General features: G+C 29.9%; 48 protein-coding genes and 1 tRNA gene (1 of these 49 only partly in view). 14 read left to right on the forward strand and 35 right to left on the reverse strand.

Translation table 11 applies throughout. The features are described 5' to 3' along the window. The 5 genes from CHB63_RS06475 to CHB63_RS06490 all read right to left on the reverse strand — a co-directional run. Positions 1 to 1,319, reverse strand: the 5' portion of a protein-coding gene (locus CHB63_RS06475; RefSeq protein ID WP_089377648.1) for a protein-disulfide reductase DsbD family protein. It extends 628 nt beyond the left edge of the window; only the first 1,319 of its 1,947 coding nucleotides appear in the window; the start codon lies at positions 1,317 to 1,319; its stop codon lies beyond the left edge, outside the window. A 297-nt stretch (positions 1,320 to 1,616) separates the two neighbouring features. Further along, positions 1,617 to 2,294 (reverse strand): response regulator, encoded by a 678-nt coding sequence (locus tag CHB63_RS06480; RefSeq protein ID WP_089378112.1) that lies wholly within the window; start codon positions 2,292 to 2,294, stop codon positions 1,617 to 1,619. Continuing rightward, complete coding sequence (locus CHB63_RS06485) at positions 2,287 to 4,323, reverse strand: tetratricopeptide repeat-containing sensor histidine kinase (RefSeq protein ID WP_141107276.1); 2,037 nt, start codon at positions 4,321 to 4,323, stop codon at positions 2,287 to 2,289. Before CHB63_RS06485 ends, CHB63_RS06480 begins: the two co-directional genes overlap by 8 nt. A gap of 110 nt (positions 4,324 to 4,433) precedes the next feature. Next, a complete protein-coding gene (locus tag CHB63_RS17130; RefSeq protein WP_176420285.1) occupies positions 4,434 to 4,595 on the reverse strand; it encodes a hypothetical protein in 162 nt (53 codons plus the stop codon). Positions 4,596 to 4,862: 267 nt separating this feature from the next. Next, a complete protein-coding gene (locus tag CHB63_RS06490; protein ID WP_089377650.1) occupies positions 4,863 to 5,588 on the reverse strand; it encodes a LytR/AlgR family response regulator transcription factor in 726 nt (241 codons plus the stop codon). Positions 5,589 to 5,817: 229 nt separating this feature from the next. On the opposite strand from CHB63_RS06490, the gene CHB63_RS17135 reads away from it, so the two are divergent. Further along, on the forward strand, positions 5,818 to 5,973 hold the full coding sequence (locus tag CHB63_RS17135) for a hypothetical protein (RefSeq protein WP_176420287.1): 156 nt from the start codon (positions 5,818 to 5,820) through the stop codon (positions 5,971 to 5,973). A 295-nt stretch (positions 5,974 to 6,268) separates the two neighbouring features. On the opposite strand, the gene CHB63_RS06495 is transcribed toward CHB63_RS17135, so the two are convergent. Beyond that, a tRNA-Leu gene (locus tag CHB63_RS06495) sits at positions 6,269 to 6,350 on the reverse strand. 126 nt (positions 6,351 to 6,476) lie between these two features. Between CHB63_RS06495 and CHB63_RS06500 the strand changes: the two genes are divergently transcribed. The 3 genes from CHB63_RS06500 to pth all read left to right on the forward strand — a co-directional run bounded on the left by CHB63_RS06500 (position 6,477) and on the right by pth (position 8,781). Further along, positions 6,477 to 7,418 carry a ribose-phosphate pyrophosphokinase gene (locus CHB63_RS06500; RefSeq protein WP_089377651.1) on the forward strand — a complete coding sequence of 314 codons (942 nt, stop codon included), beginning with the start codon at positions 6,477 to 6,479 and terminating at the stop codon, positions 7,416 to 7,418. Positions 7,419 to 7,437: 19 nt separating this feature from the next. Further along, positions 7,438 to 8,073 carry a 50S ribosomal protein L25/general stress protein Ctc gene (locus tag CHB63_RS06505; protein ID WP_089377652.1) on the forward strand — a complete coding sequence of 212 codons (636 nt, stop codon included), beginning with the start codon at positions 7,438 to 7,440 and terminating at the stop codon, positions 8,071 to 8,073. Positions 8,074 to 8,214: 141 nt separating this feature from the next. Further along, on the forward strand, positions 8,215 to 8,781 hold the full coding sequence (pth, locus tag CHB63_RS06510; RefSeq protein WP_089378113.1) for an aminoacyl-tRNA hydrolase: 567 nt from the start codon (positions 8,215 to 8,217) through the stop codon (positions 8,779 to 8,781). Positions 8,782 to 8,849: 68 nt separating this feature from the next. Here pth and CHB63_RS06515 read toward each other — a convergent pair whose 3' ends face one another. The 14 genes from CHB63_RS06515 to CHB63_RS06580 form a co-directional block, all read right to left on the reverse strand. Then, positions 8,850 to 9,302 carry a 6-pyruvoyl trahydropterin synthase family protein gene (locus tag CHB63_RS06515; RefSeq protein WP_089377653.1) on the reverse strand — a complete coding sequence of 151 codons (453 nt, stop codon included), beginning with the start codon at positions 9,300 to 9,302 and terminating at the stop codon, positions 8,850 to 8,852. A gap of 15 nt (positions 9,303 to 9,317) precedes the next feature. Next, positions 9,318 to 9,500, reverse strand: coding sequence for a hypothetical protein (locus CHB63_RS06520; protein WP_089377654.1), 183 nt, complete (start codon positions 9,498 to 9,500; stop codon positions 9,318 to 9,320). 3 nt (positions 9,501 to 9,503) lie between these two features. After that, the gene (locus CHB63_RS06525; protein ID WP_089377655.1) at positions 9,504 to 10,259 is read right to left on the reverse strand and encodes an enoyl-CoA hydratase/isomerase family protein; all 756 of its coding nucleotides are present in this window, start codon (positions 10,257 to 10,259) and stop codon (positions 9,504 to 9,506) included. Positions 10,260 to 10,270: 11 nt separating this feature from the next. Next, on the reverse strand, positions 10,271 to 11,605 hold the full coding sequence (locus CHB63_RS06530) for an MATE family efflux transporter (RefSeq protein ID WP_089377656.1): 1,335 nt from the start codon (positions 11,603 to 11,605) through the stop codon (positions 10,271 to 10,273). Next, positions 11,598 to 12,107 carry a GNAT family N-acetyltransferase gene (locus CHB63_RS06535; RefSeq protein ID WP_089377657.1) on the reverse strand — a complete coding sequence of 170 codons (510 nt, stop codon included), beginning with the start codon at positions 12,105 to 12,107 and terminating at the stop codon, positions 11,598 to 11,600. The genes CHB63_RS06530 and CHB63_RS06535 overlap by 8 nt, the downstream gene beginning before the upstream one ends. Further along, complete coding sequence (locus tag CHB63_RS06540) at positions 12,107 to 12,955, reverse strand: alpha/beta hydrolase family protein (protein WP_089377658.1); 849 nt, start codon at positions 12,953 to 12,955, stop codon at positions 12,107 to 12,109. The genes CHB63_RS06535 and CHB63_RS06540 overlap by 1 nt, the downstream gene beginning before the upstream one ends. A 1-nt stretch (position 12,956) precedes the next feature. Continuing rightward, positions 12,957 to 15,698 carry a PD-(D/E)XK nuclease family protein gene (locus CHB63_RS06545; protein ID WP_089377659.1) on the reverse strand — a complete coding sequence of 914 codons (2,742 nt, stop codon included), beginning with the start codon at positions 15,696 to 15,698 and terminating at the stop codon, positions 12,957 to 12,959. A gap of 136 nt (positions 15,699 to 15,834) precedes the next feature. Continuing rightward, positions 15,835 to 17,199: an OmpA family protein gene (locus CHB63_RS06550; RefSeq protein WP_089377660.1), complete on the reverse strand. Its 1,365-nt coding sequence runs from the start codon at positions 17,197 to 17,199 to the stop codon at positions 15,835 to 15,837. 174 nt (positions 17,200 to 17,373) lie between these two features. Beyond that, positions 17,374 to 18,735 carry an OmpA family protein gene (locus CHB63_RS06555; RefSeq protein ID WP_089377661.1) on the reverse strand — a complete coding sequence of 454 codons (1,362 nt, stop codon included), beginning with the start codon at positions 18,733 to 18,735 and terminating at the stop codon, positions 17,374 to 17,376. Positions 18,736 to 18,854: 119 nt separating this feature from the next. Then, on the reverse strand, positions 18,855 to 20,048 hold the full coding sequence (gene kbl / locus CHB63_RS06560) for a glycine C-acetyltransferase (RefSeq protein WP_089377662.1): 1,194 nt from the start codon (positions 20,046 to 20,048) through the stop codon (positions 18,855 to 18,857). Between the two features lie 32 nt (positions 20,049 to 20,080). Beyond that, complete coding sequence (locus CHB63_RS06565; protein WP_089377663.1) at positions 20,081 to 23,248, reverse strand: UvrD-helicase domain-containing protein; 3,168 nt, start codon at positions 23,246 to 23,248, stop codon at positions 20,081 to 20,083. A 53-nt stretch (positions 23,249 to 23,301) separates the two neighbouring features. After that, positions 23,302 to 23,907 carry a hypothetical protein gene (locus CHB63_RS06570; protein ID WP_141107277.1) on the reverse strand — a complete coding sequence of 202 codons (606 nt, stop codon included), beginning with the start codon at positions 23,905 to 23,907 and terminating at the stop codon, positions 23,302 to 23,304. A gap of 159 nt (positions 23,908 to 24,066) precedes the next feature. Then, positions 24,067 to 24,501 (reverse strand): tellurite resistance TerB family protein, encoded by a 435-nt coding sequence (locus tag CHB63_RS06575; RefSeq protein ID WP_089377665.1) that lies wholly within the window; start codon positions 24,499 to 24,501, stop codon positions 24,067 to 24,069. Between the two features lie 67 nt (positions 24,502 to 24,568). Beyond that, a complete protein-coding gene (locus CHB63_RS06580) occupies positions 24,569 to 25,012 on the reverse strand; it encodes a tellurite resistance TerB family protein (protein WP_141107278.1) in 444 nt (147 codons plus the stop codon). 99 nt (positions 25,013 to 25,111) lie between these two features. On the opposite strand from CHB63_RS06580, the gene mfd reads away from it, so the two are divergent. The 3 genes from mfd to CHB63_RS06595 are packed head-to-tail and all read left to right on the forward strand — an operon-like array spanning position 25,112 to position 29,715. Then, on the forward strand, positions 25,112 to 28,492 hold the full coding sequence (mfd, locus tag CHB63_RS06585) for a transcription-repair coupling factor (protein WP_089377667.1): 3,381 nt from the start codon (positions 25,112 to 25,114) through the stop codon (positions 28,490 to 28,492). Next, the gene (locus CHB63_RS06590; protein WP_089377668.1) at positions 28,482 to 29,345 is read left to right on the forward strand and encodes a DMT family transporter; all 864 of its coding nucleotides are present in this window, start codon (positions 28,482 to 28,484) and stop codon (positions 29,343 to 29,345) included. The genes mfd and CHB63_RS06590 overlap by 11 nt, the downstream gene beginning before the upstream one ends. A gap of 1 nt (position 29,346) precedes the next feature. Continuing rightward, positions 29,347 to 29,715, forward strand: coding sequence for a hypothetical protein (locus tag CHB63_RS06595; RefSeq protein ID WP_089378114.1), 369 nt, complete (start codon positions 29,347 to 29,349; stop codon positions 29,713 to 29,715). Here the strand turns inward: CHB63_RS06595 and CHB63_RS06600 are convergent. Both CHB63_RS06600 and dprA read right to left on the reverse strand, forming a co-directional pair. Beyond that, on the reverse strand, positions 29,712 to 30,308 hold the full coding sequence (locus CHB63_RS06600) for an HAD-IA family hydrolase (RefSeq protein ID WP_217898402.1): 597 nt from the start codon (positions 30,306 to 30,308) through the stop codon (positions 29,712 to 29,714). The two genes, CHB63_RS06595 and CHB63_RS06600, sit on opposite strands and share 4 nt — an antisense overlap. Before the next feature lie 75 nt (positions 30,309 to 30,383). Further along, positions 30,384 to 31,487 (reverse strand): DNA-processing protein DprA, encoded by a 1,104-nt coding sequence (gene dprA, locus CHB63_RS06605; protein WP_089377670.1) that lies wholly within the window; start codon positions 31,485 to 31,487, stop codon positions 30,384 to 30,386. Positions 31,488 to 31,583: 96 nt separating this feature from the next. On the opposite strand from dprA, the gene CHB63_RS06610 reads away from it, so the two are divergent. Together CHB63_RS06610 and CHB63_RS06615 are read left to right on the forward strand one after the other, a co-directional pair. Then, entirely contained in the window at positions 31,584 to 32,516 is a 933-nt protein-coding gene (locus tag CHB63_RS06610) for an HU domain-containing protein (protein ID WP_089377671.1), read from the forward strand. A gap of 68 nt (positions 32,517 to 32,584) precedes the next feature. Next, complete coding sequence (locus CHB63_RS06615; RefSeq protein ID WP_089378115.1) at positions 32,585 to 33,094, forward strand: acyl-CoA thioesterase; 510 nt, start codon at positions 32,585 to 32,587, stop codon at positions 33,092 to 33,094. A 3-nt stretch (positions 33,095 to 33,097) separates the two neighbouring features. Here CHB63_RS06615 and CHB63_RS06620 read toward each other — a convergent pair whose 3' ends face one another. From CHB63_RS06620 to CHB63_RS06635, 4 genes are read right to left on the reverse strand one after another with little or no spacing between them, the layout of a single operon-like run. After that, positions 33,098 to 34,324: a murein hydrolase activator EnvC family protein gene (locus tag CHB63_RS06620; protein ID WP_089377672.1), complete on the reverse strand. Its 1,227-nt coding sequence runs from the start codon at positions 34,322 to 34,324 to the stop codon at positions 33,098 to 33,100. Further along, positions 34,324 to 35,100, reverse strand: coding sequence for a DUF4292 domain-containing protein (locus tag CHB63_RS06625; protein WP_089377673.1), 777 nt, complete (start codon positions 35,098 to 35,100; stop codon positions 34,324 to 34,326). The genes CHB63_RS06620 and CHB63_RS06625 overlap by 1 nt, the downstream gene beginning before the upstream one ends. Next, positions 35,101 to 36,060, reverse strand: coding sequence for a tetratricopeptide repeat protein (locus CHB63_RS06630; RefSeq protein ID WP_089377674.1), 960 nt, complete (start codon positions 36,058 to 36,060; stop codon positions 35,101 to 35,103). It lies immediately after the preceding gene. A gap of 28 nt (positions 36,061 to 36,088) precedes the next feature. Next, positions 36,089 to 37,753 carry an ABC transporter ATP-binding protein gene (locus CHB63_RS06635; RefSeq protein WP_089377675.1) on the reverse strand — a complete coding sequence of 555 codons (1,665 nt, stop codon included), beginning with the start codon at positions 37,751 to 37,753 and terminating at the stop codon, positions 36,089 to 36,091. Positions 37,754 to 38,002: 249 nt separating this feature from the next. Here CHB63_RS06635 and CHB63_RS06640 point away from each other — a divergent pair, with 249 nt between their 5' ends. Together CHB63_RS06640 and CHB63_RS06645 are read left to right on the forward strand one after the other, a co-directional pair. Next, positions 38,003 to 42,010, forward strand: coding sequence for a reprolysin-like metallopeptidase (locus CHB63_RS06640; protein ID WP_089377676.1), 4,008 nt, complete (start codon positions 38,003 to 38,005; stop codon positions 42,008 to 42,010). An 82-nt stretch (positions 42,011 to 42,092) separates the two neighbouring features. Then, positions 42,093 to 43,955 (forward strand): ABC-F family ATP-binding cassette domain-containing protein, encoded by a 1,863-nt coding sequence (locus tag CHB63_RS06645; RefSeq protein ID WP_089377677.1) that lies wholly within the window; start codon positions 42,093 to 42,095, stop codon positions 43,953 to 43,955. Positions 43,956 to 44,215: 260 nt separating this feature from the next. On the opposite strand, the gene CHB63_RS06650 is transcribed toward CHB63_RS06645, so the two are convergent. The 3 genes from CHB63_RS06650 to CHB63_RS06660 all read right to left on the reverse strand — a co-directional run bounded on the left by CHB63_RS06650 (position 44,216) and on the right by CHB63_RS06660 (position 47,593). After that, a complete protein-coding gene (locus CHB63_RS06650; protein ID WP_089378116.1) occupies positions 44,216 to 44,932 on the reverse strand; it encodes a 3'-5' exonuclease in 717 nt (238 codons plus the stop codon). 81 nt (positions 44,933 to 45,013) lie between these two features. Then, positions 45,014 to 45,748: a T9SS type A sorting domain-containing protein gene (locus CHB63_RS06655; protein WP_089377678.1), complete on the reverse strand. Its 735-nt coding sequence runs from the start codon at positions 45,746 to 45,748 to the stop codon at positions 45,014 to 45,016. Positions 45,749 to 45,961: 213 nt separating this feature from the next. Next, complete coding sequence (locus tag CHB63_RS06660; RefSeq protein WP_089377679.1) at positions 45,962 to 47,593, reverse strand: lamin tail domain-containing protein; 1,632 nt, start codon at positions 47,591 to 47,593, stop codon at positions 45,962 to 45,964. 249 nt (positions 47,594 to 47,842) lie between these two features. On the opposite strand from CHB63_RS06660, the gene CHB63_RS06665 reads away from it, so the two are divergent. Together CHB63_RS06665 and CHB63_RS06670 are read left to right on the forward strand one after the other, a co-directional pair. Next, entirely contained in the window at positions 47,843 to 48,541 is a 699-nt protein-coding gene (locus tag CHB63_RS06665) for a response regulator transcription factor (RefSeq protein ID WP_089377680.1), read from the forward strand. Next, a complete protein-coding gene (locus tag CHB63_RS06670; protein WP_089377681.1) occupies positions 48,531 to 49,580 on the forward strand; it encodes a sensor histidine kinase in 1,050 nt (349 codons plus the stop codon). The genes CHB63_RS06665 and CHB63_RS06670 overlap by 11 nt, the downstream gene beginning before the upstream one ends. Here the strand turns inward: CHB63_RS06670 and CHB63_RS06675 are convergent. From CHB63_RS06675 to CHB63_RS06695, 5 genes are all read right to left on the reverse strand, one after another. Continuing rightward, positions 49,548 to 50,582, reverse strand: coding sequence for a glycosyltransferase (locus CHB63_RS06675; RefSeq protein WP_317043596.1), 1,035 nt, complete (start codon positions 50,580 to 50,582; stop codon positions 49,548 to 49,550). The two genes, CHB63_RS06670 and CHB63_RS06675, sit on opposite strands and share 33 nt — an antisense overlap. 33 nt (positions 50,583 to 50,615) lie before the next feature. Beyond that, a complete protein-coding gene (gene purD, locus CHB63_RS06680) occupies positions 50,616 to 51,890 on the reverse strand; it encodes a phosphoribosylamine--glycine ligase (protein WP_089377683.1) in 1,275 nt (424 codons plus the stop codon). 35 nt (positions 51,891 to 51,925) lie between these two features. Continuing rightward, positions 51,926 to 53,614 (reverse strand): DUF6909 family protein, encoded by a 1,689-nt coding sequence (locus CHB63_RS06685; protein WP_089377684.1) that lies wholly within the window; start codon positions 53,612 to 53,614, stop codon positions 51,926 to 51,928. A gap of 102 nt (positions 53,615 to 53,716) precedes the next feature. Further along, positions 53,717 to 55,354, reverse strand: a complete 1,638-nt coding sequence (locus CHB63_RS06690; RefSeq protein ID WP_089377685.1) for a S41 family peptidase — start codon at positions 55,352 to 55,354, stop codon at positions 53,717 to 53,719. Continuing rightward, entirely contained in the window at positions 55,341 to 55,727 is a 387-nt protein-coding gene (locus CHB63_RS06695) for a ribonuclease P protein component (protein WP_089377686.1), read from the reverse strand. Before CHB63_RS06695 ends, CHB63_RS06690 begins: the two co-directional genes overlap by 14 nt. A 68-nt stretch (positions 55,728 to 55,795) precedes the next feature. Between CHB63_RS06695 and CHB63_RS06700 the strand changes: the two genes are divergently transcribed. After that, on the forward strand, positions 55,796 to 56,974 hold the full coding sequence (locus CHB63_RS06700) for an acyl-CoA dehydrogenase family protein (RefSeq protein ID WP_089377687.1): 1,179 nt from the start codon (positions 55,796 to 55,798) through the stop codon (positions 56,972 to 56,974). Positions 56,975 to 57,025: 51 nt separating this feature from the next. Here the strand turns inward: CHB63_RS06700 and CHB63_RS06705 are convergent, their stop codons facing one another. Beyond that, positions 57,026 to 57,637, reverse strand: coding sequence for a hypothetical protein (locus CHB63_RS06705; protein ID WP_089377688.1), 612 nt, complete (start codon positions 57,635 to 57,637; stop codon positions 57,026 to 57,028). Positions 57,638 to 57,671: the final 34 nt, after the last annotated feature.

Consider the following 57,671-nt stretch of genomic DNA (forward strand, 5'->3'; position numbering starts at 1 on the left):
CTTAATCTACCAACTGAAATATGAGTTAAAGGAGAATCATGTGGTAATTGTATTTTTCCAAATAAATAGAGTGCCAGTACTCCAAAAATCGCTATCCAAATAGATAAGAAAACCTCGCGTTCTAACCAATGTAATTGCAATACTAAATCGGCATTTGATAAGAATTTAAATGCAAGTGCCAATTCCAAAAACCCTAAAACTACTTTTACTGTATTTAACCAACCTCCCGATTTTGGTAGTGAATTTAACCAACCTGGAAATGCTGCAAACAACGCAAATGGAATAGCTAATGCTAATGAAAATCCAAGCATCCCAACAATTGGACCTATTTGATTTCCACCTGCAGCAGCTTCAACCAACAAAGTACCCACAATTGGACCCGTACAAGAAAATGAAACTATTGCTAAGGCTAATGCCATAAAAAATATTCCAATAATACCTCCTCTATCCGCTTGTTCGTCAACTTTTGTCCCCCAAGAACTTGGCAAAACAATTTCAAAAGCACCTAAAAATGAAACTGCAAAAATTATTAATAATAAAAAGAAAATAATATTAAACCACACATTTGTTGATAGAGCGTTTAAAGCATCTGCGCCAAAAATTGCACTCACCAATAATCCTAAAACTACATAAATTATAACAATAGAAAGCCCGTAAATTATGGCGTTTCTAATACCTGCAGCTTTACTTTTACTTTGTTTTGTAAAAAAACTAACTGTCATTGGTATCATTGGAAAAACACATGGCGTTAACAATGCTGCAAACCCAGATAAGAACGCTATTATAAATATTGTAAGTAAACTTTTATCTGAAGATTTATTACTTTTTTTTGAATTTTCAACTGAAGAAACTACAGAACTGGATTTATCCCCTTTAATTATAAATTCTAAATCAACTTCTGTTGGTGGTAAACAATTAGAATCATCACACACCATAAATTCCACAAAACCTTTAATGTTTATATTTTTGGCTGAATTTAATTTAATCCGTTGCTTAAAAGATGCATTGTGTTCAAAATATTTTATTTTCATTCCAAAAACAGGGTCATCTACTGTATGTCCTTCTTCTTCTGAAGCATCCCCAACTAACTCAAAATCATCTGTTTTTTCAAAAACAAAAGTTGTTGGTATTGGTCCATCTTCCGGAACACCCTGAGAATATAGATGCCAGTTTTCTTCAATAGCAGCATTTACTAATAACTCAAATTCTGTATCAGATATTTTTTTTACTGAAGTAGACCATTTTACAGGGTCATGAATTTGAGAGGTTATACTTAAACTTGTAATAAAAAGTGTAAGAAATAAAAGAATGTTTTTCATATTACAGGGATTTTCTTTTTATTTTAATTTTCAAAATTAAACAATAATTATCATTAAGTCGGAATCAACCCTTAATTCCCCTATTTCATTATGTTAAAGTTTTCATAATGTAAACGGGCTCATATAAAATATGTTTTTCCCTTACCAATATTACGCCGTTTCCATAAACTTTTAGGTATTAGTTAAATTAAAAGAGAAAAAAAAATTGAATGTTGAAAATTATTATATATTTGATTTGACTATAAAAACAAAACAATCAACCCCAGAGACATTTTTATAGTTAAAAAGGGTTTATAATTAAATAAACCCTTTTTCTTTTGCTTTTAAAATCAACTCCCTATCATCATTATCTTGTATAACAAATAACTCTTTAAGATTTTTTTTCCTTTTTTCAAGACCAGCCATTGACATAGGAATAATTTTAGGAAGATCTTTCATTTTTGTTCCTATTGACAGCTCATATAATAACTGCCTGTCAATTTTATCTAATCTATAATCAATGGAGTTTTGCTTTCTAAATAATTCTAATACCGATTTACTATAGTAAGGAGTATTATCCATTATGGATTTTATGGATTTAACTAATTCATTTTTATCAATGTCATTTTTAATTAAAAACCCGTCTGGATTTACATTTTTTAAAATTACTTGAATTCTATAATTGTCATTAAATGTAGTAGCAACAATAATTTTACATTTTGGAAGTAATTGTCTCATTTTTATCCCAACATCTTCACCTGATAACAACTTCCCATCTTTAGATGGTGGTAATGAAATATCTAAAAAAACAATATCAATTCCATTTTTAGTTGAAGCTTCTATTATTTGTTTATCGGCTTCATCACAATCAACAGCAACAGCAACATTAAAATTCAATTCACTATTTTCAGAGCTTATAAAATCAAATGCACTTTTATAAGCATCCGAAATTATCGGATGATCGTCAATTAGTAATACATTGTAAATTTTATTCATAATTTTCATTTATGGGACAGGTAATATAAATAGTAGTTCCGCTACCAATTACAGAGCTAACTTTAAATATTCCTTCAATTTTTTCTGCCCTTGATTTCATATTTTTAAGTCCAATTCCTTTTCTTTTATCCTGAACATTAAAACCACAACCATTATCTTTTATAAATAAATTAAGATTGTCATTTTCTTTATCTATCCTAATTTCAACATTTGTTGCTTTGGCATATTTAATTATGTTCTGTAATGCTTCTTGAATAATTCTATATATATGAATTTTTATTTCGTCGTTTATGTAATTCCAATTAATTTCTTGATCATAATTAAATTCATACTCGAATTGTCCTAAATTACTCCTTTTTTCTATTAAATCTTTTATAATTCTTAAGAAATTTTCCTTTGATGACAAAATTTCGCTCTTTAATTCATGAGAAATTGTTCTAATTTCTTTTTCAATATTTTGAAGTTCATCTATATATAGTTGATGCTTTTTTATTGTCGCTTCATCACCTGTTATATTTAAAAACCCTAATCCTAATCTTGTTCCAAAAATCTTTCCTAATACACCATCATGCAAATCTTCTGAAATTCTATGACGCTCATTTAAACGGCCTTCTTCCATTTTAGACTGTTGCTTTAACATTAAAGAAAAAATCTCTTGGTTGGTCTTTTGTTGTTCTTTTTCAAAACGTAATTCTTTATTTTTATTACTTTGAACTCTTAAAAAATAAGCCAAAGAAAGAATTAAAATTGTAAAAAACGCTCCTAGTGTAATTAATAGATTTTGCTCGGAAAGCTTCTCGGTTTCCTCTATGTATTCATCAGTTTCAAAGCGAATTCTGGTAAATTTATTTCTTGTTTTACGATCGGCTATTTGAAGACTGTCATTTAAATGAACATATTCCTTCAAATACTTATTAGAATTTTTTTGATCTATTTTTGAAAGTAGTAAAAGTGTCGCTAACTTATCTCGATTATTGTCAACTTGACCTGCTAAATTATATGCCTCTGATAAATAATTTAAAGCGCTTATTGTGTCTTTTTGAAAGGCTTTATACTCTGATAAATGACGCTTACTAACTACTACCCCTGAGAATTTTTGTAGACTATCCCGAATATCATGAGCTCGATTTAATTCCACCTCTATGTTTAACGTGTCCCGCTGCAAAAACTTAGTATAAGCGATATTATCCATCAACATAGCGTAAAGTTCCATGTTTTTATTTTTTAAGTTATTATCATTTAGCGCTTTGCTAAAATACTCTAAGGATTCTTTATACTTTCTTTGTTTACTTAAAATAAGTCCTAAATTATTTAAACTAAACTCTTTAAAAAGTTTTTTATTTTCAACTTTCTCTAAATAATTTAAAGCTTCATTTTGGTAATAAATAGCCATATCAAACTCTTCTAATTCCATATAAATTAACCCTAAATAATTATAGCATTCATATAAATCCTCATATAGCTTTAGTTTTTTATAAATAGCAATGGCTTCATATAAAGAGATTTCACTTCCGGTATAATCTTTAATCTTCCCTTGAATATAACCCAAATTATACAACATTCTTGCTGTATATTTTTCGTTATTTACTGATTTAAAATCTTCATAGGCCTTATGAAAATGGTAATAAGCACTATCAATTTTTTCTTTTTTTGAATAGTATGCCCCATAATTCCAATGTGCAAGGCCACTTTCTAATTTATTATTAACCTTTTTAGCAAGGGCTAAATTTTTAAAGTTCGCTTTTTTAAAAAACTCATAACTATTCAACCTCTCTGCTTCATAAGCTATTTTAGAAAAATAGTTTAAACGAATGGAATCTGCCAATTTTGAATTAACTGCATTATATGCTTTATTTAAAGCACCTTTTCGCTCGTCTAAAGTTAATTTATTGCTTTTAGATTGGTTAAACCAATAGGTTACACTATCGTTTTTTGATGTAATTGAAGTATTGACTAACGTTCCGTTTAAACCTTCCTTTTCACAACTTGCAAAAGAAAATAAAAGGTAAACAGAAATTATTAATCCCACTAAATTTAAAAAAGAAGTCTTCAATATTTATTTTATGAAAAACAAAGCTACTAAAAAAGCCTTAAACAATGTTTAAGGCTTAAAATATATTATGTTTAGAAACTTTTAAATTAATCTCTATTTGTATTAATCTCAGCAGCAGTATCACCTCCAGTAAATTGAACTTGTTCTTGTACGTATATTTCATCATCATCAGCAGTTGCAGTAGCCGAACAAGCAGTTAAAAAAATAGATAAAAATGTGAATGCGAAAATGTATTTAATTGATTTCATAATGGGATAACTTTAAAATTTGTTTATATGTTTTTATTAATATTTTAAATTTTATAGATTTATTAATTATCAAATAACTAATAATCTCTTGCACTAAATTCTTTGCTAAAGTACTTTGTAAAAGCAAGTTGAACTAATGATTTAACCTATTATTAGTCAAATGGGGTATTCTAAATGTGAAGCATACCCTTTTGTTAGTGAAAAATTATTTGAAATTTTTTAAAAAGTGCGTTTTATATATAAAAAGATGCCGTTTATTAGATAAAACTAACTGAATGATTGATAAGAATATTCCGCTAAGTCCTTATTCATACTTTCTATATTATCTATGTATGTTTTTGTAAAAGGGACTTCAAATCTATTTCTTTTAATTGTACACGTAAATTTTCCAAATTGAATTCTAGAAACAAAATTTTTATTAATTATATAACTTTTATGAATTCTATGAAAATTATTAGGAAGTATACTTTCAAAAGTCTTAAGGGTTTTATAGGCACTTATAATTTGGCCATCAAACATATGAAAATCTGTAGCATTATTATCTGCTTTTAAATAAAGGATTTCATCGGTTTTTAAATATTGGTAATCTTTATAAGATTTCAAACAGATGTTTTTTCTTGATTGTGCAGGAATTTTCTTTAACAGCTTAAGTACAGATTTACGAGTCTCCAACTCCTTTAAAGGCGTTAATAAAAAATCGAAAAAACCATGTTTTATAACTTCATAGGCCATTTTTTTTGAAGAAGAAATAGCTATAAAAACTGGAAAATCATCATTAAACAAGTTTAATTCTTGTATAAATTCAAAGGAATTCTCAATAACATTGTCAATATTAAAAAACACCAAATCTGGTATTTCTTTTAAAATAATATTCATAGCAACGCTATAATTACTTGTTACACCTATGCAATTAAATTCATTATAATCTTTCAAAACATTCTTTATGTTTTGAACAGAAATAGAGTCATTATCTATAATTAGATAGCTTCGCATATGAAATTGAGAATATTAGTTTTCGTGAAAATACTAAAGTTTTTTGTAAAATATGTAGGGTTTTCCCTTTCTTTTTTTATGGATTATCAAGATATTTTATAGTTTAATTATATTAATTTTATAATTATTCTTTTAACTAGGAATGTTCACTAAATATTTTATTAACTAGTTAATAATTTGGTAGTTAAATAAATAAAAAACCTAACAGTGTTAGTTAAAAAAACCATAAATGAGCAAGAAGATGAATAAAAAACTTAATCAAAATAAAGTTAATACAAAAACTGAAGAAACTAACAATATTCCTTCAGACTATAATATTAATCAACAAAACAAAAATTATCCAAAAGATATTCAAGGATTATTTGAAAGATTAGGAATTGACTAAAATTAACTCCTTTTAAATTCACAATTATTTCGAATTTCTATTCATTAAAACCATTGTCAGACCCTATTTAGTAGGGTATTTTTAATGGTATCCCCTATCTAACTTCCTTATAATATCTTTTTTCACGCTAAATCTTAATTTAGCGTAGTTAAATCTAAGTTGATCACTTCTCAAATTTTATATTTTATTATGGAATTTTTTAGATTTTGTAGAAAAAAATTTAATCAATTTTTAGTGAGGGTAAATAAAAAAATCGTAAACACTTAAAAATAAGATATTTACGATTTTAATAAAGTACCCCGAGTGGGAATCGAACCCACACTCCCGAAAGAACTGGATTTTGAATCCAGCGCGTCTACCAGTTCCGCCATCGGGGCATTTTGAATTGGACTGCAAATTTATAAATAATTTTCATCTTATTCATAAATATTTCACTAAGTTGTTTAATAACTATATAAATAATTTTAAATTTGCGGACAACAAAACAACAACACAACTAAAAAATGGGAAACAGTCAACTAACACCAAAGATTTTTGCATGTAGACAAAGTACAGCATTGGCCGAAAAAATAGCAAAAAGCTATGGGCTCCCTTTAGGGAATGTAACAATTTCAAATTTTAGCGATGGTGAATTTCAGCCAGCTTTAGTAGAATCTGTTAGAGGTAGACGTGTATTTATTATTGGATCTACTTTTCCAAATTCAGACAATTTAATGGAATTACTTTTAATGTTAGATGCTGCTAAAAGAGCTTCCGCAAGACATATTACTGCTGTGATTCCATATTTTGGTTGGGCAAGACAGGACAGAAAAGATAGACCTCGTGTAGCAATTGGCGCTAAATTAGTTGCAAACTTAATTCAAGCTGCGGGAGCAACTAGAATTATGACTATGGATTTACACGCAGACCAAATTCAAGGTTTTTTTGAAAAACCTGTAGATCACTTATTTGCCTCAACTATATTTTTACCTTATTTAAAAGATTTAAAACTTGAAAATGTAACAGTTGCATCTCCAGATATGGGGGGGTCTAAACGTGCATATGCTTATTCAAAATATTTAGGAAGCGAAGTAGTTATTTGTTATAAACAACGATTAAAAGCAAATGTCATTGACACCATGGAATTAATAGGAGAAGTTGAAGGACGTCATGTGTTTTTAGTTGATGATATGATTGATACTGGAGGGACTTTAGCAAAAGCCGCTGATTTAATGATGGAAAAAGGAGCCTTAAGTGTGCGTGCAGTATGTACACATCCCATTTTATCGAGTGATGCTTATACTAAAATTGAAAACTCAAAACTTTTAGAATTAATTGTTTCGGATACAATTCCTTTAAAAAGAAAGAGTTCTAAAATAAAAGTTGTATCTTGCGCGCCTTTGTTCGCAGACGTTATGCATAAAGTGCAGGACAACAGGTCTATAAGTGGGCAATTTTTAATGTAAATAATTAATAAATAGATAAATGAAATCAATTACAATCTCAGGATCTCAAAGAGAAAGCGTAGGCAAAGTATCAACTAAAGCCTTACGTAATGCTGGAAAGGTACCTTGCGTTATATACGGAGGGGATAAACCATTACACTTTTCAGCTGACGAAACATCGTTCAAAAATTTAGTGTATACGGGTAATGTATATACTGCAACGATTGAATTAGAAGGAGCTAAATATCATGCAATTTTACAAGATATTCAGTTTCACCCAGTATCAGACAAAATTTTACACGTAGATTTTTACCAATTATTTGATGATAAAATGGTAACAATGAATATTCCTGTAAGATTAGTTGGAACATCTCCCGGAGTAATTAATGGTGGGTCTTTAAGTTTTGCAAAACGTAAATTAAGCGTTAGAGCATTGCCAGCTGATTTGCCTGACTTTATTAATGCAGATATTTCTAAATTAAAAATTGGAATGAAATTAATCGTTACTGATGTAGCTGACGAGAAATTTACAATTTTACATCCAGAAAATACTGTTGTTGTTCAAGTTAGAACTGCACGTAGTGCAGTTATGCCTGAAGATGAAGAAGATGAAGAGGGTGAAGAAGGAGCAACTGAAGAAGGAGAAGGAGCAACTGAAGAAACAGCTGCAGAATAATTCAACTTATTCTTGAAATTTTAAAAAGCGTTGCATATTTGCAACGCTTTTTCTTTTTAGTACTTTTGCGTTATGAAACTAATGCATTTTTTTAAAAATTTATTCGGTTCAAAAAAAGAAACAGCATCTAAAGAAGAAATTATGAAAAAATTCTTAATTGTTGGCTTAGGAAATATTGGTGATAAATATGAAAATACACGCCATAATATTGGATTCAAAATTTTAGATGAATTAGCCACAAAAGAAGAAATTACTTTTGAAAGTCAAAAATTAGGCGCCATTTCAAAATTTAGATTTAAAGGGAGAACTTTTATTTTATTAAAACCTTCAACCTACATGAATTTAAGTGGTAAATCTGTTAAGTATTGGCTAACAAAAGAAAATATTCCTTTAGAAAATTTATTAGTTATTTGTGATGATTTAAATCTTGATTTTGGTTCAATTAGAGTAAAACCAAAAGGTAGTGATGGTGGCCATAATGGTCTAAAAGATATAAATGCTGTTTTACAAACACAACAATATCCCCGTTTTAGATTTGGAGTTGGTTCAGAATTTTCAAAGGGTAGGCAAGTAGATTATGTATTAGGAGAATGGGATAGTGATGAAAATAAACTACTCCCTGAACGGTTAAATAAATCCATTGAACTTATTAAATCTTTTGGAACTGCTGGTTTAAACAACACAATGAATGCTTTTAATGGAACCTAAAGCCCCCTAACCCCTGAAGGAAGAATCCTACTTTTTTCAAGTCTTCTCTTAGGGAAGGTTTAGATAGGCTATTCTTGGTCTGAAGCAAACCATTCTGCATGAGAGGTCCCCGTTTCTTGAAGTTTAAGTGAATGAAGACTAATATTATCTGGTAATCGCTTTTTAATTTTATCTGCAAAATCAATTAACATCATTTCACTAGTTGGCTGGTAATCAACCAATATAACACTATGCCCTCTTTTTTCTAATTCAATTGCCAATTCAATATGAGGTGTGTTTTTATTAAATACAGTAGCGTGGTCAAACTTATCTACAATTTCTGATAAAACAATTTTTTTTAAGTCCCCAAAGTCAATCACCATACCAAATTTCACATTTGTAGAATCACTTATTGGCGTTCCAATTACTGTAACAGAAAGCTTGTAACTATGTCCGTGAACGTTTTTACATTTTCCATCATAACCATAAAGCGCGTGTCCGGTTTCAAAATCAAATTGCTTGGTAATTCTAATATTGCTCATTTTTTTAATTCTAAATTAATCCTCTAAATCTTTTCTGTTTTTAGCTTTATAATACACAAAATATGCAACTAAAGCTAACAAAACAAAGGGTAAGTAAGTTCCAATAACCACCCCAATTTCATAACCTTTATCCGGGGCATTTTTTATTTTTTCCTGAACATCAATTTGTTGTAATAATAAAATAAAATTGGCTATCATACACTATTTTTTAAATTTCAGAAGGGCATTTTTAGTAAAATCAGACAATACCAATTTTCCGCTGATTTCCGCTCTTTTCACTAATAATTCATCCCAATAATCTGTACCTTCCCAAAGTGCTTTTTTAAGTTCTTTTAACGCTTCAGGATTATATTTCGAAAGCTTATTAGCTAATACATCCACTTCAAAATCTAACTCCTTAATAGTTTCAAAAACTTTAGCATACAAACCTTTTTCTTTTGCCCAATAAGCATTTTGCCAACTAGTTGCATCTAATGTTAATTCGCTAAAAGCAGCAAGACCCATTTTTCGTTTTACAGCCGGCTCTATAACAAATGGACCAATACCAATTGTAAGTTCTGATAGTTTTATTGATGCTTGCAAAGTAGCCAAACAATAATCACAAGCTGCAGCTAATCCAACACCACCACCAACTGCTTTACCTTGAATTCTACCAATTATTAATTTTGAACACTTTCGCATTTCGTTTATTACATTAGCAAACCCAGAAAAAAAACGTTTACCTTCTTCTAAATCTTGAATTGCAACAAGCTCATCAAATGAAGCTCCAGCACAAAAAGTAGTATCTTTTTCACTTTTCAAAATAATTACCTTAACATCATCATTAGCACTCAGCTTTTTGAATTCTTTTGCTAACCTTTCTAATAATTCACTTGGAAACGAATTACTTGCCTGATGATAAAACTCAACAGTTGCGATATTATTTTGAATATGTGTATATAGACTTCCATTGCTCATAGTGGTCAAAGTTACGTGTTTTTATGTAAATATTTTCTTCTAAATATTACAACTAAAATCCCGGATCTTAATAACATCCACACTGTAAAAGCTATCCAGATTGCGTATAATTTTAAATTGAATAAATCACCTATTAAAAGAGTAGGAATAAATCCTAAGAATGTGGCAATTAATAATAAGTTTCTTAATACCACTGCTTCAGCCAAACCTTTAAAAATACCGTCAAAAACAAAAGCCACGGCATTTATTGGTTGCATTAAAATAACAATCCAAAAAATACTGTAAAATGATTGAAGCACTAGCTTGTCTTGTGAAAAAAGTTTTCCAATTTCAAAATAAAACAAACCACAAAAAGCCGCTAAAATAATAGCAATTACAATTGAATACCGACTTAGTTTAATGCTTAGCTCCCATAAATTCTGATAATTTCTTTCCCCGAGCAACTTTCCGGAAACAATGCTTCCAACGCTGGAATATCCATCAATAAAAAAGGCGAAAAATAACCAAATTTGAAAAGCAATAGTTTGAGCCGCAATGTAATTATCTCCATATTTTGTTGCATAAGAATTTGCCAAATAAAGTGCGATATTTAATGCAATAGCCCTTATTATTAAATTAAAACTAATTGAAAGAAGGTTTTTAATTTCTTTATTAAATGGAAGTTTTAACCTAAAACTAAATGGCGTTTTTTTCAATAATAAAATTAAAGATAAGGTGGCCATTACCCCTTGTGAAATTACACTTGCCCAAGCGGCTCCTTTCACATTCATTGGGTTTACAAAACCTTCTATCCCATAAACCAAGGCAAAATCTAACCCTATATTTAAAAACGCCCCAATAATACTAATTACCATTGGCCAGAATGTATTTTGCAAACCTCTAAAAACTCCAAAACAAGAAAACACAAAAAGTGTTAATGGAAATCCAATAGCTCTAATTTTAAAATAATCAACAGCGTAGTTTAAAATTAGGCCATCAGCATTATACATTTTAAAAATTTCCGTTGCAAAAAATGTAGTTACAAAATATATTACAATACTTAAAACTAAATTTATTCCAATAATCTGTGCTGGTAATGTTGCTATTTCATCTAATTTTTTTGCGCCTAAATATTTACCTATTGTTGCCGAGATAGCTGAACGAGTTTGCGCCAAAATCCAAACTAAAGCTGATATAAATGACCCCGCTATTCCAACTGCTGCCAATGCTTCGGTGGGATGATCTTGAATATTTCCAACTATTGCCGTATCAGTAATTGACAATAAAGGTTCTGCAATTCCAGATATAATTGCCGGAATAGCAAGTTTGTTAATTCCTTTAAAGGTAATATTAGATTCTTTATACATTTAAAACTTTCTCGAAACAGTAAAAAGGATACTCACTCTGATTTGGAAAATAAATCGGTTCTAATTTTATATAATTTTGTTGATGGTAAAATTTTAAATTACGTTTATTTTGACTAAATGTATCCAATCTAACAGAGTTATAATTCTTTTCATTGGCTAAATTTTCTGCAAAAGTCATTAGTTTTTGAGCACAACCCATTCCTTGAAAATCAGGATGTACAGCCAAACGATGAACATATAAACTATTTCCATTATCGGTCAGCCATTTTACATTTTTATACTCCTTATCTTCAACTTCTGTGAGTACAACTAACCCAATAATTGAATTACCTTTTACTAACTTCCATAACTGATTTAAACCAATATCATTTAATAAAACTACTTTTGATGGGTAATATTCATTCCATTGAAAAATTCCATTTTCAATCATATGTTTTGCGCAACTTTTAGTAATTGATAAAAGTTGTTCTATATTCATCTCTGAAGCTTTTTCTATATTCATTAATTATTTAATATAAAATCAACACTATGCTTAACAACTGCCTTTAAATGAATAGGCATATCAGATTCTTTCCAAGGTTGTGTACACCCTAATGGATGATTCATTTGATCAATAAGTAACAATTTACTTGCCGGATTCCAGGAGTGTATGTTTTTAGCTTCGGAAGGCAAAACAACGGTATCATCTGTTCCATGAACAATCAAATGCGGTATTTTTAAATTAGAAACAGCGTTTTTAATTGTTAATCGCTCCTCATTTTCTATAAAACTTGTATAAAATTGAAAATAATGAGGCATTTGTTGTTTTGTTCTCGCATTGGTTATAAATGAAACCCCAGCTTTTTTCCATTGTTCTAGTTGCTCGCCTTTTGGAAAACGAGCTCCATAATCAGAAACACCAGACCAAGAAATAACTTTTGATATTTTATTATTTTCTGAAGCTTTTATTGAAACAATTCCTCCTCCACGAGAATGCCCAATTAGGGTGATATTTTTAGCGTCAATTTCATTTTTAAACTCTGAATTATTTAAAATCCAGTCAATTACATCTTCTAAATCATTTAGCTCAGTAATAAAATTATTTTGACCAAAAGCTTCCAAATCAGGAAAATCTATTGGGTTTTTAACCGTACCTCCATTATGTGAAAAATTGAATTTTACAAAAAATATGTCTTTATTCGCAAATTCCTTAGTTGCTAAATTCCAAGCGCCCCAATCTTTATAACCTTTATAACCATGGCAAAATATTACTATTGGCTTTTTTGTCTTGTTTTTCTTATAAAAAACATCTGTTAAAATAGGTTTGTTATGGTGGCTGCTCTTAACTATTAGGTTTGTTAATCTGTTCATTTTAAAATGGTAAGTTTTCGTTTTGAATAAAAGGAATCTCCGGATTCAAAATTTCTTTAATTAAATTATTTATTTCAAGCATAAAATCGTTCATTCTTTCTTCTGAAACCGAGGTGTCAACACCTCTAAATTTTTCCGAAAAATTCATTTTTAAAAATCCGGAATTTAAATTTTTAAAAGAAATAATTCCGCTTTCTAATTGGCTTAAAGTAGCTGTATTATTTTTAGAATACATATATGAATACAACATAACTTGCATTGCTTTTGTATATTTATAATCTTCTTTAATTACACTAAAATCAGACATTTTTAAATCTTTCGATTCTACTTTACCTGTTTTGTAATCTATAATTCTGATTACACCATCTAATTGATCAATTCTATCAACAATCCCCCTAAATTTAATAGGGAAATCAACTCCTTCAATAGCAATTTCAACTCTTAATTCTTTTTCTAAAGCTATTATTTTTAATTGCTTATTTTTATTTATAAGTTTTAATTCTTGCTTTAAGAATCTACTAATATGATTTTTACAAACTTCAAAAATTAATTTATTTTTTCCCGTATTTATATTTCCTTTTAAATAATGCTTTTCAAAAAACTTAACTAGTAATCTTTCAATGTTTTTTTGCATTGCAGCAACAGCTTCTTTTGATACAAATTTATTTACATAAGGCTTATACATTTCCTCTAAAACATCGTGAATAACAGATCCCATTGTATTTGCGGCAATTGTTTCTTCTACCTCATTATCATCTCTAATACCCAATACTTTTTGTTCATAAAAACTAATAGGATTATAAATATAGGTTGCCAATGCAGAAGGAGAAATTCCTTTTGTAAAAACCTCTTTTAACTTTTGAAGAATCTCCGAAGTTTTTTTAATTTGAATTTTATCATTCTTAAAACGTATTACTTTCGGACTAATAATTGTTTTTACTATTTGCGGATTACTAATTTCTAACTGAGTTAAAAAACGGCTTTTTTCTCCAGAACCATATCCATCTGTTTCTGTATTATAAATTAAATATACATTTTTAGCTCGTTGTAATAATCGTTGAAAATGATATGAGAAAATGGCATCTTTTTCCTGATAAGTAGGCAAGCCAAAATACTTTTTCACATCAAATGGAATAAAGGAATTTTCATTTTTTCCACTAGGTAAAATCCCTTCATTTACAGAAGTAATAATAACCGTTTCAAAATCTAAAACCCTTGTTTCCAGCATTCCCATTAATTGTAAACCTTGCAATGGCTCCCCTTGAAATGACAATTTTTCGTTTTGTAAAATCTGATTATAAAACCTAGTTAGGGTTTTTAAATCAGTTATATGGTTATACGAAGTGTTTAACGTTTCTAATTGTTGAAAAACTTTATAAAAACGATACAAATATTCCTTATCCACTCCTTCAACATGATTTTTTAGTTGAATTATTAAATTACTGCATTGTTTAATTATAACATTAATATTTGAAGAAAAATTAAATAAAGAAAGGCATATTGAAATCTCTTTAACTTCCTCCTCAGATATAAATTTTTTTATCTCTTTTAAGGATAAAAATATGCTGTTTTCACTTTTAACATTTCCAATAATTTTTTGAAGAATATTCCCTTGTAATTTATTCAAAAAAGGGTCATTTAGTAGGTTTAAAACGTCTTTAAAGTAAAAAACCCCCTCTTTAGCCTTATTAAATTTTTGTTGGTTTAAATGAAGTTTAAATAGCTTTTCGAATAAATTTGAAGCCGGAATATCTTTTAATGGATATCCCATGGTAATATTTATGTTTTTTACTGTATTTGGAAGTGAGTTTAATGTTAATGTTAGCAGATTTTCATCTGCCAGTACTAAAGCAGTCTTATTATAATTTTCTAATGTGGATAATAATTCACCAGCATATTTAATTTGGGTAATATTTTTTGGGGCTCCAACAAATTCAACATTTTTATTTTCAATTGAATTAATATCTACCAATAAAAAAGGGTGAGTTTTATAATAAGTCCATTCTCTTTTATATTTTCTTAAAAAAATGCCAGCTTCATTTGAATTGCTGCAAATTTCATCACTAGCATCCCAATATATTGTTGCTAAATTTGTGTTTAATAACTCTTGAAAAATGTATTCTTCTGCTTTATTTAATGCGTTAAATCCAACTAAAACAATATGCTTATCTTCAATATTATTAATATAATACTCTAAATTATCAGTTGCCTCCTTATAGATTAATCCTTGATAGCCAAATTTGTTACTTTTTAGTTTTTCATAAAGGGAATCATATAAAATATTTAATTGCTCAAAAAACTGAAGATAATTTAACGCTAAAGTACTCGGCTCCTTATCTTGGAACCATTGATCTAATTTTTTTACATCGCGTAAATTCGTAAAAAAATCTTCAGAATTTACTAAATAACTGTCAATTTCGTTAAAATCATGAAGAGCAATGGTTGCCCATTGTGAAAATATTTCAAAAGATTCAATCTTGTCTTTTGATAAAACTTCTTTATAAATGCTGTAAAATTCAAAAAGTAATTGGGTGTTGTCTATTAATTTTATATCCGCCAATTCTTGAATGTAATTTTCTATACTTGTTATTTTAGGTAAAAATAAACTAGCTGTTGTTTTATTTATTATTTCTTCCTTTAAAAAAACACATGCACGTTGACTTGGAAGTATAAAAACAAGATTTTCTATACTAGAATGTTTCGTGATAACATCATCAACAACTTTCGAAAGAAAAGATTCCATATAATTTATATAAACTATAAAAATATAAAAGGCAATTCATATAGAATACCTTTTACAAATTATTTTAACTAAAATTCTTTAAAATGAAAAAAGCCATTCTTTAAGAATGGCTTTTTTATAAAATATAATAATATTATTAGTTAACTAATTTCACTTCAACTCTTCTGTTTTCAGCTCTACCAGATTTTGTATTATTACTAGCAATTGGCATATCCTCACCAAATCCTTTCGCGGTTAAATTATTACCAGAAACACCTTTAGATGTTAAATAATTTTTAACTGCGGTTGCTCTTTTTTCTGATAACTTTAAATTACTTGCGTTATTTCCCACACTATCTGTATGACCTGATATTGCAAATTTTGCAGTTGGGTATTTAGCCATTATTTGAGCAGCTTCATCCAATCTAGCAATAGTTTCAGATTTAAAAGAATCTTTAGATGTGTCAAAATAAACTGTTTTAAATAAGTCTTCTAATTTAGCAACTTCTACTGCAGTAATTTCCGGACAACCATTATTTGAAGCCGTTCCAACAACATTAATACAATTGTCATCTTTATCTAATACTCCATCACCATCTGTATCTGGCCAAGGACATCCATTATTTGCTTCTGGCCCTGCAACTGAAGGACATTTATCATTCTTGTCAACTACTCCGTCACCATCAGAATCAGGACAACCTTTATTCGCTTTGATACCTTTATCATTAGGACAAGCATCATCAGCATCTGTAATTCCATCTCCATCAGCATCAGGACAACCGTTTAGAGATTCTAAACCTGCAACATTAGGGCAATCATCTTTAGAATCAATTACACCATCATTGTCTGCATCTGGACATCCATTGTATTCAACTAATCCAAAAACATCTGGACATGCATCATCTTTGTCATAAATACCATCACCATCTTTGTCAGTTCCACCAAATTTAATTATAATTCCCGCTGAATGTTGAAAATGTTGTACAATATTACTTTCAAAAGCATGCTTGTATTTAGACTCTAAATTAAATCCAAAATTTTCATTAAACCATAAGTTAAATCCTAATGCCCCATTAAATGTACCTGTTCCAAAATTATCCATCCAAACATATCCACCACCAACTGATGCATAAGGGTCAAACCAAGCTGTTTCTCCAAAAACCTCATTAAGATCATATTTAACTGCGCCGTCTAATGAGAAATAAGAATCATCACTTGACGTATTGTCCCCGATTTTATTTATTGTATTTATAGATCCAGCTGCTTCAATGCTAAAACCATCTGTTAAATATTTTCCCACTGTTACCTTTGAAATTGAAGGCACCATATTAAAATGATCTCCTGCATTTACAAATTCGTTTAACCAAGACCCATGTCCTTCTAAACCAGGATTGGTTGGGTAAAAATCAACAGCATTTACTCCTAAGCCAATCGACCAGGGATTGTTATTGTCTTGTGCTTTTAAAGTGCTAATACCTAAAACAAGTATCAGTGCAAATAAAACTACTTTTATATTTTTCATTTTTTTTAATTTAAATTAATACTCTTATAATTACAAAGTTAATTAATTATCATAAATAAAAGCCGCTTTTGTTAAAAGTGGCTTTTATTTACAAGTTTTCAAAAAATTCTTATAAAAAAATCGCCTAAAAAATTTAATTTTCAGGCGACTTTTTTATAGGATAAATATTATTTATTAATTTGAAATATTTACTTCAGTACGTCTATTATTAGCTCTACCGGATACTGTATCATTAGAATCAATTGGTCTGCTTTCTCCATAACCAACATATTTTAGTCTATCTGGATTAACACCTTTTGATACTAAATGATCTCTAACTGCAGATGCTCTTCTTTCAGATAATAATTGGTTTGATCTATCTGTACCAACATTATCTGTATGTCCTTCAACAACGAAATTAGTTTCTGGGTATCTTAGTAGTATTGATACCATAGTATCTAAAGTATTAATAGCTTCTCCTTTGAAAGTTGCTTTAGCAGTATCAAATAAAATAGTTTTTCCATATCTATTCAATTCATCCATAACCTCATTAGTTGGATCCACAGGGCAACCATCATTTGAAGCTGGACCAGGAACTTCAACACACTTGTCAATTAAGTCAATTACACCATCACTATCAGTGTCTTTAAAAGGACAACCAGCATTAGTTTTAGGACCAAATACATCCGGACAAGCATCATCTTTATCAGCTGTACCATCGCCATCTTTATCTGGACATCCATGTAATAATTTAGGACCAGCAACTTCTGGACATTTATCTTTTGCATCTGGAGTACCATCTCCATCAGTATCAGGGCAACCACCAAATTCAGCTAATCCAGGAACTTCTGGACATTTATCACAGCAATCCATTACTCCATCTTTATCTATATCTGTATCTGGACAACCATTTAATTCTGCTAAACCAGTAACATCCGGACATTTATCTTCTTTATTTTCAACTCCATCACCATCTCTATCCTTATTTCCTAATTTCCAAGTTAAACCAATAGAATGTTGAAACATTTTAAAATCAACTGGAGTATTTACTTTTTTATAACCTGAAGTAAAGTTAATTCCCACATTATCACTAATCCAAGCATTAAATCCAGCTCCTAAATTTAAACCTAAACCATTTTGAGACCCAACCCAATTTTCACCTAGACCAGCATATACGAAAGGATCAAACCATCCCGTTTGTCCAAATGCATTATTTAAATCATACTTAACATTCAAATCTAAACCAAAAAATGTTACATCTGATCCAGCACCCCAAGGTCTGTCAACTTTATTCATAGCTCCAGCTAATTCTAAACCAAAACCTTTTCCGATATATCTACCAACAGATACTCTGCTTAACCAAGGAATAACGTTAACGTCATTTCCATCAAATTTGTATGATCCAAAATACCCAGAAGTTGCATCAGAAGCAGTGCTAATATCTATAGCATTCGTTCCAAAAGTTAACATCCACGGATTTTCTTTGTCCTGAGCACTAGCATTGCTAAAGGATGCAATTAATAACAAAGCCATTATGGCAATTTTTAAATGTTTCATTTTCAATAAGTTAAATTAAATGTTCTTTTTATTTTTTAAAGTAAAAACAGTTATCAATAGACAACTATTGTAGCAAATTTACAAAATATTCTGAAATAGAGGACAATTATATAATAAAACTAAATTATTTTCAAGTTTTTACCCACATTAATAAAAGCTTCCAGAGCCTTATCCAGATGTTTTTTAGTATGAGCCGCAGATAATTGTACTCTTATTCTTGCTTTTTCTTTTGGCACTACCGGAAAAAAGAATCCAATAACATATATACCTTCATTTAAAAGCAAATTAGCCATATCCTGAGAAAGTTTAGCATCATATAACATTACAGGCACGATAGCTGAATCTCCTTTAACAATATCAAATCCAGCTTTTATCATTCCATTTTTAAAATAATTGGTATTCCATTCCAATTTATCTCTTAATGTAGTGTCTTGAGAAATCATTTCAAAAACTTTTAATGAAGCTCCAACAATGGCAGGGGCTAACGAGTTTGAAAACAAATAGGGTCTTGATCGTTGGCGTAATAACTCAATTATTTCTTTCTTCCCTGTCGTATAACCACCCATTGCTCCTCCAAGTGCTTTCCCAAGAGTTCCAGTTACAATATCAACTCTACCCATTACATTTTTTAATTCTAATGTACCTCTTCCTGTTTTACCAATAAAACCAGCTGCGTGACATTCATCAACCATAACCATTGCATCATATTTGTCGGCCAAATCACATATTTTATCTAAACTTGCAACAATGCCATCCATTGAGAAAACACCATCTGTAACAATGATTTTGAATCTATGGTTGTTCTTATTCGCTTCAATGAGTTGTTCTTCTAAAGAATTCATATCATTGTTGTTGTATCTGTAACGAGCCGCTTTACATAAACGAACTCCATCTATAATTGAAGCATGATTTAAAGAATCTGAAATAATTGCATCTTCTGTTGAAAGCAAGGGCTCAAAAACACCACCATTTGCATCAAAAGCTGCGGCGTATAAAATCGTGTCTTCTGTTTTATAAAATTCAGCTATTTTATTTTCTAATTTTTTATGAATATCCTGTGTTCCACAAATAAATCTAACTGATGACATTCCATAACCATGGGTATCCATAGTATTCTTAGCCGCTTGAATTACTTCAGGATGATTTGACAATCCTAAATAATTATTTGCGCAAAAATTAATCACTTCTTCTCCAGTGCTAATTTTTATTACAGCATCCTGCGATGAAGTAATTATTCGCTCCGATTTATATAACCCTGCATCTTTAATCTCTTGCAGTTCTTTTTGTAAATGTTGTTTTATATTACCGTACATATTTAATTAGTTTTTAACAAAGTTATTATAATTTAAACTTCTTCAATAGTAATTTCCTCATTTATATAAACCAATAATTTCTTCTCAATTTTAAAGTTTAATTCTTCTAAAATAGTTCCGTAATTATTGATTTGTTCATGATATTTATTATTTGTAATCCCCGTTTTATAATCTATAATTGTTACTTTATTTTCATTAAAAACTAATCTATCTGGAATTATAATTCTTTTATCATTAGTTAAAATCTCCTGCTCATTATAAACTTTATTGTTTTGATTAAAATATTTACTTAATTCTTTATGATTAACAATCTTATTAAGAACATAAATTATTTCTTCTTTTTCATTCTCTGTAATAATTCCTTTAAATAAATATTGATGCACCACATCATAAATATCATTATTGGTTTTAATAAATGATAAGATTTCATGAATTAAATTACCATAAATAATTGCTTTCCCTTGATCAGTATCCCAAAGTAAAGATGAATTTGCAACGATAGAAATATTATGATTTTTCCATGAATTTGAGATAAAGCTTTTTTGAGTAGTGGTTACACTTTCCTCTTTTTTACTAATATTAAAGCGTTTTTGACTTCCAAATGTATAATCCAATTTTTCTGGATTCCATAAATCTTGTTGTTTCAAATAATTAATAAATAAGCTTGATGAAAATTTTATATCACTTTCATTTTTACTGGAGGTTTTCTTTTCAGAAACAATATATAATTGCTCTACAGCTCTTGTTAAAGCAACATATAAAATATTGAAATTATCTAATTCTAACTCTTCCCTACGTTTATTAAACAAATATTCACCCTTGTCGCCAACATAATTTAACTTATTACTATAATTGACTAAAACAGAATTAATAGTGCTTGATTGCTCATAATTATACCAAACCTTTGGCTTAATTTGATTATAAATGTCAATATCATATGGGTAAATAACAATTGGAAACTCAAGCCCCTTTGCTTTATGAATTGTCAAAATTCTAACAGCATTTTTAGCTTCAGGTGCAACAATGCTTAATTTGTCCTTTTTCAATTCCCATACTTCTAAAAACCCATTAATAGAAGCTTGCTTTTTTTGTTGAAATTCAAAAACAAAATCCAAAAAGAATTGAATGTCAGAGTCAGACTCCGGAGCCAAGTTAAAACTTCGAATTATGTATTCGAAACTTTCATAAAAAGGACTTCTAATAAATTCATCACAATTAAAAAATTGATTGAATTGCTTTAATTCATTAAAAAACGCCTCATTTGACAAATCAATAAAACCACTTAAAAATTGATGTTTTGAAATTTCTAAATTTAAATAATTATATAAAAAATAAAGTAATTTAACTTTGTATTCTTTGTTTAACGGGCTCTCAAAAACATTTAATAAATTAATAATGAAATCTATCTTTTCATTGTTTTTTAACAGTAATGTTTCTGATGAAATTATTTCAATTTTATTTTCAGACAAATAATTCGCAACAGCTATTCCTTGTTTTTTTGTCCTTACCAAAACACAAGCTTCATTCTTTTGGAAAGAAGGATCTATATTTTGAATAATTTCTAAGACTTTTTTTGGATAAACTAAGTCCTTTTCTTCATCATCCTTTTCCTTTTCAATAAAAGATAATTGAACAAAACCACCAATATTAGAATTGTTTTTTTGATCATTTCCATCAAAATACAAATTGCAGTAATTTTTATTGGTTAAAAATTGAGAAATGTATTTAAAAAAGGAATTATTAAATTCAATTATTTCTGAATAGCTTCGGAAGTTAGTTTCTAAATTAGATAAATACTTGTCTACAAAAAACGGGTTGCTACTTTCATTTTTTTCTTCTGAAGATAGCGCAATAAACTGTTCTGGATTTCCTCCGCGCCATCTATAAATGGACTGTTTTGCATCTCCAACTAGCAACAATTTGCCTTTTTCACCTACTTCATTTTCAGATGTTATAGCATTTTCAATTAAAGGAATTAAATTTTTCCATTGCAACTCTGATGTATCTTGCATTTCATCCAAAAAATAATATCGAAATTTCTCACCCAACCTTTCATAAATAAATGGTGCAGGCTCATCCTTTATGGTATCACTTATAAGTTGATTAAATTCTGCATTTAACAAAATATTATTCTCGCTTTTTAATTCCTGAAGTGCTGTATTTATATAATTTAAAACCGCCAAAGGTATTAAGCTTTCAACAATAATGCTATTTAAAATATAATCCCCATAAATTTCATTATATAATACTTTTGAACTAGAATAAAGTTCTTTTAATTCAACAGACAACCCATCAATTATTTGTTTTGTTGATGCATTGCATTTTCCAGCGTATAAATTTTTATTTTCTTCAATTGCCTTATTTAATCTTCCTTCGAATTTTAATTCATCTGGTTTTAAATGTTTTAGATTAATTAGTTTTATAAAATGATTAGGTAAATCTCCATATGAAAATTCATTGTTTTCAATTCCATTCTCTTTTATAATATTAATCCCATTTACGCCAATTGCTTTAAATTTTTCTAAAATTTGTTTATTTTCTTTTTGAAGTTTCTCCTTTAATTTTTTGAATTCACCTATTGAAACCTCTCCTAAGGATTTTAAATGTGAAGAATGATTTTCATTTAAAATAATTTTTGCAAAATCTTTCAATTCTAACGAAATATCCCAAGCCTTGTCATCATCTAACTTTTGAATGGAATAATTTACTAATAAATTTGTGAGGTCTTTATCCTCTCCTATTTTTGATATAACAATATCTACAGCTTCGTTCAGTAAACTTTCTGCATCCATTTCAACTTCAAAATTCATTGGAAGCTTTAAATCATGCGCAAATGTTCTAATAATTTTATGAGTAAAACTATCTATAGTAGTTATATTAAATGCAGAGTAATTTTGTAATATTGAATTTAAAATTATTTTTGAATTCTCAAAAACAACCTCTTTAGTTAAGTTTGCTTCTTTGCAAATAGTAAGAAGCATGTCATTTGTTTTGTAATTTGAAAATGTTTTTAAATTTTCAATTACACGCTCTTTCATTTCACCAGCTGCCTTGTTGGTAAATGTTACCGCTAAAATTTGTTGAAATTTAAATGGATTTGTACTTTTTAAAAGAATTTTTAAATATTCTTTTACTAATGTAAATGTTTTACCACTGCCAGCTGAAGCACTATATATTTGGAAAGGAATCTGATCTTGCATTTACAAAAATTATAACGCAAGTTAACAATAATTAAACTTGTTTAAAAACAAACTTATTTTCCATTTCTCCAATTAAAGCGTCTTCTGTTATTCCACAAAAAGCGTCTTTGAGCGTTTAATTTCATTATAATACTAAATGAGTAAAAAACATGTGGAACTAATTGAAAATCCGGCGAGTTATATTTATACCCTCCTTGAGCACTAATCCCTAAAGCTTCATTAAACCAGTAATTTCCACCAATACCACCATTTACAGTTCCACCACTTCTATCTGCAAAAGTATAGCCTCCCCCCGCATAAATGAAAGGTGTAAAATAGTTTTCAGGATTTACCAAACAAAATTGAATATTCCCATCTACTGCAAAATAAGAAATGGCATCAACTTCAATATCTCCTAATTTTGTAATTTTATTTACTGAAGCTGATAAGTCTAAAGATATTCGATTTTTCCAATAACGAGTTACATTAATTCTGGGAGCAAATACATTCCAGTGATCTTGTGCATTTGTAATTTCATTAAAAAACCCATCTTGGTTCCCTCTTGAAGCATCAAAGCCAGGGTAATGTGTTGGGTTTAGAGTTGGAAAGTAATCAACAGCGTTTATTCCAATACCAACTACCCATTTATTATATTCGTCTTGCGAGTATATATTACTCATTAGCAACATATTAATAAATAGTAATAGTATTATATTTTTAAACAATCCGTATTTCATAGTCAAGGGGTTTGTTAATTACCAATGTTTTATAACGCAAATATTATTAATAAATTATATTTATTTTGGGGTAAATATTTGGTTTATAAAAACGTACTTAAATTAAAATTTATTTACTCTTTTAACAGCTTTTGTAAAATCTTCTAAATCGTTGTCATTTAAAACTAAATGAATTGCTTCGTTAGCAACTTTTTCAACATTATCTAATGGAAAGCCTAAACCTACACAAATTCTTCTTAAAACACCAACTTCTTTAATAGAAACCTCATCATCTGCATAAATCATTTTGGTTAAATCATATAGACGTTCTATTCGTTCGTTATAACTATGAGGTGTATGGATAGGGAAATTAGAAGGGTTTTCAATTATTTCATTGTACTTTTCCTCCAATATATGAAAACGATTTGCTAGTCTTTTAAGCATTTTCTCTTCTCCTTCAGTAATCACTTCATCAGCCAAAGCTAAAACCACAATACTTGCAAAATGCTCAATATTTCTTTTTTGTTCTCCGCTTAAATTATAATCAGATACAGCCATGCTTTTATTTTTTTAACCGCAAATATAGATAATCCCTTAAAATATTCGCAATTTATAAAAAATAAAATTAGTGTTTAATCGGATTTACTTTCTTAATTACTTTTTTAAAATCTTCAATATCAGGCTCTTTTAAAAAGAACTTAATTGCTTCTTTTACTACTAATCTAACATTTTCAACTGGAAAACCTAACCCAACTGCTATTCTATCCATCATAGAAGTTTTATCTATTGTTGGGTTTTTATCTAAAAAAAGCATTTTTGTTAAATCATATAAATGCTCTAATCTTTCATTATAACTAAAAGGTGTGTCTATTGGATAACTATCAGGGTTTTTTATAATCTCTTTAAACTCACTTTTCGTTATATCTAATCTATATGCTAACCTTTCTAATAATTTATGCTCTTCTGCATTTATGTTATTATCAAGTAAAGCTAATCTAACTATAGATGCAAAATGTCCCTTATTTTGCTCATGCAAACCTGTTGGGTATAAATCGGAAATAGACATCATAACTTTATTATTTTAATTCATTCTCCTAAATTTAAGAAATTATTGTTAATTTATTTCCTTTTTTTTATAAAATACTACCTTTGGCAAAATTTATAATAGTTGAGTAAACTAAATATTATTAATTACTACGAACAAATTGTAACTGAAAAACGATTTGTTCAATTTCTATCAAAAGAGAAACAACAGATTCAGATTTCGAATTTGATTGGATCTTCATTGTCTTTTGTTATTTCAGAAAGCTTTAAAAAGGTTGATAAACAGTTTTTATTAATTTTTAATGATAAAGAAGAAGCCGCTTATTATTTAAATGATTTAGAACAATTATTGAATGATAAAGATGTACTTTTTTATCCAGGCTCTTACCGAAGACCCTATCAAATTGATGAAGTTGATAATGCCAATGTATTATTACGGTCTGAAGTTTTAAACCGATTAAATTCACGAAAAAAACCAGCTGTAATTGTAACGTATCCCGATGCACTTTTTGAACAGGTTGTTACCAAAGCTGAACTTAATAGAAACACATTAAAAGTTAGTGTTAATGATAATTTAAGTTTAGATTTTGTAAACGAAGTGTTATTTGAATATCATTTTAACAGGGTTGATTTTGTTTCTGAACCCGGTGAATTTTCAGTTCGCGGAGGAATTATTGATGTATTTTCATTCTCACACGATGAACCTTATCGAATTGAATTTTTTGGTGATGATGTGGATAGCATCAGAACTTTTGACGTTGAAACACAACTTTCAACTGAAAAATTAAATAAAGTTAGTATAATGCCTAATGTTGAAAATAAAACATTAGATGAAAAACGTGAGAGTTTTTTAAAATATATTTCTTCTAAAACAGTTGTTTTTACAAAAAATCTAGATCTTTTTTCAAATAGGCTAGACAAACTTTTTGCCAAAGCAGAGGACGAATTTAAAAAATTATCAACCGCAATAAATCACGCCGAACCAAAGGAATTATTTTGTGACGGTGAACTAATTAAAAAACAATTACAAGATTTTACATCTGTTGAAATTGTAAATGTTCAACATTCTGAACTTGATTCAGAAACTCATAAAAAAATTCTAAAACAGTCAGAAAAGAAATTAATTACTTTCAATACAAAACCTCAGCCTGCTTTTAACAAACAATTCGATTTATTGATTGAAAATTTTCACCAAAATACTAAAAACGGATATACAAATTACCTCTTTTGTGATTCACAAAAACAAGCCGACAGGTTTCATGATATTTTTGATGATGTTGATACAAAAATTGAATACAAAACAATTGTTTTTCCGTTGTATCAAGGGTTTATTGATGTAGAAAATAAATTAATTTGTTATACCGATCATCAAATATTTGAACGTTATCATAAATTCCGACTTAAAAATGGGTATGCGAAAAAGCAATCCATTTCGTTAAAAGAACTAACCAATCTTGAAATTGGAGATTATGTAACACATATTGACCATGGTATAGGAAAATTTGGTGGGCTTCAAAAAATAGATGTTGAAGGGAAAAAACAAGAAGCCATTAAATTAATGTATGGCGAACGTGATATTTTATACATCAGCATTCATTCTCTTCATAAAATATCAAAATACAACGGTAAAGACGGTAAAGCTCCAAAACTGCATAAATTAGGATCTGGTGTTTGGAAAAAACTTAAACAAAAAACCAAATCACGTATTAAACTTATTGCATATAATTTAATTGAATTGTATGCTAAAAGAAAAATGCAAAAAGGGTTCCAATACAAACCAGATAGTTATTTACAACACGAATTAGAAGCTAGCTTTTTATATGAAGATACTCCAGATCAATCTAGTGCAACACAAGATGTAAAAAACGACATGGAAAGTGAACAACCAATGGACCGGTTGGTTTGTGGTGATGTTGGTTTTGGGAAAACCGAGATTGCTATTAGAGCTGCTTTTAAAGCTGTTGATAATGGCAAACAAGTTGCTATTTTAGTGCCAACAACAATTTTGGCTTTTCAACATTTTAAAACATTTAGTGAGCGTTTAAAAGATTTTCCAGTTACAGTAGATTATTTAAACAGATTTAGAACTGCAAATCAGCGTAAAGGAGTTTTGGCGGGGTTAGAAGATGGTTCTATTGATATTGTTATTGGAACACACCAACTTACAAACGTATCTATAAAATATAAAGATCTAGGACTCTTAATTGTTGATGAAGAACAAAAATTTGGTGTTGCTGTAAAAGACAAATTAAAAACAATTAAGGAAAATATTGATACCTTAACGCTAACTGCAACTCCTATCCCTAGAACATTGCAATTTAGCTTAATGGCTGCTAGAGATTTATCAATAATTAGCACACCTCCCCCAAACAGAGTGCCTATTGAAAGCAATGTTATTCGTTATAATGAAGAAGTTATTAGAGATGCTATTCGTTATGAAATTCAACGTGGTGGACAAATATTTTTTATTCATAACAGGATTGAAAACATTAAAGAAGTAGCTGGTTTATTACAACGTTTGGTTCCAGATGCAAAAATTGGAATTGGACATGGTCAAATGGAAGGTAAAAAATTAGAGAGTTTAATGCTTGCTTTTATTAATAATGAATTTGATGTATTAGTTTCTACAACTATTGTTGAGAGTGGTTTGGATGTGCCAAATGCAAATACTATTTTTATAAATAACGCCAATAATTTTGGCTTGTCTGATTTACATCAAATGAGAGGAAGGGTTGGACGTTCAAATAAAAAAGCATTCTGTTATTTTATAACGCCTCCATATCATATGATGACAGATGATGCAAGAAAACGAATAGAAGCAATTTCACTATTTACCGATTTAGGAAGTGGTATAAACATTGCCATGAAAGATTTAGAAATTCGTGGAGCTGGTGATTTATTAGGTGGCGAACAAAGCGGTTTTATAAATGATATTGGTTTTGATACATATCAAAAAATATTGAATGAAACTATTGAAGAATTAAAAGAAAACGAGTTTAAAGACTTGTATAAAGAAACATCAGACGAGCCGAAAGAATATGTAAAAGAAATTCAAATTGATACTGATTTTGAAATTTTGTTCCCAGATGATTATGTAAATGTAATTTCCGAACGCTTAAATTTATATAATAAATTAAGTGAGCTTAAAACCGAGGAAGAATTAAAGAATTTTGAACAGGAATTAATAGATCGTTTTGGGGAATTTCCTGCTCAGGTAGAAGATTTATTAAATAGCGTTCGTATAAAATGGATTGCAAAAAAATTAGGTATTGAACGATTGATTTTAAAGAAAAATAGAATGATTGGTTATTTTGTTTCAGACCAACAAAGTTCATTTTATCATACTCCTATTTTTACAAAGGTTTTAACGTATGTTCAAAAGAATCCAACCACTTGTGTTATGAAAGAAAAAGAAACCAAAGCTGGCTTGCGATTATTACTAACATTTATTAAAATAAACTCGGTTGAAAAAGCCTTAAACACACTACTTACTATTGAAAAGTAATCATTTTACCCATCTTATTGAACTTAATATTGCAGTATTGTTAGTTAGCACTTCTGGAGTATTGGGAAGGTACATTTCAATGCCTCCTCCTATAACAATTTGGTGGCGATGTGTTTTTGCTGCAATAATTTTAGGGTCTTATTGCTGGTATAAAAAAATTGATTTAAAAATACTCCATAAAAGAGACTTAGCAACTATTATTATAAGCGGATTACTTTTTGGAGCTCATTGGGTTACTTATTTTTATGCGTTGCATTTGTCAAATGTAGCTATAGGAATGCTTTCTCTTTTCACTTATCCCGTTGTAACCGCTTTATTAGAACCCTTGTTTTTTAAAACTAAATTAAACAATAAGCATGTTATTTTAGGTTTTGTGGTTTTGGTTGGAATTTATTTTTTAACACCTGAATTTGACTTGAGTAATAATTACACAAAAGGAATTCTTTTTGGGCTGGTTTCTTCCGTTTTTTATGCAATTAGAAATATTTTAATGAAAAAGAAAGTCGCAAATTATCATGGCTCTATGCTTATGTTTTATCAAATGGTAATAATAACATTAGTTTTATTGCCAGTTTTATTTATTTTTGAAGTAAATCCAAATATAAATGATTGGTCTGCGTTAATTGCTTTGGCTTTATTTACTACATCAATTGGCCACACTTTATTTGTAATGAGTTTTAAAAACTTTTCAATAAGTACGGCAAGTATTATGAGTAGTATCCAGCCTATTTATGGAATTTTATTTGGCTTGTTATTTTTAAATGAAATACCTGCTTCAAAAACAATTATTGGTGGAGTTTTAATATTAACAACAGTTGTAATTGAAAGTTACAGATCTAAAAAATATAATTAATATGGAATTTTTCAGAATTATTGATAAACAAGTTACGGAATCCATTATTCAGGATAAAGTTACTCCTGATCATTTAGAAAATTTTACCGAAAGTATGTTTCTTCTTGAAGAAAGTGGAAACAATTTTCAAGGCGCAACACTTTGGGGACCGTTTTTAATAAGTTACGATAAAATAAAAGGCGGTGTTAGGTTTACATTGTTAGATTGTCCAAATGCTTTGTCCTGGACAATAACTACCGGTTTCCCTCCTGAAAGAGAAAAAATAGTTTTGCATGCAACTATTAATCGTACTCAAAAACCTAATGAGTTTTTAGAAGAAGTTAAAGAGTTTTTGGATGAATGGGAAGCTGGATTAAATAGCCAATTTTAAATTGTAAATTCCATTTTAAAATAATCATTTACATCTACAACCATCATTCCAGCTTCTTCTGCAGCTTGCATTCCTAAAATACCATCTTCAAAAACAACACAATCTTTTGGAGCAATACCCATTAATTCTGCACAAGTTAAAAATGTTTCTGGATGTGGTTTTGGATTTTGAATATCGTTTGCAGTTATTACAATATTAAAATAATGACTCATTTTGATAACTTCCAAAGTTTTTTTCGCGCCATTTTTAGTACTTCCTGTCCCAATAGACATCGGTAAAATTGTATGATATTTTCTGATTACATCTGCAACTATTGAAATTTCTTTGGTTTCATTTATCATTTTTTGAAAAGACTCTCCTTTTACCTTACCCACTATAATAGGATTCATATTCGTCCCAAATAATTCATTTAATCTCAAAATGGTTGCTCCTCTCGGTTTACCAGTTAATGATTTAAATAATTCCGCATTAAAATCAATTCCATAAGGTAAAACAGCTTCGCGCCACGACAAAAAATGATTTTGCATGGTGTTTGCAACGGTTCCGTCTAAATCAAAAATAAGTCCTTTTACATTTTTAGAAATTTCAATCATTTTCATTAATTTAAGGCGCAAAAGTACAGTTATTATTTCCTTTTTTAAAGATTGTTTATATTTCTTAATAAAAATTTAAACTGCTTCAAATAATTTTCCTGGCAATGGCTTTACTACACCTTTCATTTCTAAATTAAATAAAATTGTAGTTGCTTGATAAATAGGAAGTTTACAATTAATTGCAATCATATCTAACACTTCTTTTCCGTTTTTCAACAAGAAATCATACACTAATTGTTCTGTTTCATTTAACTCAACAAATAATTGTTTTTGAATGGGTTTCAACTTTTTATCTTCTAAATTCCAATTTAACATTTCAATTAGATCAATTGCCGAAGTTAAAATGGCTGCTTTATTTCTTTTAATTAAATCGTTACAACCTTTGCTATAATTATCGGTGGTTCTACCAGGAACAGCAAATACATCTCTGCTATATGAATTCGCAATATCAGCAGTTACTAAAGACCCTCCTTTTTCTGCAGATTCAATTATAATAGTTGCCTCTGAGATTCCTGCTACAATCCTATTTCTTTTTAAAAAATTTTCTCGTTGTAAAGCATCGTCATGCCAAAAATCAGTAATAAATCCTCCTTTTATATTAATATCAGAAACATACTTTTTATGAGTTTTAGGATAAATTTCCTCAAAACCATGTGCTAACACTCCAATAGTTTGCAATTCGTTTTTAAGGGCTGCTCTGTGCGCACAAATATCTACTCCATATGCAAATCCACTAACAATAATTGGATTGTATGGTTTTAAGTCTGCTATTAATTTTTCACAGAAATCCCTCCCATAACTTGTAATATTTCGTGTTCCAACAATACTTATTATTGGTTGAAGTTCAATATTAAAATTACCATCTTTAAAAAATAATATGGGGCCATCAATACAGTGTTTTAACTTTTCAGGATATTTTTTATCTTCAAAGTAAAAAGTTTCAACATTATTTTTTTGAATGTATTTGAGTTCTTTTTCAGCTTCTTTTAAGTTGTTATTATCAAACAAATGTTTGGTAGCAAAAGATCCAATTCCATTAATTTTTTGTAGCATTTGCTGCTTCTCTTTCAGCACATTTTTTGCGCTTCCGCAGTGAGAAATTAGCTTTTTTGCGTTGATATCTCCAATACCTTTTGCGCGCTGTAACGCCAAAACGTACAACAATTCTTCTTCAAGCATATTTTAACAATTTGAATGTCAATATATAAAATTATTGTTAATAAAAAATGTAACAACTCTTTATTTTTAGGCTAGTTTTCTATTATATTTGTTTAGATGACAATAGCAAAATACATAAGCGATTTATTATATAGATATGAATGTGTAATTGTACCAAATTTTGGAGGTTTTGTATCCAACGAGATTTCGGCAAAAGTAAATCACTTTACACATACGTTTTATGCGCCTTCTAAACAATTAACCTTTAACTCACATTTGAAAAATAATGATGGATTATTGGCAAATTATATAGCTTCGGCTGAAAACATCTCCTATTTAAAAGCTCTTGAAATAATTAATAAGGAAGTTGAATCTTGGAAATCTTCATTAAAAAATGAAGAGATTGAAGTTGAAAATATTGGTTCTTTTACTTTAAATAAAGGCGGTAACTATATTTTTGAACCAACCAGTTCAACAAATTATTTAACATCCTCTTTTGGATTAAGTTCTTATGTTTCGCCTGCTATTAAACGCATTACTTACAAAGAAAAAGTAGCTCAATTAGAAACTATTGCACCTATTCTTCCATCCGAAGAGAAGAAACGTAAAACTCCTGCTTTTATTAAATATGCAGCGGCGGCAGCAATTATTTTTGCTTTAGGAACACTTGGATTTAAAGAATATCAAAAAATTGAATATAATAACTTAATTGTTGAAGCGAATCAACAACAACAAAAAGTAGAAAAATCTATCCAAGAAGCTACTTTTGTTATTAGCAATCCTTTACCTACAATTACATTAAATCTTACTAAAGAAACTTTTAATTATCATATTATTGCTGGTGCTTTTAGAGAACCTGAAAATGCAGAAAAGAAACTTCAACAATTAGTAGATAAAGGTTTTGATGCTAAAATTTTAGGTTTGAATAAATGGAACTTAACACAAGTTTCATATGAAAGTTTCAACTCTAAAAACGATGCAATTAATAGATTAAATGTTATTAAGAAAACTGAGTCTAAAGACGCTTGGTTGTTAGTAAAAGAATACTAAAATTCAAATTTTCACCTTCTTCATATTTTTCAGAAAATAGCCATATCTTTGCCAAAAATTTAAAAGACATGGTAAAAACACCTAAAGAATCTTTAACTGTATTAACCGATATGGTTTTACCTGGGGAAACAAACCCTTTAGGAAATTTATTTGGTGGTGAATTATTAGCACGTATGGATAGAGCTTGCAGTATCGCTGCGCGTCGTCATTCCAGAAGAATTGTTGTTACCGCTTCTGTAAATCACGTTGCTTTTAATAAAGCTGTACCTGTAGGAAGTGTTGTTACTATTGAAGCCAAGGTTTCTCGAGCTTTTAAATCTTCTATGGAAATTTATGTTGATGTTTGGAGTGAAGACAGAGAATCTCAGAAACGCACAAAAGTAAATGAAGGAATATACACATTTGTAGCTGTTGATAGAACAGGAACACCAATTGCAGTGCCCCAAATTAAACCTGAAACCCAACTTGAAAAAGAACGTTTTGAAGGCGCTTTGCGCAGAAAACAGCTAAGTTTAATTCTTTCTGGTAAAATGAAACCTTCAGACGCTACTGAATTAAGAGCTTTATTTCTTAGTTAATTATTACATTTTATAAATCCAAGTAGCTGGATTTTCCATTTTTGTATTGTTAGACAAGACAAAATCTAAAATGGTTTTACCTGTAATTTTATCTGTAAAAATTGTTCCAATTACTTGTTTAGTAGTTACTTTATCGCCTTTACTAACCACAACATTTTCTAAATTTTTATAAACAGTTATGTAATTACCATGTTGTATTAATAAGGCCTTCTTATTACCAGACATAACTTGTACAGCCAATACAACTCCATCAAACACTGCTCTTGCTTTACTTCCTTTATCGGTAGTTATTCTTACTCCATTACTTTGTATTGTTATACTTTTTACAACTGGATGAGGTTGCTTCCCAAAATAGGTGGACACAAATCCTCTTGCCACTGGCCAGTCTAATTTCCCTTTGTTTAACTCAAATTTAGACGCTAATTCTTTTGCCTCAGGAGTTAACGCAAAAGTTGTGGAACTTGTTTTTGTCCTGCTATCTGATTTTTTATTAGAAGCTGCAATTGCATCTCTAATTATTTTATCTATTTGAGCATTTATTCTGCTTTCTTCCCTAACAAATTGCTTAATTTGTCTTTTGTATTTATTTTCCTTTTGTTTTACCTGGCTTAATAAGCTTTCTTGTTCTTTCTTTTCTTTTTCTATAACAGATTGCTCTTTTTTCTTTTCATCTAAAAGTGCCTTTTTTTTATTCTTTTTAACCTTTAAAGAGTCTGTTAAAGTTTGTAATTCTAATGTTTTAATTTGAATATCTTCTCCTTGACTTTTTCTAAAAGAAGTATATTGTTTCATATACTGGAACCTTTTATAAGCCTGAAAAAAGTTTTCAGAAGATAGTAAAAACATAATTCTACTATTTTGAGATTTACTTTTATATGATTTATAAATCATATTTCCATAATCCTTTTTAAGCGCCTCTAAATCACGTTTATTCTGGTTTATTTCCAGTTGATTTAAATAGATTTCATTGCTAAGTTCTTTAGATTCATTTTCAATTGCATTGATTAAATCTTCTCTGGTATTTATTTTTGCGTCTAAATCTTTGAGGTCACCTAGTAAGTTTATTTCTTTTCTTTTGGTGTTAGAAAGTAAGGCATTAATATAAACCTGATCCTTTTGAAGTTGCACACGACGCGCTTCTAAAACTTGCCTTTTTGATTTTTGAGCAACACTATTTACACTCAATAATAATGATAATAAAAAAAGTAGGTAAGCTAATTTAAACTGCATTATTTTAAACTAATTTCTTTGTATCCACTTGGAATTGAAAACGGGAAAGTTAATTTTTCATTAAATTCTACCGTTCTATACTCCATATTTATAGTTGTTAATTTTTTGTGATCTATGGCTCTAATATTAATATTTTCAGGGAACTGATCTCCTTTAATCACTTGATAATTTGGATAAGAAACCGTTAATAATTGTTCCTTTTCCTGATTTCTAATTTCTTGTTTGTTTAATTTAAAATTTTTTGGATTCATAAAAAATAAAATCCCAAATAAGTCATTGTCTTTTTTAGGTTTAATTTCATACAAATTGTTATCAATTCTTGAATCGTATTTCCCTTTTCTTAAATTTAAAACTGCCTGCCCAAGTAAAATATTCTGAACTTTTTCATAGTCTAATTCTGTTCCCAGCCATTTACTTAGTAAAGAAAAATCTCCATCAAAATAAGTTCTTTGTAATTTTTCATAATAAGTAACTCTACTTGGTGTAATTTTTACTTTAGCCACTGGAAATCCTAATTTGGTTGCACTCATCCAAATGGTTTTATCCTTTTCTAATCGTAATTTAATACTAAAATTAACTGATGTTTTATTGTCTCTATATTTTGCATTTATTTTAGCATTTATAGTTTTATGGCTAAAATCAGAATTGTAGTGATTACTTATAATTTTTTTAGTTGAAATTGCATTTACATTATTTGCATCTACAACATTTTTATTTGATTTACACGATGTAAAAATCAATAAAATTAATAGTACTATTTTTGAAAATAATTTCATTTAATTTACTTGTTTTAACTTTTCCGCTTTTTGTTTGTATTTTAAAGCTTCTTTTTTATTATTTAATCCTTCATAGCCAATAATTAACTGATTGTAAAAATCGACTTCCATCTCAACATTATCTATCACAAAATCAATGCCAATTATTAAAACGTCAATTGCTTCAGTATATTTTCCAAGCTTATTTAATGCAAAACCATTTAACCTATATAAAAAAGGTTGAGCTGGATATAATTCTAAGGCGTTTTTGCAATCGGTATTTAATAGTTCAAAAAGGTTGTTCTCAACTTCATATTTCAATATTTTAAGCAAGGTTTTATATTCCTTATTTTCTTTATATAGATTTTTTAAAAACTCAATACCTTTATTTTCAGTTCCCTTTTTAAGCGCTTCAATTTTCCTCTTTTCGGTTGATTTTCTATTTGTTAAATATGCTTTAAATCTTCTAATTCTTGAAGTTGATAACGCGTTTTCTTCAATTGTTGTAATTAATTTCTCTGCGCTTTCAAAATCTCTGTTTTGCATATAAAGCAACACTAACTGATCTGAATATGTTGGTTTTTTTTCAATGATCTTTTTTTGAATTTCAATAGCATCATCATAATTTCTTTGTGATTTCAAAATTGAAACTTTATGACTTAAAAGATAAATATTTTCCGGATCTTTTTCAATTGCCTTATTTATAAAAAGTTCAGCTTCAAAATACTTTTTTAACAACAAGTAGTTTTTAGAAAATTCAAATTCTACCGCTAAATTTATTGAATCAATTTGGTAACATTTTTCTAAGCTTTCTATTGCCTTTGAGTAATTATCAACAGCTTTTTCTTTTAATGCCTCAAAAAAATGAGTTTGAAATTTTAAATCAGAATTCTCAGCCAAAGTTGGTTTTTGGGCATAAGAATAACTGGAAATGAAACCAATCCCAATAACTATTAAAATATGTAATTTGTTAAAACTCATTTAATCGGCAATATACAATTTATTGAAATTAAATCCCTTTAGGAATTGCATCAATTAATTTTTGTGTGTACTCAGTTTTAGGGTTTTTATAAACCTCATCTGCATCTCCAACTTCTTCTATTTTCCCTTTATTCATAACAACTAATTGATCTGCCATATATTTTACAACCGACAAGTCATGAGATATAAAAATATACGTAAACCCAAAATCTATTTTTAGCTCGTTCAATAAATTTAAAACTTGTGCCTGAACCGAAACATCTAACGCTGAAACCGACTCGTCGCAAATTATTAATTTTGGCCTTAAAGCAATAGTTCTCGCAATTCCTATTCGCTGACGCTGTCCTCCTGAAAATTCATGAGGGTATCTATAAAAATGCTCCTCTTCTAATCCAACACGTTTCAAAATATCAAATACGTAGCTTTTTCTTTCGGAAGTTGATTTTAAAATTCCGTGAACTTTCATTGGCTCCATGATTGCGTTTCCAACTGGAATTCTAGGATTTAAAGAAGAAAACGGATCTTGAAATATTATTTGAACTTCTCTTCTAAACTCTTTCAACTCTTTTTTTGAGAGCTGAGTTACATCTTTTTGTTTGTAAAAAAACTCACCTTTGGTTGCTTTTTCTAAATGCAAAATAGTACGCCCTAATGTGGTTTTTCCACAACCCGACTCCCCAACCAATCCTAAAGTTTCACCTTCAAAAAGCTGAAACGAAACGCCATCAACCGCTTTAACTATAGTTGGTTTTCCAAAAAAGAAATTACCATCAGATTTAAAATAAGTTGAAATGTTTTTAACTTCCAACAACGGTTTTTTAATGTAAATTTTAGAATGAAATTCTTCTCGTTGTTTAGTTGAATAAATTTCAGACTCTTCTGTTTCATTTATAAAATCTTGAACCGTTGGCAACTTTTTTAATCGCTCTCCTAGTCTTGGTTTAGAGTTTATAAGTGCTTTGGTATAATTATGTTTTGGCTTTTTAAAAAGCTCCTTTGCATTTCCTTGTTCAACAATTTTTCCTTGATACATAACCAAAACATTGTCTGCTATTTCTGAAACCAAACCTAAATCATGAGTTATAAATATAATACTCATTTCAGTTTCCTTCTGCAACTCTTTTAACAACTCTATAATTTCTTTTTGAACAGTTACATCTAAAGCTGTTGTTGGCTCATCTGCTATTAAAATTTTGGGCTTACAGGCAATTGCCATAGCGATCATTACACGTTGTTTCTGACCACCAGAAAGCTGATGAGGGTATTGATTAAAAATAGTTTCAGCTCTTGGTAATTTAACTTTATTAAATAATTCAATTACTTGTTTTTTAGCATCTGATTTTGATATTTTCTTATGCTGCAATAAAATTTCCAATACTTGAAATCCACATGTTAAACTTGGATTTAAAGAGCTCATTGGTTCCTGAAAAATCATAGAAATTTTATTACCTCTTATTTCTCTAAACTGCATATCATTTAAAAAAATAAGATTTTTATCTTCAAATAGTATTTCTCCAGTAATATTAGTTTGTTTTTTTGGTAATAACCCTAATATAGCTAGTGATGAAACTGATTTCCCACTCCCTGACTCACCAACAATTCCTAAAATTTCGTTTTTATTTAAACAGTAGGAAATATTATTAATAACATTATCAGATTTAAATGAAACTGATAAATTTTTTACTATTAACATACATATGCTTTTATATTTGATAAAAATACGTTTTTATAAATGGCTTTTAAAAAGTGAAAAGCAAAATATTTCCTTTAATAAATTAGTTGTAAAAAATAAACTCAATAATAACAACTCAGCAGTATGTATTTTCCATAAAAAAGTATGTAAATGCCATCTAAAACGCTTAATTTCAACAACAAACAGTTAGATTTGTTAAATATTTGGTAATTTTTAATATTTTAGAGAATAATTTAAAATTCTCATGATATGAAAAAAAACTACTTACTTAAAAAATCTTTTATTAATTTAAAATTACTGTTTTTAACATTTATATTATCTTCTTATTTTGGATATTCACAAAGTATAAATCCTTGGGTGAAATCGTCAAAAAATAAAAAAAATAATATCTTACAAAATAGAAATCAAATTTCAAATGATTTTCAAGTGTACAGTCTTGATGTTACTACACTAAAAAAAGCTTTATCAAGCTCTCCAAAAAGAGGAGGTTATTTACAAAAATCAGGTACTGTAATAGAATTCCCAAATACTAATGGGGAATTTGAACGCTTTAGTATTTTTGAGGCTTCAGTAATGCACCCGGATTTACAAGCAAAATACCCAGACATTAAATCATATGCCGGTAAAGGAATTGATAACCCTAGTGCTATTATTCGTTTTAGTATTTCTCAATTAGGTTTAAAAACCATGACAATTGCTGCAGGAAAAAATGCAGTATTTATTGAACCTTATACGGATGATTTTTCTCAATATATGGTTTATGGCAAACAATCTAAAGATGCATCATTAGATTCTTTTGAATGTTTAGTAAAAGATGATGTTTCAAACAAAATTGCCGCAAAAAATAGTGTAGTTGCAAGACCAAATGCTGATGACGGTATGTTAAGAACATTTAGATTAGCAATGTCTGCAACTGGAGAATATACACAGTATTTTGGAGGCACGAAAGCAAATGCTTTGGCTGCTATAAATGCAACTATGACTCGTGTAAATGGTATTTTTGAAATTGATTTTGGAGTTACAATGGAGCTAATTGCAAATACTGATGCTGTAATTTATACAGCTGCAAATAGTGACCCTTATACAACAAGTTTAAACAGTCAATTACAATCTACACTAACAAGTGTTATTGGTGAAACTAATTACGATATTGGACATTTAGTACATAACGACAGTAATAATGGTAACGCAGGTTGTATTGGTTGTGTTTGTGTAAACAACCAAAAAGGTAGTGGTTTTACTTCTCATACAACACCTGAGGGTGATAATTTTGATGTGGATTATGTTGCACATGAAATCGGACATCAATTTGGAGGAAATCATACTTGGACATTTAATGGAAACGAAGGTACAGATGCTCAAATGGAACCTGGAAGCGGTTCAACTATTATGGGTTATGCAGGTATAACAGGAGCAACAGATATTCAAGCGCATAGTGATTCTTATTTTCACGCAATATCTATACAACAAATAACTAATTATGTTAAAACAACTAGTTGCCAAACAAACACTCTAACAGGAAATAGTGTTCCAACTGCATTAGCAGGTGGTGATTACACAATTCCAAAAAGTACACCATTTATGTTGTCGGGTGACGGAGCAGATGCCGACGGTAATAGTTTAAGCTTTTGTTGGGAACAAATGGATGAGAACAATGCTTCTTCAACCTATCCAAGCGCAACAGCCGCAACTGGTATTGCATTTAGGTCTTTTTCACCTACAACATTAAAAACAAGACTATTTCCTGAATTATCAACTGTTTTAGCAGGGAACACCTCAACTCAATGGGAAGCTGTTCCAGATGTAGCAAGAACATTAAATTTTAGATTAACAGTTAGAGATAATGTTGCTGGAGGTGGTGCAAATAACAGCGATGATATGGTGGTAACAGTAAATGAAACTGCCGGACCATTTGTAGTTTCATTTCCAAACTCAGCAATTACATGGAATGTTGGACAGTTACAAACTGTAACTTGGGATGTTGCCGGAACAAATACTGGAGCTGTAAATTGCCAAACTGTAAATGTTTTATTGTCTACTAATGGAGGAAATACATATCCAATTTCATTAGTAACTGGAGTAGCAAATAATGGGTCTGCACAAGTAACTGTTCCAAACAATATTGGAACTCAAAATAGAATTAAAATTGAAGCTGCAGATAACATATTTTATGATATCTCTAATACTAATTTTTCTATTGAAGAAGAAGTTGTTTGTAATGCAACAGTTCCAACAAGTTTATTTTCATCAAATACAACTGCTTCTGGCGCTACTTTAATCTGGAATGCTGTGTCTGGCGCAACATACATTGTGCAATACCGAGAAGTTGGCACCTCAACATGGGTGTCTGAAAACACTGGATCCACGACCTTAAATTTAACAGGATTAAATCCATTAACTCAATATGAAGCTCAAGTTCAAAGTGTTTGTACTAGTTCTAGTTCAGCATTTAGTTCGTCTGTAAACTTTAGTACATTAGATCAAGTTTTAACTTATTGCGCATCAAAAGGGAATAGTGTTGCTGATGAATATATTAGTCGTGTACAAATAGGTACAACAGATAATTCCTCTAGTGCAGGTAACGGTTATAGTGATTTCACTTCAATTTCAACAAGTTTAGATAAAGGACAAGCTGTTACAATAACAATTACACCTACTTGGACCGGGACTGTTTATAATGAAGGCTATGGAGTATGGATTGATTACAACAAAGATGGGGATTTTTCGGATTCTGGAGAACAAGTTTGGACAAATACAGCGTCTAAAACTACTCCTGTGAGCGGAACATTTACCATACCTTCAACAGCAGTAACAGGCACTACAACAATGAGGATTTCCATGAAATATAATGGAATTCCAACATCTTGTGAAACTTTTAGTTATGGAGAAGTTGAAGATTATGCCGTTGTAATAGCTGCTTCTGACCCTGATACACAAGCACCAACAGCACCAACATTAAACGCAAGTAATGAAACAGAAACCACTGTTGATTTAACATGGAACGGTTCTACTGATAACGTTGGGGTTATAGGTTACGATATTTTTCAAAATGGAAGTCTTTTAACATCGATATCAGGAACTTCTTACCAAGTAACAGGTCTGGCCTCTGGAACTTCATATAATTTTACAGTTAGAGCCAAAGATGCTGCTGGGAATATTTCTGGTGATAGTAACACTGCCATTGGAACAACAACTGCTCCAGATACACAAGCACCTACTGCACCCGCTTTAGTTACAGGTAACGAAACGGACAATTCAGTTGATCTAAATTGGAGTGGTTCAACTGATAATGTTGGAGTAACTGGGTATGATATTTACCAAGATGGAAGTTTTTTAAATTCTGTAACAGGTACATCTTATCAGGCAACAGGATTAAACTCGAACACAACTTATAACTTTACCGTAAGAGCTAAAGATGCCGCTGGTAATGTTTCTATTGATAGTAATACTGCAACTATTACTACCTTAGAAGGGCAAACAAGCTCAACAACTATCTTACATCAAGGTTTCTTTGAGTCTGGATGGGATGGCTGGGCAGATGGCGGAAGTGATGTTGCTCGTTATACTAGTGGCACTTATTCTTATGAAGGCAATTCCTCTATTCAACTAAGAGATAATTCCGGTACTGCTTCAGCAATGACACTTTCGGGGATTAATGTAAGTTCCTACGACTCAGTTAAAATAGAATTCTTCTTCTATTCGCGTAGTATGGAAACTGGTGAGGATTTTTGGGTAAGATATTACAATGGGTCTTCCTGGACAACTGTTGCTTCTTATGCACAAGGTACTAGCTTTAACAATAATAGTTTTTATACTGCAACTGTAACTTTAGATAAGGCTAATTTTAATTTTCCTTCTAATGCGGAATTCAGATTTCAATGTGATGCATCAGGAAATGCTGATTATATTTACATTGATCAAGTTACCATTAGTGGTATTATAGGAACTGGAACAGCTAGAAATACTGACGGTATTAACTATTTAAGATCTCTAGATGAGGTAGCTGAAAAAGAATTTGAAAATGAAATAGATGATTTTATTGTATATCCTAACCCTGTAAAAGGTAGTTACCTAAGTATTAAAATGAATTATATTAATGCAAATACTACATTTAAAATATCCAATGTTTTGGGCCAAACTTTAAATTCTGGAAATGTTAATGGTGCTATTAATGTTAGTAACCTAAAAACTGGAATTTATATTATTGAAGTAAATGATGGTGAGGAAGTAATGACTAAAAAGTTTATGAAACAATAAAATAATTGAATTTTAAACTAATAAAAAACCCGAGAATATTTTCTCGGGTTTTTTTATGTAGTTTTGTCAAAATTTAAAATGAATGAATTACCTCTCGGTTGAAAACATATCAAAAGCATTTGGGGAAGTTGAACTTTTTAGTGACATTTCTTTCGGAATAAATAAGGATCAAAAAATTGCTTTTATTGCAAAAAATGGTACTGGTAAAACTTCCATGCTTAATATTATTGCCGGCCTTGATAGCCCGGATACGGGTCAGGTAATTTCTCGAAAAGACTTAAAAATTGAATACCTTTCTCAAGAAGAAAATTTAGATTTCGAACTAACTGTTGAACAAACCATTTTTAATTCTGATAACGAAACTTTAAAAGTTATTGAAGAATACGAACACGCATTGCAAAACCCATCGGACGAGGTTGCTTACCAAAAAGCGTTTGAAAAAATGGAACGTTTGAACGCTTGGGATTTTGAAACACAATACAAGCAAATTTTATTTAAATTAAAATTAGAAGATTTAACTCAAAAAGTGAGTTCATTATCTGGAGGCCAACGCAAAAGATTGTCCTTAGCTGTAATATTAATTCATAAACCCGATTTATTAATTTTAGATGAACCAACAAATCACCTAGATTTAGAAATGATTGAATGGTTAGAAGATTATTTTAAAAAAGAAAAAATAACGTTGTTTATGGTTACGCATGATCGCTTTTTTTTAGAGCGTGTTTGTGATGAAATTGTGGAATTAGATAATGGAGGTTTTTATACTTATAAAGGAAATTATTCTTACTATTTACAAAAAAAAGAAGAACGAATTGCCGCAGAACAAGCAAGCGTAGATAAAGCCAAAAATTTATTTACAAAAGAATTAGATTGGATGCGCAGACAGCCAAAAGCTAGAACCACAAAATCTAAAAGTAGAATAGATGATTTTTACAAAATAAAGGAAGAAGCCCATAAACGCAGAAATGACCATAAAGTTCAGTTAGAAATTAATATGGAACGTATGGGTTCTAAAATTTTAGAGCTTCATAAAATTTCTAAATCTTTTGGCGATTTAAAAATATTAGACAAATTTGACTATAATTTTTTGCGCGGGGAGCGTATTGGTATTATTGGGAAAAATGGGACAGGAAAATCTTCATTTTTAAATATAATTACTGGCGGAATTCCTGTGGATTCTGGTAAAGTTGTGGTTGGTGAAACTATTAAATTTGGGTATTATACACAAGATGGAATCAACCCAAAACCAGGACAAAAAGTTATTGAAATTATTAAGGAATACGGGGAGCAGATTCCATTAACAAAAGGAAGAAGCCTTTCAGCAGCTCAATTACTTGAACGTTTTTTATTTAGTAGAAAAAGACAATATGATTTTGTTGAAAAACTAAGTGGTGGAGAACGTAAACGTTTGTATTTATGTACTGTTTTAATTCAAAATCCAAACTTTTTAATATTAGATGAGCCAACCAACGATTTAGATATTATCACTTTAAATGTACTTGAAAATTTTTTATTAGATTTTCCTGGATGTTTACTCGTGGTTTCTCACGACCGTTATTTTATGGATAAAATTGTGGATCATTTATTTGTATTTAGAGGTGATGGTGTTGTAGAAGATTTCCCTGGAAATTATTCCGATTTTAGAACATACGAAGATTCTAAACCAAAAGGAGAAGTTGAAACAACTAAAAAAATTGATACCCGAGTAAAAACAACGGTTAAAGCCAAACTAACTTTTAAAGAGAAAAAAGAATTTGACTCTCTTGATAGTGAAATTGAAACGTTAGGAATTCAAAAAAGTGAAATTGAAGCTAAATTTTTGGATGGTTCTCTTTCTGGAGAAGAAATTAATGAACTTTCTATTAAACTTCAGGAAATTAATTCTAAAATAGACAAAAAAGAAGAACGTTGGTTTGAACTTTCTTCAATGTTAGAAGAGCAGTAAGTAGATCCCTAACTGCGTAGGTATGACAACCTTTTAAAATAAATATTCTTATTTGTCATTCCTGTGAAGATAAGAAACTGATTTTACTTTGGCTCCAAATTATTGCTGTAAAAGATCCCTAACTGCGCAGGTATGACAGCCTTTTAAAATAAATATTCTTATTTGTCATTCCTGTTACAACAGGAATCTAATTTTACTTTGGCTCCAAATTATTACTGTGAAAGATACCTGTGTGTGCAGGTATGACAAAACAAATCACCTTAAATATGTACAATATTTAATTCTTCAATTAAAGGTTCATTATTAAATCGCAATAACAACTGTGCAATAGCAATGGTATCTTTCTCGCAATACGTAACAATACGTTTAAGGTTTTTTTCTTTGTAAAAAACCCCGCCAACTTCACTTCCGCTTATATCATCTTTTGGAGAAGGAATCCCCAATATTGAGGTTAGTAATTTTAATGAAGTATAATGCTTATAATCTCCAAATTTCCATAACTCCATAGTATCTAAATGTGATACTTCCCAAGGCTTTTTCCCGAATAAATTCAATTTTTCTGGCAATTCTATTTGGTGAACTATCATTCTACGAGCTATAAAAGGAAAGTCAAACTCTTTACCATTATGGGCACATAATAAATGTTGAGGCTTATTAAAATGTTTATCTAATAAATTTTTAAACTCTTCTAAAATTTTAAATTCATCACCAAATAAGGAAGTGACTCTAAATTTCCGATCACTGGATTTAAAATTTATAAAATAACCGACCGAAATACATACAATTTTTCCAAATTCAGCCCATATTCCAGCACGCTCGTAAAATTCTTCAGGAGTAAATTCCTCTTTTCGTTGATACTGAGTTTTTAAAGCAAATAGCTCTTGTTTCTCTTCTGTTAAGTCCTTGTAAAACTCATTTTCAGGTACGGTTTCAATATCTAAAAACAAGATGTTTTCAAAATTAATTTTAATATTCATAGCTTTTTTTAAGCCTAAATATAACAAAAAAAGCATCCTTATTTAAATAAGGATGCTTTTTTAAAGATTATTTTTTTAATCTTAATTGATTAATATTTTTTTAACAGATACTTTATCATCTTCTTCAACTTGCACAAAATATAGTCCCGTATTTAAATTACTAACATTAATGGTTTCATTTGCGCGCACCGTATTTTGGTAAACCACACTTCCTAAAATTGAATAAATTACTACATACTTTTCTAATGAACTTTTAGTAGTAATTGAAATTATACCATCCCTAACCGGGTTAGGATATACATTAAAACCTTCTATTTGGTTTTTTACAACGCCTAAAGATCTATTTGAGCTTGGATCTCCTGGTGTTGGTTCAGCAACAACCCAGCCCGTCGCCGTTCTTTGAATTGATTCTTCTCCACTTGTACTACCAACATTCACATTTTCAAACCCTTGTGCAGGGCCATCTTTTGCTTCAAAAGCACTAGAACCATAGTTAAATAAAAATTCAACCACATTTCCATCACCATCAATCAATGCTACACCGGCACCTTTAGGATGACCTAACGAGATGTCAGGTACATCTTTCCAAAGAATACTATTATCTAATCTTTCTGTTAAATCAATTATTTTATACACTTTACGATTAGTACCTTCGTAAAAAGCTAAACTCCAACCTGATAAGTCAGTTTCTCCAACTCCAGTTAGTTCTATACCAGGTTTCGAACCTGTATAATTAATTTCAGAAATGTAAACATCTTGCCCAAAACTAAGGCCTGTTATAAATAGGGTAAATAATAGTAAGTATAAATTTTTCATTTGTGGGGGATTCAAAATTTCGAAGCGAAAATCTATATAATACTTATATATAGCAATTTATCGTGAAAAAAGTTTGCTAATGGTACGTTTTAGCAAATAAATGGTTAAGGTTTTCCCATACATAAGTAAGTTTTTACACAATTCTCAACTAAAATTTAACACTAGTTTAAATTCAACCTCTTTAAACTAAAAGATCGTTTGAATAGAATACTTTTAATATACAATCAGTTTTCGGGTAGCAATTTTGCCTTCTTCTTCAATTTTTACAAAATAAATACCTCTGTTTAGGTTAGAAATATCTATTGATTCTTGTAATTGTAGTTTTTTTCGGTAAACTTGTTGTCCATAAATTGAATAAATATCAACTTGCTTATTCGCGTTGTTGCTAGATGACATATACAGCACCCCATCTGAAACAGGATTTGGGTACATCTTAAAACCTTCTATTTGATTTTTGACAACTGATAAACCAAAATCATTATTAATTCCAGGTGTACCTAAATCTCCAAGTCCATAGGCTGTGGTTGCAGCTCCCCAGTTAGAACCAGTATCATTAGATACATTATTGTATTCATACAAGTGTAATTCCATACTTTCACCAGCATTGTTTGGGAAATTGGTGTCATCATAATACACTTGATCTATAATAACACTTCCCATTTCTACCGGAGTTGTTATTATTATTTCGTCAATAGATGATAAAGTAAAGCTAACAAAATCATAATCAGCATTAAAATTTCCATTTTCTGCAAAAATTGAATTTCTTGCAAAAACAGCATATCCCCCAGATGGCACGATAACTGATGAATTTATTGGATGAGATTCTGATCCATTATCTGAAATCACCCAACCATTCAAATCAATATCAGTTCCTGTAGTATTGTAAACTTCAAAGTATTCTCCGTTAGCATCTGTAACAGCGCTTGGATTATGCATTATTTCTGTAATTATTATAGATCCAATATTAGGCGCTACATTTCCACTTAAAACAACCGTTTTACTTACAGCTCCAGAACTATTAGCGGTAACATTTTCACTATAATTTCCAATATTTAAATCCGTATTTAATCTCACGTAAATAGTTGTATTTACAACTGTTCCACTGCTTGGAGAAAGGTTAATTGATGTGCTAAAACTACCCCCTGTAGTTTCTGAAATTTCAAAATTTGTTGGGGCTGTTAACACAATATCGTTGGTTAAATTTGTGCCAAAAACCACAAATGTTCCTTCTCCTGATGGTCCAGAACCAAATTCATAAATCATTCCGGCAACAGTATTACTTGCTAGAATTGCAGGCGTAGCCTTAAACGACTGAACATTATTAATTACTCCTTCAGTTTCTGGTGATGAAGCATTCCAAGTAAAGTCTTCATAATAAGTGCCATCTAGGCCTGTCAATTGTAAAGATTCACCAACTGGATCTGATCCATCTTCAAAAACGCCAATATCAACTGATGTTACACCAATTGCTAATCCATCCGTTGCGGTAAAAAAGCCTTCATAACTTAAAAATTGTACAACAACGTTATTTGGATCTAATAACGCAATTCCTTCAATATCATTTTGAATATTTAAATGAGCAAACCAAACGGTACCTCTATCATTCTGCTGGTTTAGTATTGAACCTGATAATGTTTTAGTGTCATAAACAGTTCCGTCTACACCATTATAGAACAACAAACTCCATCCTGTTAAATCTGTTCCTGCCGGTCCGGCAATTTCCACTCCCTCACCAGAATCTGAACCTCCATTATCATAATGAATTTCATTTATAAATACTTCAGTTTGGGCATAAGAAAATATGGTTACAAAGATTGCAACCCACAAAAGGTAGTTCTTTTTCATAGAATTAAATTTTAATTTTATTAATAGCTTTTTCTCAAAAATAAAAAATTTCTTTTTAAAAAAAAGTTAATTTGCTGTTTTACAAGGCTAAAACACCCTAAAATTAACAAACCGCACGAAAACATTAACAAACTGTAAGGTTTATGTTAGCTTAACGTTATTCTTTTAATTACTTTAGTTCTTATTGTTTTGAAATTATAATTAATGGTTACTTTTGAATGTTTTTACTGTTCAAATTTGTAAAAAATTATGAAAAACACAGATATTAAAATTCTTTTAGTTGATGATGAACCTGATATTTTAGAAATTGTTGGATACAATTTAAAAAATGAAGGTTATAAAATTTTTACCGCTAAAAACGGTATTGAAGCCATTGCTTCAGCAAAAAAAAATAATCCGCATTTAATTATTTTAGACATCATGATGCCCGAAATGGATGGCATTGAGGCTTGTGAGAAAATTAGAACAACCAAAGGCTTAGAAAATGTATTAATAACATTTTTTACTGCTCGGGGAGAAGATTATTCACAAGTTGCTGGTTTTAATGTTGGAGCAGATGATTATATCACTAAACCTATTAAGCCTAAAGTATTGGTTAGTAAAATTAAAGCTTTATTACGTAGGGTTAATGAATTAAATAATTCATCTTCATATGATCAGGTTAATGTTGGTGGGATAGTTATTGATAGAGAAGAGTATGTTATTATAAAAGACGGAGAAAAACTTTCTTTACCAAGAAAGGAGTTTGAACTGTTTTCTTTACTAGCATCGAAACCTGATAAAGTTTTTAAACGCGATGATATTTTAGATAAAGTTTGGGGCAATGAAGTTGTTGTTGGAGGAAGAACTATTGATGTACATATTAGAAAACTTCGTGAAAAAATTGGAGATGATTATTTTAAAACTGTTAAAGGAGTTGGGTATAAATTTGTATTAAATGAAGATTAAAAAAACATATTCATTCGCTTTTTGGACTTCATTTTTTATTACCTTTTTTATGCTTTTAGGTTTTTTTATTGCTAATTATTACTTTTTAGATGGTATCATAAAACCTTCATTTATAATTCTTTTTAGTGCTTCAACTTTTATTTTTATATTTCTTGTTTCTCAATATAGATTAGAAAAATTTATTTTTAAACGTATAAAAAAAATATACGATAGTGTCAATTTTTTAGATCCTTCCGATTTTAATAAAACTGTAATTACTTCAGATATTGATGCACTTTCAAGGGAAGTTCAAAAATTTGCAGAAATTAAACAACAACAAATTACCAACTTAAACCAAAGAGAAAATTATAGAAGAGAATTTTTAGGCAATGTTTCGCATGAATTAAAAACTCCATTATTTACTGTACAGGGTTACTTATTAACTTTAGCAGATGGGGCAATTGATGATAAAAATATTAGTAAAAAATATTTAAAACGTGCCAATAAAGGTGTTGAGCGGTTAATTGCAATTGTTAAAGATCTGGATTTAATTTCCAAACTTGAATCAGCAGATTTAAGTCTAAATAAAGAACCTTTTAACATATTAGAATTAATACAAGGTGTATTTGAATTACTGGAAATGAAGGCTAAAAAAAGAAATATTTCTTTACATTTTAATAAACATTATGTCTACCCAATAATGGTAATTGGTGATGTTGAAAAGATAGAACAAGTGATAACAAATTTGTTGGTTAACTCTATTAAATATGGTAAAAAAGGAGGTACCACAATGGTTAGTGTTGAAAAAATTATCAATAATAAAGTATTAATAAAAGTAATTGATAATGGTGAAGGAATTAAAAAAGAACACCAGGCAAGACTTTTTGAGCGGTTTTATAGAGTAGATCAAAGTAGATCTAGAGAGCAAGGTGGTTCGGGCCTAGGGCTATCTATTGTAAAGCATATTATTGAAGCTCATAACGAGCAAATTTTCGTAAAAAGCGAATATGGAAAAGGTTCAGAATTTTCATTTACCCTCGAAAAGCTGAAAGAGTTTTAAATCTATTTTTGATTCACTTTTTTCAAATCCTTTATAATTAATTAAACTAGTTAGTCTTTCTAAATTAAATTCCTTTTGATTTGAAAACGGGGCAATTAATTTATTTTGCATTAATTCTGCTAAATACTCTTGTTCAAATTGACCCGGTGTAGGAATAAAGAATGCTTTTTTACCTAAAACAGCCAAATCCATAATAGTTGAATATCCAGAACGAGCAATCACAATTTCACTTTTGATTATTGCTTTTTCTAAATCTGTTGTTAACAAAAAATTAATAATTTTTATGTTTCCTGACTGTCCGGTAGGCGGGTTTGAAGCTTCTAATTTTGAGTTATTATTTAAAGTCCCCCTAACAAACAAAACCTTACCCGAATAATTTTTAAGTGCTTCTAACACTTTTTCTTCTAACAAAGTTCTTTGTGGTTCTGGACCCGAAAGTAATACCAACAAATTATTTTCAATTTTACATTTTACAGATTTTAACCTGCTTAATATGCCAATATATTTTAAATTAAAATTGTGCTTTTCTAAATGACTTAAATTTCCTGAAAAATTTTGGTCATCTTCGAAATCTGGAACCCAGCATTCATTAAAATTTTTTATAATTTTTTGGTGGGTTCTTGATGTTATACCTGTTGTATTTCCCGATAAAACATTTAATTGATGCGTAACATAAACCGAAGGAATTTTTGAATTATACACTCCAAATCTATTGTCTGAAATAATTCCAGCAATATTTTCCTTATTTATAATTTGAGCAATTATTTTATGTTCTTTATTTACCGCTGAAATTACTGAAGGAACACTTAAAAGCAGTTTAAATTTTAAATTTCTACCTGTTTTAGAATACTTTATATTGTATGATGGAAGTTTAATACTCTTTAGTAAAGGAAACTCTTTTTGCAGTAATAATAAAGCATTACCATCACTAGCTATAATTGGTTCATAATTTGCTTTTAGCAAACCATTAATTATTGGGATACATCTTGTAGCATGTCCCAAACCCCAATTTAATGGCGCAACAAGAATTTTTTTTTACAAGTCAAAACCAATGTCTGTTCTAAAATTCATTCCTTCAAAATTAATTTTCTTAATGTTTTTGTACGATTGCTTTAAAGCTTCATTAAAGTTATCTCCATAAGACGTAATAGCAATAACTCTACCTCCATTTGTAACAACTTTCCCATTTGAATTCGTTGTTGTCCCTGCATGAAAAGGAATGGAGTTTTCAACGTTATTTAACCCCAAAATTTCTTTTCCTTTTTCATAAGCTTCAGGATAGCCCCCAGAAACTAGCATAACTGTACAAGCGCTTTCTTTTTTAAATTCAATGGTTTTAGAATGTAATTCCTTATTTCCTGCAGCAATTAATAACTCTAAAAAATCACTTTCTATCCTCGGAATAACAACTTCTGTTTCAGGATCACCCATTCTGCAATTGTATTCAATCACTTTAATTTCTCCTTTATCTAAAATCAATCCAATAAATACAAAACCAACATACCTAATATTATCTTTTTGAAACCCATCAATTGTTGGTTTAATAACCTGATTTTCAATTTTCTTCATTAATTCGTCAGTTAAAAAAGGTACTGGCGAAACAGCTCCCATTCCTCCTGTATTTAAACCTTTATCTCCTTCTCCAATTCTTTTGTAATCTTTTGCGCTTGGTAAAGTAACATAGCTCTTTCCGTCAGTTAACACAAAACAACTAAGTTCTATTCCTGTTAAAAACTCTTCAATTACTACTTTACTACTTGCTGCTCCAAACTTTTTGTTTGCCAGCATTTCAGTAAGTTCATCTTTAGCTTCTTGTAAATCGTTTAAAATAAGAACTCCTTTCCCAGCTGCCAATCCATCTGCTTTCAATACATAAGGAGGTGTTAATGTTTCTAAGAACTTGTGGCCAGCTTCTAAATTTTCTGTTGTAAAACTTTCGTATGCAGCAGTTGGAATGTTATGGCGAACCATAAATTCTTTAGCAAATTCTTTACTTCCTTCTAATTGTGCAGCGTATTTTTGTGGTCCAATTACTGGAATATTTTTTAATTCAGTATCGTTTAAAAAGAAATCATGAACTCCTTTTACCAATGGATCTTCTGGTCCAACAATCACCAACTTAATGTTATTTTCTAAAACTACTTTTTTTATAGCTTCAAAGTCTGTTTGATTGATTTCTAAATTAGTTCCAACTTCTTTTGTTCCGGCATTACCTGGGGCAATAAATAGCTTTGTTAATAAGTTACTTTGTGCAATTTTCCAAGCCATTGCATGTTCTCTTCCTCCTGATCCAAGTATTAATACATTCATGTTGTAAATTCTTTTGCTATTTATTTTATGTTGAATTAAAAAATTTGTTCTAATATTTTTTGAGTAATTACATATGTAGGCAATACACCGGTAGTTCCAAGCCCGCCAGATGCTAAAGTACTTCCAGTTTCTAAAGGGTTATCCGATGCGTAATAAGCGTAATTAACTTTTACTTTTCGAGATATATTACCTCTAATTTTTGAAGCTGCCTGAATCGCTTTTTGATAATGAGCCCCTTCCATTTCTAGTCCGGTAACTTTCCAAGTTGAATCGTGAAAGAATTTTAAAATATCTTTATTTTGAAGCGAAGTACCCAATACAGTAACCATAGCACCTGTATAAACTCCAACTCCACAACCTTCAAACATTTTCTTTTTCAACTGATTTTTAAACGGATAATTATCGGCTGTTCCTTCAAAAATATGTGATGAAGGAATCATAATATCTCCTTTTCCTCCTTCTAATATTCCTGCTTTACCCATTATTGAAACAGATTCAACATCCAAATGATGTTTTTTTCCTTTTTCACATTCATAAGGTTTTAAAAGCTCATCCATAGTTTCATAAGCTTGTTCACCAAAAGCATAATCCATTACAATTATAACAGGTTTTAACTCATTATTTAAGCTATTTTCTAAAACATAGTTAGTTTTAGTTATATCAATTTTTTCAGTATCAATAATTTGAACATTAATATTGGTTCCTGATACATCTTTTATATAAGTAAGTCCATTTTTTGATGCGAACTCTTTTACTTGTGCTCGCAAATCTTCATTATCATCTTTACTTAATAATTCAAACAAAGAAATGGTATTGTTATCTTTTATTTGTTTTGGTAAAACTATTGGAGCGTAAATCGAATTCATTACGCTGTGCATATTTGCACTAATTATATGAATTGGCCGCTCTAATAAATTGTTTTCATCTAAAACATTTTTAATATTGTTTGCCCACATTTCTCCATAAACATGGTGTCCAATTCTTTCACGTAATACCGGGCTAAAAGAAATAGCCCTTCTTAAATTATCAACCTGCTCATTTATTGCTAAACGACCCAACCAATAAATAATTTGAAATAATCGATCTGGATTGTTCTCCTCCCCCAAAAGAGCATGTACAGCTTGGGTTTCTTCAAAAGTTCTTCCTAATACACTTGCTAAATGAGCCAACATAATATCGCGCTCATCTCCAGATATTTTTTTATTATGCAACACAACTTCTGCCAATTTTTTCCACTCTCTAATGGTATCAGTACCATCACTAATAAGAACTTTTTTAGCAATTTTGTGAGATTCTATAAACAAAAAAGTTAAATGAGTTAGTATATCATAAATTTCCGACCTTCCTCTGGTAACCTCAATATTCATTTGGTCCTTATCAATTCTAAAGCAATTTCTTCTTCGCTTAGGTGGAACAATCGCTTTAAAATGTGATTTGGAATACCCTTCATCAGATGTTAAATTTATGAATCTACACTCTTCAATCCCTGTAGGAAGGCGCTCAATAACGTATATCAAACCGTTTAATTCTACCTTTTCTTCTGCAATTGATCCATAAATTTCAGGTCGTAATAATAGTAAAGATTCACGCAAAGCATCTCCAGAAATACCCATTGGTTTGTAAAAACCTCTGCTAAATAAATGGCGCATAGAAATGTATAAACGCTCAATGGCATTAGAAGATTCTTGAGCTCTCGTTCTTCCTTTAATTTTTGTTTGTTCCATAAAATATTTTTGGATTACAAAGATACAGATATATTGTTATAAATGTATAATCGTCTATTTTTTGATTTGTGCAACTTTATACGTTTTCACTCTCCAAATTTTTCAATTACTTAATAATTTTTCATATTCTGAAGTATTATTTAAAATTGAAACTGCTTTTAAAATAGTATTATCAAAAACTGCTTTTTGCTGAAATACGCCTTCTGAATAATAATAACGTTTTACAATTTCTTCGGTTAATTTATCTAAAATTTCATCCTTGTTTTTATCCAATTCATTTAATTTTTCAGCTCGAATATCCTTCAATAAATTTGAGTAATTTTTGGCTAAATTTCCATCTAAATTTTCTTTTGATGCTTTTTCAAGAGCCTTCTCAAATTCTGCTTCAGTACTTGTTTGAAAATCGTTATTATTTTTACTTAAATACTTTTTTAAATCTTCAAAATCATTATCACTTAAGCTAAATTTAGAAGGTGTTGCTATGGAAGGATGCTCATAAAAATAGTTAGTTGCGTAATTAAAAAATGCATCAGATAAAAGCAACGTTTCTGTAGCTTTTGTAGTGTTTGGTTTTTCAATATCATAATCTGGCTGAATTCCACCCCCACCATAAACAGTTCTACCTTTTTCAGTTTTGTATTCTTCTCTTCCAGAATCTGAAAATTTTGGAATGTTTCCTTCATCATCCCTGTTTGTATAATCCAATTCTTGAATACATCTTCCACTAGGTGTATAATATTTAGAAATGGTTAATTTCATTTGCGTACCATATGAAAGCGGTTTGTAACGTTGCACCAATCCTTTACCAAAAGAACGCTCGCCAATAATAACAGCCCTGTCATAATCTTGTAAAGAACCTGCTAAGATTTCTGAAGCAGAAGCAGATCGATTGTTCACCAAAATAGTTAATGGGATTTCTAAATCTATTGGTTCAGATTGTGTTTTATAGGTGGCGCTTTCTTTTTCAGTTTTTGCAATTGTTTTTACAACTACTTTATTTTTTGGAATAAAGAAATTTGTAATTGATACAGCTTCATTTAATAATCCTCCTGGATTACTTCTAACATCAATAATTAGTTTTTTCATTCCTTGCTCTTTTAAATCTAAATAAGCACTTTTCACTTCTGAAGATGCTTTTTCATTAAACTTCATAAAAGAAATATAACCAACTTCATTATTTAACATTGTGAAATAAGGAACGGCATTAACCTCAATTTTTTTTCGGGTAACTAAAATATCCTGTTCTTTATTTTGTCGCTCAATTTTAAGTTTAACTTTGGTATTTGGCAATCCATTTAGCAAACTAGTTACTCCAATTTCTTCAAAATCTTTAACATCAATCTCTTCAATTTTTAAAATCTTATCCCCAGATTTAATTCCTGCTTTTTCAGCTGGAGAATTTTTTAAAACTTCACGAATTATTAATGTTTTATCCTTAAATCTGGAAATTGCACCAATACCTCCATACTCACCTGTAGCTCTTATTCTTGCATCTTCAACACCTTGTTCATCGTAAAACCTTGTGTAAGGGTCTAAATTACTAAGCATATAATTAATAGACTTACTTGTAAGTTCTCCAGGATTTACTTCATCTATATAGTACATATTCAACTCTTTAAACAAAGTTGTGTAAATATCTATTTGCTTGGCTATTTCAAAAAAATCTGATTGAAACCCAGCCGATATTGCTATTGAAACGGTTACAAAAACTCCGATAACCCATTTTTTAATTCTGCTCATATTCTTTAATTTTATCTTGAAATTTAGCGCCTAGTTTTATTAAAGCTAACTCTAAATCACTATATTTTATTTCTTCTTTTGCCATATAAACGAACATAAAAATATATCGCTTATCTAAATTATCAGTAAATAAATCCTTATTTTTTCTATAAACTTCACGCATTAATCTTTTAATTCTTAATCTATTAACGGCTAACTTTACATTTCGCTTTGGTACCGAAAACCCAACTTTTATTGGCATTTTCCCAAAGTGGTTTACAGGTAAATAAACCAATCTAAACGGAAACGATTTTACGTGTTTTCCCTCCGCAAATAATTGCTCAATTAATTTTTTGCTTTTTAATTTTTCTTCTTTTCCTAAGGTGAAACTCATTATCACAAATGTAATGAATAAATGATTTTAATTAGTAAATTTGTATACAAACCAAATTATATAAACGAATGTCACAAGATTTATTTCAAGCTCCAGATTATTATCAGTTGGATGAATTGTTAACTGAAGAGCATCTATTAGTGCGAGACGCAGCACGAGAATGGGTAAAACGTGAAGTTTCTCCAATTATTGAAGAAGCTGCTCAACAAGCAAAATTTCCAACATCAATTATTTCTGGTTTAGCCGAAATTGGTGCGTTTGGGCCTTATATTCCGGAAGAATATGGTGGCGCAGGATTGGATCAAATGTCTTATGGTTTAATTATGCAAGAAATAGAGCGAGGCGATTCTGGTGTACGCTCAACAGCTTCTGTCCAGTCATCTTTAGTGATGTATCCAATTTGGAAATATGGAAATGAAGAACAACGTAAAAAATATTTGCCAAAATTAGCAAGTGGTGAATTTATGGGTTGTTTTGGATTAACGGAGCCTAATCATGGTTCTAATCCTGGTGGAATGGAAACTAAAATTAAAGATATGGGCGACCATTTTCTTTTAAATGGTGCGAAAATGTGGATTTCAAACGCTCCTTTTGCTGATATTGCTGTTGTTTGGGCTAAAAATGAAGAAGGCCGCATCAAAGGATTAATTGTTGAACGTGGAATGGAAGGGTTTACAACTCCTGAAACGCATAATAAATGGAGTTTAAGAGCTTCTTCAACAGGAGAATTAATTTTTGATAATGTAAAAATTCCTAAAGAAAATATGTTACCTAACAAAGATGGATTGGGTGCTCCACTTGGTTGTTTAGATTCTGCAAGATATGGTATTGCCTGGGGCGCTATTGGTGCCGCAATGGATTGTTACGATACTGCTTTAAGATATGCAAAAGAACGTATCCAATTTGATAAACCAATTGCAGCAACACAATTACAGCAAAAGAAATTGGCTGAAATGATAACAGAAATCACCAAAGCTCAGTTACTAACCTGGCGTTTAGGAACACTTAAAAATGAAGGTAAGGCAACAACTGCTCAAATATCTATGGCTAAACGAAATAACGTGGATATGGCTCTTAAAATAGCCAGAGAGGCGCGTCAGGTATTAGGTGCTATGGGAATTACTGGAGAATACTCTATTATGCGCCATATGATGAATTTAGAAAGTGTAATTACCTATGAGGGAACACATGATATTCATTTGTTAATAACTGGATTAGATATTACAGGACATCAGGCGTTTAAGTAAATTTATTTTAATAAAAAAGGCTTCAATTTTGAAGCCTTTTTTATTAAAATATTATTTATCAATATCAACTTCTGTTGAGCAGTCTGACTTACAAAAGTCAAACAACATTGCCCAACTATTACCTTCAAAATTATCACCTTTTCCCCAGCCTGTTTCTTGCTGAATTATATTCCCTTTATCATCTAGTTTAGCCACCTCAGCATGTGCGGCTATTGAAAAACAAGCTTCAAAAGCACTCGCCGGAATTTTATATTCCACTTCAAAATCAGAAATGACATTAGCTTCATAATCCATACGTTTTTCAAAAACGCCTGGTTTTGGATTTCCTTTTTTTGTTTCAGGAATTCCATCTCTGTCTCCAGCATATAAGTGAGTCAATTTTATAATCCAGTCAGCATTTGTTATGTAAGTAATGTAAACATAATCGGTTCCGGATTCATTTACAATTTCAACATCTATTCTTCCTGCATCATAATATTGACCAGCTATTAAAGGGGTTGAATAACAAGCTGTTTCTGTATTTCTGGAACTAATACCCGTTAAATCATGGGTGTCTACACTAAATTCAAAATTTTGAGTGTTTAAATTTTCAAAATCATCGTTTGATTGACAGCTATATGACATGAATGCCAATACAGCTAAAAAAGTAATTTTTTTTAACATAATATTTGTCTTTGAGGGGTTTATATTAGTAAAG

Origin of the sequence: Lutibacter flavus, from assembly GCF_900188355.1 — a bacterium.
Taxonomy (GTDB): domain Bacteria; phylum Bacteroidota; class Bacteroidia; order Flavobacteriales; family Flavobacteriaceae; genus Lutibacter; species Lutibacter flavus.

Coding starts and splice junctions, on each gene's coding strand:
- CHB63_RS06480 (WP_089378112.1), bottom strand. CDS start 2,294: ATGAATAAAATTTACAATGTATTACTAATTGACGATCATCCGATAATT.
- CHB63_RS17130 (WP_176420285.1), bottom strand. CDS start 4,595: ATGAAATCAATTAAATACATTTTCGCATTCACATTTTTATCTATTTTT.
- CHB63_RS06490 (WP_089377650.1), bottom strand. CDS start 5,588: ATGCGAAGCTATCTAATTATAGATAATGACTCTATTTCTGTTCAAAAC.
- CHB63_RS17135 (WP_176420287.1), top strand. CDS start 5,818: ATGAGCAAGAAGATGAATAAAAAACTTAATCAAAATAAAGTTAATACA.
- CHB63_RS06500 (WP_089377651.1), top strand. CDS start 6,477: ATGGGAAACAGTCAACTAACACCAAAGATTTTTGCATGTAGACAAAGT.
- CHB63_RS06505 (WP_089377652.1), top strand. CDS start 7,438: ATGAAATCAATTACAATCTCAGGATCTCAAAGAGAAAGCGTAGGCAAA.
- pth (WP_089378113.1), top strand. CDS start 8,215: ATGAAAAAATTCTTAATTGTTGGCTTAGGAAATATTGGTGATAAATAT.
- CHB63_RS06515 (WP_089377653.1), bottom strand. CDS start 9,302: ATGAGCAATATTAGAATTACCAAGCAATTTGATTTTGAAACCGGACAC.
- CHB63_RS06520 (WP_089377654.1), bottom strand. CDS start 9,500: ATGATAGCCAATTTTATTTTATTATTACAACAAATTGATGTTCAGGAA.
- CHB63_RS06525 (WP_089377655.1), bottom strand. CDS start 10,259: ATGAGCAATGGAAGTCTATATACACATATTCAAAATAATATCGCAACT.
- CHB63_RS06530 (WP_089377656.1), bottom strand. CDS start 11,605: ATGTATAAAGAATCTAATATTACCTTTAAAGGAATTAACAAACTTGCT.
- CHB63_RS06535 (WP_089377657.1), bottom strand. CDS start 12,107: ATGAATATAGAAAAAGCTTCAGAGATGAATATAGAACAACTTTTATCA.
- CHB63_RS06540 (WP_089377658.1), bottom strand. CDS start 12,955: ATGAACAGATTAACAAACCTAATAGTTAAGAGCAGCCACCATAACAAA.
- CHB63_RS06545 (WP_089377659.1), bottom strand. CDS start 15,698: ATGGAATCTTTTCTTTCGAAAGTTGTTGATGATGTTATCACGAAACAT.
- CHB63_RS06550 (WP_089377660.1), bottom strand. CDS start 17,199: ATGAAAAATATAAAAGTAGTTTTATTTGCACTGATACTTGTTTTAGGT.
- CHB63_RS06555 (WP_089377661.1), bottom strand. CDS start 18,735: ATGAAACATTTAAAAATTGCCATAATGGCTTTGTTATTAATTGCATCC.
- kbl (WP_089377662.1), bottom strand. CDS start 20,048: ATGTACGGTAATATAAAACAACATTTACAAAAAGAACTGCAAGAGATT.
- CHB63_RS06565 (WP_089377663.1), bottom strand. CDS start 23,248: ATGCAAGATCAGATTCCTTTCCAAATATATAGTGCTTCAGCTGGCAGT.
- CHB63_RS06570 (WP_141107277.1), bottom strand. CDS start 23,907: ATGAGTAATATATACTCGCAAGACGAATATAATAAATGGGTAGTTGGT.
- CHB63_RS06575 (WP_089377665.1), bottom strand. CDS start 24,501: ATGGCTGTATCTGATTATAATTTAAGCGGAGAACAAAAAAGAAATATT.
- CHB63_RS06580 (WP_141107278.1), bottom strand. CDS start 25,012: ATGATGTCTATTTCCGATTTATACCCAACAGGTTTGCATGAGCAAAAT.
- CHB63_RS06595 (WP_089378114.1), top strand. CDS start 29,347: ATGGAATTTTTCAGAATTATTGATAAACAAGTTACGGAATCCATTATT.
- CHB63_RS06600 (WP_217898402.1), bottom strand. CDS start 30,308: ATGATTGAAATTTCTAAAAATGTAAAAGGACTTATTTTTGATTTAGAC.
- dprA (WP_089377670.1), bottom strand. CDS start 31,487: ATGCTTGAAGAAGAATTGTTGTACGTTTTGGCGTTACAGCGCGCAAAA.
- CHB63_RS06610 (WP_089377671.1), top strand. CDS start 31,584: ATGACAATAGCAAAATACATAAGCGATTTATTATATAGATATGAATGT.
- CHB63_RS06615 (WP_089378115.1), top strand. CDS start 32,585: ATGGTAAAAACACCTAAAGAATCTTTAACTGTATTAACCGATATGGTT.
- CHB63_RS06620 (WP_089377672.1), bottom strand. CDS start 34,324: ATGCAGTTTAAATTAGCTTACCTACTTTTTTTATTATCATTATTATTG.
- CHB63_RS06625 (WP_089377673.1), bottom strand. CDS start 35,100: ATGAAATTATTTTCAAAAATAGTACTATTAATTTTATTGATTTTTACA.
- CHB63_RS06630 (WP_089377674.1), bottom strand. CDS start 36,060: ATGAGTTTTAACAAATTACATATTTTAATAGTTATTGGGATTGGTTTC.
- CHB63_RS06635 (WP_089377675.1), bottom strand. CDS start 37,753: ATGTTAATAGTAAAAAATTTATCAGTTTCATTTAAATCTGATAATGTT.
- CHB63_RS06640 (WP_089377676.1), top strand. CDS start 38,003: ATGAAAAAAAACTACTTACTTAAAAAATCTTTTATTAATTTAAAATTA.
- CHB63_RS06645 (WP_089377677.1), top strand. CDS start 42,093: ATGAATTACCTCTCGGTTGAAAACATATCAAAAGCATTTGGGGAAGTT.
- CHB63_RS06650 (WP_089378116.1), bottom strand. CDS start 44,932: ATGAATATTAAAATTAATTTTGAAAACATCTTGTTTTTAGATATTGAA.
- CHB63_RS06655 (WP_089377678.1), bottom strand. CDS start 45,748: ATGAAAAATTTATACTTACTATTATTTACCCTATTTATAACAGGCCTT.
- CHB63_RS06660 (WP_089377679.1), bottom strand. CDS start 47,593: ATGAAAAAGAACTACCTTTTGTGGGTTGCAATCTTTGTAACCATATTT.
- CHB63_RS06665 (WP_089377680.1), top strand. CDS start 47,843: ATGAAAAACACAGATATTAAAATTCTTTTAGTTGATGATGAACCTGAT.
- CHB63_RS06670 (WP_089377681.1), top strand. CDS start 48,531: ATGAAGATTAAAAAAACATATTCATTCGCTTTTTGGACTTCATTTTTT.
- purD (WP_089377683.1), bottom strand. CDS start 51,890: ATGAATGTATTAATACTTGGATCAGGAGGAAGAGAACATGCAATGGCT.
- CHB63_RS06685 (WP_089377684.1), bottom strand. CDS start 53,614: ATGGAACAAACAAAAATTAAAGGAAGAACGAGAGCTCAAGAATCTTCT.
- CHB63_RS06690 (WP_089377685.1), bottom strand. CDS start 55,354: ATGAGCAGAATTAAAAAATGGGTTATCGGAGTTTTTGTAACCGTTTCA.
- CHB63_RS06695 (WP_089377686.1), bottom strand. CDS start 55,727: ATGAGTTTCACCTTAGGAAAAGAAGAAAAATTAAAAAGCAAAAAATTA.
- CHB63_RS06700 (WP_089377687.1), top strand. CDS start 55,796: ATGTCACAAGATTTATTTCAAGCTCCAGATTATTATCAGTTGGATGAA.
- CHB63_RS06705 (WP_089377688.1), bottom strand. CDS start 57,637: ATGTTAAAAAAAATTACTTTTTTAGCTGTATTGGCATTCATGTCATAT.